The organism is Rickettsia endosymbiont of Pantilius tunicatus, from assembly GCF_964291875.1.
Taxonomy (GTDB): domain Bacteria; phylum Pseudomonadota; class Alphaproteobacteria; order Rickettsiales; family Rickettsiaceae; genus Rickettsia.
The window spans coordinates 1,669,135-1,725,879 of sequence record NZ_OZ198175.1 but is presented as its reverse complement, the minus strand read 5'-3'; the positions used below and the strand labels follow the sequence as shown (position 1 = coordinate 1,725,879).

Below are 56,745 nucleotides of genomic sequence, written 5' to 3'. Positions count from 1 at the left end.
ACGGGATGACAGGGGAAAATGATCCATACAAAAAGTGCTAGTTAATTCAGACCCATTTGATGACAGGCGTGAAGAGCGAAGCCTATAATAATAGGCGAGTCGACGAACAACGAAGCAGCAAGTGGGTCTGAATTAACTAGAATGCTAGTAGTGACCCAGCGAATCCTACTCTGGCTGCTTCCTCTCCGACCTGACCAACTAAATAAGCACGATGCCCACCACTAGCATAATTAACATAACCTTTTTAGCTAGAAGAAACAACATATTTTTTTTCTATTTCTGATTTTGTTAACCTATTAGGCGGACCAAATATCTCAGGATTTTTTAACTTAAATAAATCTTCATCAAATTTTTGTACTTTAACTATCTTATCAAATTTAATAGTTACTACATTAGTATCCTCAAATATTTTAAGCAACTCAATTTGTTTATTGGCTTTATTTAAAGTAATTTCACTATGTCGTTCTGTTACTTTGTGATAAATATTAATCCTTGAGAAATCTTTTTCATTAACAACTGATTTAACTACAAAATCTTTGTCGAAATTTTCATTATCCTCAAGTAAAAAATTAAATATATTTTCATCCCTAGCAATACGGCTTACTTGCTCCATATCATAATCATACATCGATACAAAATTTTTAGTACCTACTATAATTATAGGGAAAGGAGGGTAATAATTACATCTGAAGTTATAAGGCTTACTGATCAATAATTTTCCTTGAGATATATTACCTTTAGAATCTTCTTGTGTAAAATCTACCGCAATCGATTTCATTGCACGCAGATATGTTTTTAACTCTAAAACTGCCGCTTTATCAGCTGCTCCAAATGCCGCAATCGAATTTATGGAAAGATAAATGATAATTAAAGAAAATATTTTATTCATTTTCATTGTTTTATATTTTAAATTATGTTTAAACTACTTTAGTTATATACTTAAAACAAATAGTATTTATGAAAATTGTTGCCTTAAAAGAAAAAGTAAAGCACGAAACTCGAGTTGCTATCACACCTGAAGTAGCTAGCCTTTTGGTTAAAAAAGGCTTTGCTGTTACTGTTGAGAAAGATATAGGGGCTTATGCTGGCTTTCTTGATGAAGAATATATAGCAGTAGGTGCTAAAATATCTGCTGTACCACTCGAAATTATTTCTGATGCTGATATTATATTAAAGGTTCAACCATCGCCTGTTAGTGATAAATATAGTGAACTTGAATTTGCTAAAAAAGGAGCTGTTATTATCGGGCTTATCTCGCCTTATTTGAATCACGAATATATTAAAGCAGCAGCTAAAAAAAATCTGACTAGCTTTGCAATGGAATTAGTACCAAGAATTACCAAAGCTCAAAATATGGATGCTCTATCTTCACAAAGTAATCTAGTAGGATATAGGGCAGTAATTGAAGCGAGCTATCATTATACCAAAGCTTTTCCAATGATGATGACGGCAGCAGGCACTGTTTCACCTTGTAAAACTCTAATACTTGGTATCGGTGTTGCAGGACTACAAGCAATTGCAACAGCAAAAAGACTTGGTAGCGTTGTTGCTGGATATGACGTAAGATCGGCGACAAAGGAACAAGTGGAGAGCTTAGGAGCTAAATTTGTTTCGCCAGAACTGCAAGAGGATCTACAAGATAAATCAGGTTATGCTGGGGAAAGCTCTGAAAGCTATAAAGTTAAGCAAGAAGAGTTTTTAGCAAAGATCATTAAAAACTATGATATAGTTATTACTACTGCACAAATTCCTGAAAAAAAAGCACCTTTGCTTGTTACAGACAAAATGCTAGAATCAATGAAGCATGGATCGATTGTTGTTGATATAGCAACCGCAACGGGCGGAAATGTTGAAGGCTCGGAACTTGATAAAATCATTACTAAACACGGCGTTACTATAATAGGTTTATCAAACCTTGCTGCTAAAATTGCAACTGATAGCTCAAAATTATATTCTAAGAATTTATATAATTTTTTAAATTATGCACTCCAAGACGGCAAACTTAATATGGATGATGAGTTAGTGCAGTCTATGTTGGTTACTAAGGATGGCAAAATTGTGAACGAGAAGTTTGGGTAAAAATACGTCATTGCGAGAATAGGCAAAGTCTTTTAGGTGTCATCCCGTGGCGGTATTGTTGCATAGCTCCAATGTCATTCCCGCGTAGGCGGGAATCCAGTATAAAGCGAGATAAATCGAGCTTCTAATTTTAAAAACTTGTCGTATTTATGTTTGTTTTACTGGATCTAGTTCCCAAGCCAAGGGATGACACAGTAAGGCTTAACTCACGACGTTAAACAACATTTTAAAAGAAAAAATATGAATCAATTACCAATAATAGCTAGGCAAGCTAGTGAAATTGCTCAAAATACCCAAGAACTATCAGATAAATTAAAAGATTTAGTGATAGATGGCAGCTCGCAAGTTGCAGCTTCTACTATTGATCCTTTAGTGTTTGCTATAACAGTTTTTGTACTAGCTTCTTTTGTAGGCTATTATGTAGTATGGAAAGTAACTCCAGCATTACACACTCCACTTATGTCAATCACTAACGCTATTTCAGGCATTATAGTGTTAAGTTCTATGATAGCAGCAAGTAGTAGTGCTTTTGGTTTTTCTCGCTTGCTAGGGATTTTTGCAACGCTGCTTGCATCTATCAATATCTTTGGCGGATTCATAGTCACAAAAAGAATGCTAGAGATGTTTAAAAAGAAGTCTTAATTTGATTTTTCATTTTGTTTTATGATCAAATAACACAGTCATAGAATAAGCGAGTACACTGAAAATACAAATATATAAAATAGGGAATAGAGTAAAATTATATTTTTTAATTACCAATAGACATATATAATTAGCAGTCCCAGACATTAGCATCGAGCCTATAGTATGCCCAAAACTTATGGTGCGATAACGCTCTCTAACTGCAAAAGATTTAATAACTACGCTATGAGCGAGAGCGTTAAACGGAGCAACTGAAGCAGCAAGCAGCAAGCTAGCAAAAAGCCCCAAATTAGTCATTTGATACTCTACCGCTATCGTAAAAATTATACTTGCTATAATGGTAGATATGAGGGCAGTTTTTAATACTATATTAACACGAATACGATCGGCAATAAATCCGGCGATTGGCATAAAAACAGCAAAGCATAATACTACTAATACCGAAAAGGAACTCATTATAACGCCAGTTGCAGGTAGCACAAGCGGTAAATATTGCTTCATAAAAATGACTGCAATTTGATATGTTGCTCCAAAACCTCCTGCTAAAAATATGAGAGGCAAAATATTCTTCCATTGCTTTCGGATCAAAACATTAAATTTTTGAATGGAATTATTACCACCAGCCTTTTTAAATTCAGGTGTCTCATCAAATTTCTGACGATAATAAAGAGTTACAAGCCCCAATGGTAAGCTTAATAAAAATGGAATACGCCAACTCCAATCAGGAAAAATATGTGCATTAAAAAAGTTAGTTGCCCCAATTCCTGATAATAATCCTATAACACCTGTACATCTAGTGATAGCTGAAGCTGTAAATTGGTATTTTGGACCTAAATGTTCAATAACGTAAATTGCAGCACCATCATACTCACCTGCAATAAATATGCCTTGCATAAAACGGCATAAAACAAGGATTATCGTACTCCAAACTCCAAGGGTAGAGTAGTCAGGTAATAACCCTATTATTAAGGTAGGGATTATAATACCGATAATTGTAAAGCTAAGGGCTTTTTTTCTGCCATACTTATCACCTATACGTCCAAATATATAAGCTCCAAGAGGTTTTGATAGATATGCAACGGCATATACAGCAAAAACATTTACAAGTTTTGTTAATTGATCCGTAGCAGGGGAGAAGAATTTTTCAGCAATAATTGCAGCAGAAAATCCGTATAGGCTGTAGTCGTAATATTCAATGATAGTACCTAAAAATGCACCAAGCACTTTATTAGCAGATTTTTTTTGTTTCATTTTAGAGGTGTATACTTTTTTCTTTTAAAAGTAATATTTCATACTCCTAAAAGAAGATTATAATGTAGGTAGACGAAGTTTTATTTGGAAAAGAGGAATCGACTTTGAAGCTTATAACCGCAGCGTACATACTAGTATAGTAGCGGATTATAATCAAAAAGTAACGGTGCCAATTTTTCAAACAAAACGAGTCTACATGACCGCTTTAGTCGTTACTTAAAATCCTTCAAAGACCTTTATGTAAAGGTGGACTTCATATATCTAAACTTAAATGAGTATTAGACAGGGACGATGTCCTAAAAGTTAGTGGTAGTCCTAGGCTAATATTAAGCTCACGAACCAAGCAGCCAAGTGTTAATATATCACTTTTCCATTTTGCGTGCAAGGTTTTCTAAATAACTTGCTATAGTGGATAAAGTTTCTGCAAATTTTTCTTCATCTTGAGGATTTTTTTGAAGACTATTTGACTCAATCTTATTAGTAAGATGCGTTATTTCGGATTGAGCATTGAGTAGGGCTATAACAAGCAATAAATCAAATGATGCAGCAGGATTTACTGCTTTGATTTCGCTTATTTTTTCATTTAATTTATTTGCTAAAAATAATAATTTTTCCTCTTCACCACTATTACAATATAATTGAAAGTTTTTATTATTTAATGTTATAGTAACAATTGCCATAATTATTTTTGTAATTTTTTTATTTCTTCGAGTTCATTAACATAAATGTTAATTTGATCTAAAATTCTTACATAATCATTTCTTAGTTGATTATTTTCATTTTGTAACCTATGAATCTCATATTGATTATTTGCAAGCACATTTAATAGATTATCAAGCCTATACTCTACTTGTTGCATTAAGCTCATTAATATTTCATTATTCATTTTTTAAGCTAACTCTATAAATGGATAAATTATTATAATAATATATAACATTACAACAGACATAAATATTAACTGTTTTTTATGTCTATAATTTACTAAGGCTTTATTTTTATTTCTACTTAATAATTTTTCTTGTTCATTATTTTTTTTAGTTTCTAACTGCTCAGCATTACGATCTCTTATGTTAAGGTAATCTAAGTATAATTTTAGATAACCTTTTACATATACTTCCCCTGGTAAAATATCTAATTTCTCTTCTTCTAAAGCTATTAAATATTTTTTTCTAATTTTTAAATCTAGAGATACTTGGTTTAAGGTTTTACCCAGATCTAATCTGGTCTGCTTAAGCATTGATGACATAATTATTCAAGTTTTTGTAAAAATATTTCAAATTTTTTATTTACTAAAATTATTACATTTAAGTCTATAATTTCCTGAGATTTAATTTCTTTAATAAAATCAAGAAAATTCTTAACTAAACTTTTATTATTATCAATCCATAAATCTAAATCAATAGTTGTTTGAGATTTATTAATAATTTTTATTAATAATCTACGTTGTTTGTCATATAAGTCATCTTTTAAGGATTGCAGACCCAAACGACGCCAATATGAATCGTTTAATTGTCTATCACAAGTTTTACGTAACCAGTCTAAACTAAACATATTACCGATAGTAAAATAGGCTTTTGCCATTTCTTCATCATTACCTGATATTTGTTTCGTTACGTGTATTATATCAAATACCGAAATCAAACTATCAAAGGTAAGAATATCTTTAGCAAATGATTTGTCTATTCCATTACTTACATAATAATTTAACTTTTCTTCAAACTTTATTTTTGCTTCTCCGGCTAGTAAATTACTTACTATTTCTCTTAAATTCTGTGCAGGTTTTTTAAACTCTTCTATGGTTTTACTAATATTAATTGGATGTTTTAAATTCTTGATAACCCAAGAAATACCACGACGCATTAATTTTGTTATCTCAGTAAACATATCAATCTTAATGTTATAATCGATATTAGTAGCTAAATTACTTATCTTTTCCCATATATCATCAAGTTCAAAAATTTCACAAATGATAGTATATGACCTTATTATGTCGCAAAGAGGAGCACCAGTTTCACGTTTTGTTATGCTAATAAGTGGTCCACCAAGTTGATTAACTATTTTATTTATTACAACAGTTTTAATAATTTCATGCTTAAGAGGATGAGATAAAATTTCCTTATGAAACTTCTCCTGCATTATTTTAGGAAAATAATTTACAAGATAAGAATCAAAATATTTATCATGAGAAAAGGTTGAATTACGTAATTCATGAGAAGCCGATCTTTTACTATATGAAAGTAATAAGCAAAGTTCAGGACGGGTTAATACTTCTCCGTTTATGGCTCTTCTATTTAATTCTTCGGAAGTTGGTAAAAATTCATTTTCACGTACTAATATTTTCTCTTCTTCTAAAATATCAATAAACTGGCTGAATATACTGACTGTTAAAGTAGGCGATAACTGCATAATCGTTATTGCTTCGGTTTGCTTATAATTATCCTCTAAAACCAATTCTTCAACTTGGCAAGTCATATCAATTAACAGCTTGTTACGCTGTTCTAAAGTAACCTTACCGGAAGCAACAGAATTACTAAAAGCAACTTTAATATTTACTTCGTGGTCAGAACAATCAACACCTGCTGAGTTATCAATAAAGTCGGTATTGATGCGTCCACCTTTTTTAGCATACTCAATTCTGCCTCGTTGCGATACACCGACATTACCACCTTCTGCAACAACCTTTGCTCTAATTTCTTCACCATTACATCTTAAATTATCGTTCGCTTTATCTCCGATCTCTGGATGATTCTCTGTTTTCGCTTTAATGTAAGTGCCTATACCGCCATTCCATAGCAAATCAACTTCAGCTTTTAAAACAGCTTTAATTAGCTCTTCAGGTGATATTTCACTATCATTTACATCAAGTAATTTTTTAATTTCCGGTGATAGTTTTACCGACTTGCTACTACGCTCAAATATCCCACCGCCTTTGGAAATGAGTTTATTATCATAATCAGACCAGTTAGAACCTTTTAAATTAAATAGACGTAAACGCTCATTAAAGCTTGTTAAAGGATCAGGTTCAGGATCAATAAATATGTGCTTATGGTTAAAAGCAGCAACTAACTTAATAGCTTTCGAGCGAAGCATTCCATTACCGAATACGTCACCCGACATATCGCCTATCCCTGTTACAGTAATAGGGTCTTTCTGTACATCTATACCTAAAGTTTTGAAATGATTAGTTACAGAAATCCAAGCACCTTTAGAGGTAATAGCCATTTTCTTATGGTCATAACCAGCAGAACCACCTGAAGCAAAAGCATCATCAAGCCAATAATTATATTCTCTGGAAACACTATTAGCATAATCTGAAAATGAAGCTGTTCCTTTATCAGCAGCAACTACTAAATATGGATCTTCCTTATCGTAAATAATAATATCTTGAGGATGTACTACCTTGCCATCAATTATATTATCGGTAATATCTAATAACCCTCTAAGGAAATTTTTATAACACTCAACAACCTTTGCCATATATTCATCACGACTCATTCCCTCATCAGTAAAATGAAGATAAAAGCCACCTTTAGAACCGACAGGTACTATAACAGAATTTTTAGTCATTTGTGCTTTCATAAGCCCCAGCACTTCATATCTATAATCTTCTGCTCTATCTGACCATCTCAGTCCCCCACGTGACACAGGACCACCTCTTAAATGCACCCCTTCAAAACTTCTTGAATAAACAAATATTTCGGCAAATGGAATAGGCTGAGGTAAGTGCGGTATTTTTGAGGAGTCAAATTTAAATGAGAAATAATGTTTGTTAGGTTGATAGTAATTTGTTCTAGTAACAGCTTCAAAAATACCAAGCATACTACGAAGTACTTTATCCTCACTACTTACATCAACTTTTAATAAATAATCATTTAATTGTTTTTTTATATCTTTGAAGTCGTGATCAAGATGTTTAGGATTAAATTTTATATCAAATAGATTTACTAATTTTTTTGTATATTCAGGATGTTTAAGAAGCGTTAATTGTACATAACCCTTACCATAGCTAAAGCCTGTTTGATGTAAATATCTTGTTAAAGCTTTGACTAGTTTAACTTGCTTCCAGTTAAAACCGGCAAGTACTATTAATTTACTTAAAGAGTCATTAGCAAGCATGCCAAGAACCATTTTGTCTAATGCTTCTTCAACATTTATTTTTAGCTCTTGAATATTATCTTTTACTGGCACTACGGAAGTTAAAATAAAATTATATATCCAGCTTTCTTTAATCTCACCGACTTCTTTAATTACAAAGCTCTGTTCATCGATTGCACTAAATCCTAAATTTTCTATTGGTGGTAATATATTAGAAAGAGCAAGACTAACTTCCGGACTATATATTTTTAGATAAAATTCTGATTCACCTGTAGCAATCAAATTAAACATGCGTCTTTGATTCCTACTTGCTTCAGTTAAATATTCAATATCTGTTAAAGCTATTTCAGGAGAGAATTTTTGCCTATAATCAGCAGGAAAAATATTATCAAATAGTTTTAAATTAATCCCTGCTTGATATTCACCGAATTTTTTAGAAAGCTTCAAGTAAAAATCTTCACTCCAACATCTAGAAATACGATCTAAATCTTGCTGGATTTTTTCTGCTTCAAAATTTATTTTATGTTTATCTTGTGCTTCAAGGGTAACAAAAAGATAAGAAAAACTGCCTGCTACCTCGGTAATATAGTTAGATAGAATTTTACTGCCGAATTTCTCAGCTAAATAACAATCTATCAGGTTATGTATCTCAGAAGTTAGACGCTCTCTAGGTAAGAAAATTATAATGTTTAAGAAAGAACTCGACCAATCATATTGAATGAATAATTTAAGCTTCTTACTCATCATACTAGAAAGCATATGCAAACACATGCAATATAAATCACCTTGATCAATTTGAATTAAAGCCTCACGAGGTAAGGACTCCATCAAAATTTTTAACTTATCAGCATTATAACCAGATAATGCAAAACCAGCTTTCCCTATCACAAAGTTAAATTTCTGTCTAAGAATCGGGATATTACTTATTGAATGGTAATACATACTTGAGTTATATATACCAAAAATTATACTTCCTGAAATATACTCACCAGAAGAGTTAAATTTCTTTACTAAAATATAATCAATTAAATTATCTGTATGAATAAGTGAGGCACTATTTATCTTACCAAGTATTATTAGCTGGTTTTGATATAATGGGCTAGCTGAACATTTTACAATATCTTCAATCTCATCTTTTACTTCTTGCCATATTTTTGTTGTCCCAATCTTGTTACTTAATTTTGTAGAATTTACTTCAAAATCAATAGTACCTAATAAAATTAAATTATCATTTTGTAACCAATTTAAAAATTCTTTAGCCTCTATAGAATTCAGTTTCTCATTATCGATTATATTTTTAGATAAATCTTGGAGCTTTGCCTGCATATTTGGTAAGGCATTATGGCTTTCCTCAAGCTCATCTAGCCTATCATTTATAGCTTTTGTTAGTAAATTAGCTGCACTATCATCAAAATTTCCGAGGATTGTTAAATGTAATATAGATTCTGATTTTTCTTCAGCTGCTGAATTTTCTAGTATTTTTTCTAGGTTGCCTTTACTATCACGAGTACATTTTATTACCGGATGCAGTAAAAACTTAGTTTGCAGTGCCTTATTCTTAAGAAGACATAAGATAAAATCAACAATATATGCTTTATTATCAAGCAATATTAGCACATTTATTGCTGGATCGTTTTCAATAACAGTATTTGTTATTGATATTTTTCTTTCGCCTTTTTCTCGATACTTAAAAAAGTTAAAAGCTTTATCGGCAAAATCAAAAAATAGTTTTTGCTTATTCTCAAAATCATAATCAATAGGAATATAACTTAGAAATTTTTCAATAAATTCCACATATAAAGAATTTGGCTCATGTTTTTTGCTAAGCTCTAAAATTTTAGCTTTATAATTTGGTATTTGACAGTTTAACCGACCGGAATCTAAAAGAGGTGTTTTTGGTGTCATGATTTTCTCAAGTAAATGTAGCTTATTTAATTTGTTATTATATTATATATTATTTAATAAACAATACTCTTCTGCTTTAAAGCTTTACAGAAGAGTTATTAGGGTACTCAGTGTCACCCCATAGACAAGTCACGGGATGACATTGTTTTATATTAGGATTATAAAAAAATGGAAACGATATTTGCACAAAGCTCTAGCTTTGGTAAAGCAGGAGTAGCAGTTTTTAGGGTTTCTGGGGCTAAAAGTTTAGAGATTTTAGAGGTACTAACTGGTAAATCTAATTTTAAACCACGCTTTATGTATTACCAAAAACTTGCTTCTCCAGAAAGCAATAACTTAATTGATAATGCTATGGTTGTTTATTTCAAAGCACCTAATAGCTTTACCGGTGAAGATGTGGTAGAAATTCATACTCACGGTAGTAAAGCCATCTCTATAATGCTTATGAATGCTTTACTAAATATACCAGGCGTTCGTTTAGCAGAAGCAGGGGAATTTACCAAAAGAGCTTTTCTAAATAATAAATTTGATTTAACTGCAGCAGAGGGTATTGCCGATTTAATTAATGCTGAAACAATTATGCAACATAAACAGGCAATTAGGCAAGCAGGGGGAGCACTTGAAGAGCTATATAACAGCTGGCGAAGTCAGTTGCTGCGGATTATATCTTTACTCGAGGCATATATAGATTTTCCTGACGAAGATATACCGGAAAGCGTATTAAAAGATGTTACAAATACTCATAAAACACTTATAAACACAATATCCGAATATCTTAATGATAAGAGAAAAGGGGAGTTGCTCCGAAGTGGGTTAAAGCTTGCAATTATAGGATCACCGAATGCTGGCAAATCTAGCCTGCTTAATTTTCTGATGCGAAGAGATGTTGCAATTGTCTCAAATATAGCAGGTACTACTAGAGATATAATAGAGGGAAATCTAGATATAGGCGGCTACCCTATTATCTTACAAGATACAGCAGGTATAAGAGGCGAAAGCAATGATGTTATAGAACAAGAGGGAATTAAACGAGCAATAGATTCAGCAAAAAAAGCTGATATTAAAATTGTGATGTTTGATGCTGAGACTTTAGACTCTACAGCTAATAAAGATATAACAGGTTTGATTGATGAGAATACTATTGTAGTAATCAACAAAATTGATCTTATAGAAGAGAATAAAATATTTTCACTGGAAGAAAAATATAAAATACTAAAAGTTTCAATTAAAAATAATATAGCTTTACCGAGTATATTAAAAAACATTGAAGAAATTGCTGAAAATATAGCAGGCTTTACTGAAACGCCTTATATAACAAATGAACGCCACCGCCATTATCTCAAACAAGCCCTCACTTATCTAAAAGATTTTAATCTTAATAATGATTTAGTCCTAGCAACGGAAGACATCCGAATGGCAATGCGTAGTATTGGAGCTATAACCGGTGTGATCGGCGTTGAAGAAATACTCGGTGAGATATTTAGGAATTTCTGTATAGGGAAGTGAGGAATCCACATCATTGCAAGAAAGCATTGTCAGCGTGGATTATGGTAAATTAAGTTGAAGTTTGCGTATTAAAGAATTGAATTAAAGCATTATATAATTGATCAAATTGAGTAATTGTAGCTTTAATCCATCGCTTCATATTGGTCCAAAATTTCTCTATTGGATTTAGATCAGGGGAGTAAGGTGGTAAGAATATTATCCTACAACCTACTGATTCTATTAGTTCTTTGGTCCTTTGAGACTTATGGAAAGCAGCGTTATCCATCACTACAACTTGTCCAGGTTTTAGCTCTTTTATTAAAAATTCTCCAACCCAACTTTCAAATAATTGTCTATAGTAAATTAAGTTGAGGTTTGAGTATAGGGATGATATATATAAAGGAAAATGCCAAGATCATATAGTCAAGATTTTAGAAAAAGAGTTATAGGATATGTAGAAAGAGGTAATAGCTGCAATAGCACTGCGATAAGATTTGAAATAGCAGCAAACACAGTAAGGAATTGGTATAAGAGATATAAGTCCGAAGGACATTATTTAGCAAGAAGAATAGGAGGCAAAAAAGGACGGGTAACAAGTCAAGATGTTGAGTTGTACGTGAGTTCTAATCCTAATTTCACATTATTAGAAATGGGTACGTATTTTAATATGAGTTCTGTGGGTGCGTATTATTGGTTAAAGCAACTAGGTTTTAGCTATAAAAAAAAGACTTTTCCTACTTGGAAGCAAGTCAAGAAAAGCGAGATAAGTACCAAGAGGTCATAAAAGATACACCAATAGAACATCTTGTATATATTGATGAAAGTGGTATTGAGATAAATATCTGCAAAGATAGAGGATGGGGCAAAAAAAGCGAAAAACTTATTGGTAAAAAAAGCGGTAAATATTACAACAGAACAAATATCATAGCTGGTTATGTTAATAAAGAGTGTATAGCACCGATGATATTTAATGGAACATGTAATATGGTAAATTAAGTTGAAGTTTGCGTATTAAAGAATTGAATTAAAGCATTATATAATTGATCAAATTGAGTAATTGTAGCTTTAATCCATCGCTTCATATTGGCCCAAAATTTCTCTATTGGATTTAGATCAGGGGAGTAAGGTGGTAAGAATATTATCCTACAACCTACTGATTCTATTAGTTCTTTGGTCCTTTGAGACTTATGGAAAGCAGCGTTATCCATCACTACAACTTGTCCAGGTTTTAGCTCTTTTATTAAAAATTCTCCAACCCAACTTTCAAATAATTGTCTATTACATGTTCCATTAAATATCATCGGTGCTATACACTCTTTATTAACATAACCAGCTATGATATTTGTTCTGTTGTAATATTTACCGCTTTTTTTACCAATAAGTTTTTCGCTTTTTTTGCCCCATCCTCTATCTTTGCAGATATTTATCTCAATACCACTTTCATCAATATATACAAGATGTTCTATTGGTGTATCTTTTATGACCTCTTGGTACTTATCTCGCTTTTCTTGACTTGCTTCCAAGTAGGAAAAGTCTTTTTTTTATAGCTAAAACCTAGTTGCTTTAACCAATAATACGCACCCACAGAACTCATATTAAAATACGTACCCATTTCTAATAATGTGAAATTAGGATTAGAACTCACGTACAACTCAACATCTTGACTTGTTACCCGTCCTTTTTTGCCTCCTATTCTTCTTGCTAAATAATGTCCTTCGGACTTATATCTCTTATACCAATTCCTTACTGTGTTTGCTGCTATTTCAAATCTTATCGCAGTGCTATTGCAGCTATTACCTCTTTCTACATATCCTATAACTCTTTTTCTAAAATCTTGACTATATGATCTTGGCATTTTCCTTTATATATATCATCCCTATACTCAAACCTCAACTTAATTTACTATACTTGTTTTTCCTCTCAATAGTTAGTAATAGATTTTTACCACTCACAATATATTAAAATTAGATAAAATTATGAAAGAGAAATTAACCAAGAAAGAATTTAATAGCTTAAAAAGTAACATGGAAGCACAAGAAGCGCAAAGAAAAGCAGAATATTCAAGAGAGGAAAAAGAAGCCAGCATTGTTAAAGAAGAATCAGTAAGTTTAGAAAGTATATATGATAGTGAAACAGTAGCAACTATGTTAAGTATAATAAATGAGTATATGCCATCTTATACTACAACTTTTACAGAAGGTGATAAGCGTCAACATTATATAGAGGCAGGTCATAAATTACTTAAAAAGGGTAATCTTCAAACAGCAATGTTTGCCTATAAGAAAGCTTTAGAGAGTGGGCGTATAGAGTATGAGGATAGAAAAACACATTTTGATCTCAATTTTGATGTTGAACCATTTTTAGCTATAGGAAGTGTTTTTGAAACTGACGAGCAATATGATAAAGCAATGGCATTCTATAATGAAGCTATAAAACAAAAACAAAAAAATAATTTTCGAATTCCAGAAAGCACTACAGTGATGTCTGAAAATCAACTTAATTATTACAGTAAATCTCTCGCAAAAGCTTATTTTTACAAAGCTTTATTACTAAAACAATTGAGGGAAATTAACGAAGCTTTTCAAAATCTTGATGAAGCCATAAAATATAATAAGTTTTTATGTGTAGCTTACTGGGAAAAAGCAAATCTTTTTAAAGAAGCAAAACAGTTTGATAAAGCAATAATAGTTTATGATGAATTAATGATTCATAAAGGAGGTATGTACGATAGCAGTAAACTTGTCACTGAAACTTTTTATTATAAAGCACAGCTTTTAAAAATGATGGGTAAAAATGAAGAAGCTATTGTAGAGTTTGACAAATTTATTGCTTCTAACCAGGAATATTTCAATCCAAATGAGATTAGTTTACAAGAAGCTTATTGGGAAAAAGCAGAAGCTTTAGACAATTTAAATAAAACGGATGAGGCTAATTATTGTAAAGGTCTTGCTTTATATCATTCAGAAGAAACAAGTGATCATAAGAAATCTATAGCTTTTTTTGATGAAGCTTTAAAAGATGCTAGGGAAGCAAACAATATCGCTTTATATAACTTTTATAAGGGTTGTACTTTATAAATTACAACAAGAATTTGAAGCAAATGAATGTTTTGTAAATGCTTATAATAATAGTAAGCATCATAATATACAAATATTTTTACAAGCATTTACACAGTTTAATAGTCAAATTATTGAACGGCAGGTTAGTGAAATAAATATAGATGATTTAGTAAAAAAAAGAGAAAGTTTCATACAAGACTTTACTCAGCAGGTACTATTAAAATTAAATAAACCAGCTTCGGGTGATTATATTGACAAAGAATTAGAATTTATGACTAAACAATTAGGTGAACTTAATAGCTCACTAAGTTCAGAAATAAATGAAACTAGTCAGGTAACTACTTCAAATGTTATTGAATCTGTACCACCTATGGGTGAAGACACTAATATGCAAGATGATCATGATATTAACTAATAACGTTTTGCTAAAGTTGCTATATAATTTACTCTATAGCAAAAAGCAATAAGGTTTAGGCATTAAATTTACGAGCGAGATTGCGGAACGTATAAAAATACGTGAGCACAATCGAGACTCACAAAATTTCATGTATCAACCTTATTGATTGAAGCTATACTCGGTGTTATCTAGTTTGCGTCATTGCGAGGAGGCATTGCCTGCGTGGATCAATTTTTCTTGTGTCATCCCGTGATTTATTCATGCGATCCAGTTAAACATATCAATAATATTGATATGTTTAGTTGTTTTTTGGATAGCGTGGTCAAGGGTGTTTTTTGATCTACGCAGGTAACGCCTATAATCTAATCAACTGAGATTTATTTCCAAATTCTTCTATTCCTTTTAAATCGGTGGCTGTAACCCACAATTGTAGATTTGTATTTATAAAAAATTCGGTTAAATATTTTCGTCTTCTATCATCTAAATGAACAAACACCTCATCTAAAAGCAAAATAGGTACTATAGTCAGCTTTATAGCATAATTCATTTCCGCAAGTATTATTGCTATTAAAATAGCTTTCTGCTCACCGGTAGAGCAAAATTTTGCCAAGATATTTTTGTGTTTATGTTTAACTAAAAAGTCGCTTTTATGGACTCCAAAACTGGTACGACCAAGTAATTTATCTTTATCTCTCGTTTTATAAAGCTCTGCCGCAATAAAACTAACAACATCTTCTTCGCCGTTTAATATTTTCTGCTCTACCACTCCATCAATTGATAGCTCGGCTTTTGGAAATTCGTTTTCCAGATCATCAATTGCTTGTTGCATAAACTCTAAGGTTTTAAGGCGATTATTAGCAATATAGGTTGAAGTGTCAGTCATTTTTTCTTCAATAGTTTTAAGCCAATTATTATCCCACATGTCTTCAGCTAGAATTTTATTCCGCTCCTGCATATAATGTTCATATTTACTAACTAATTCTGCATGTTTTGGATCAAAATTATAAACTATTCGGTCAAAAAATTTTCTTCTATCACTAGTACCACTTGTAAAAATCCCCTCCACTTGGGGAGTAAGCCATACCATGCTGGTAAATTTACTTAGCTCATTATTGGCGATTTTGGAATTATTATATTCAGTTGCTCTTCTATTGGATATACGTTTGATTTGTGTGTTAAACTCTGCAAGCCCAAGCTTACTTTGTATTAAAGCCCTAACAGAGCAATGATCTTCTGACTCTCCACATATATCAGCAAGTCTTGCTGATCTTAAACCTCTACCTGGATAGAAAAGCGATATTGCTTCTAAGATATTAGTTTTACCACTACCGTTTTCACCAATAATAGTTATCGGAGTATTATCAGTTTTTAGCTCAAGATTTTTGAAATTACGATAATTCTCAAGTACTAAAGAATGTAAAAAAATATTTTTCATTTGTAATTAAACTTCGTCTACCAACTCTTCATTTATTTGAGGTATACCGTCTAGAAATTGCCATAGTAGCTTTGCTCCTTTTATTGCTCCCTGATATGCTAATTCTTGTTCATTTAGGCTTAAATTATCAATCAAATTTGCACATTCTTGAGTATGCCATTGATCAACTTCACTATGAACAATAAAAAATTGTAAAGTCCTGTGATCTAAAATTCCATAAAATTTTTGTAACCCCTGAATTTTAGAGTTAGATACTTCAGGGGTTTGACGCTCATAAGCATATAAGGCTCCAAGCCCTACAGCAAAAGATTTTTCTGTTAACTTAAAATAACCTTGAACAAGTTTTTGAGTTGAGTCTAATTCAGGTTCTGAAGTAAGTTTGCTTCTTAAACATCCTATTCCTTCAGCAAAACGTTTCCATAATTCCGGATGATTTTCTTCGCCTTGTTCTTCTTCTACAAGATTACTAAGTAGTATTTGCCTAGTTTTTATATCGCTACATTTAGAATGTATTGCACTTATATAACATGGAAAAGCGGTAACGTGATGATAATACTCTTTTGCATAGGTTTGTAAAGTAGAACGACTAAGCTTTCCCATATTCCATAATTGATAAAATGGGTGATTTAAAAGGTGATATTGCTTAAGATCTATATTGAGTTGTTCTAAAAATTTCATGTTACCTCCTATTTTATTATTGATATTTAGGTTTTGCAAACTTATAAATTTTATAATTATTTGTTTTATCGATCATTATTGAATCCCAACCTTCTAAAAGATCAAGAGGAAAAAAAGTATCACCTTCATAGTCCTTATTTATCTTTGTAAGTAAGAATTCATTTATAAGATTTTGCTTTAGAAAAAAAGTAGCTATTTCTGCACCTCCGACCATAAAAATTTTTTTATCGCTAAAAAGCTTTATTACTTCCCAAAACTCGTCCAAAGATTTCACAAAAAACACATCATTATCAAAGGATTGAGTAGGTATATTTTTTGAAAAAACAACACAAATACAGTTTTGCAAGATTTTAGGAGGCAGTGAGTCAAAGGTTTTATGTCCCATGACTATAATATTATTTTTTACTATTTGATAAAAATACTCAAATTCTTTAGGGTAAAACCAAGGCATCTGCCCTTTAAGCCCTATCACTCCTTTAGGGTCGCATGCCATTATGCCGGTAATTTTTCTATTTTTCATAATATATTTTATTTATTAAAAGTATACGCCTGTGCTACAAAGAATCTTTGATGATCCTTAACATTATGTACTCGTAAATAGTCGACTTTATTTTCAGCTAAATATTTTGATATTGCTATTGTTTCTAAATCTCTTTCTTCTGCTCTACAATTATAGAAAGTAGAAATATAAGATTTTCTTGAGTGACCAACTAATATCTTACATCCTAATTTTTTAAATTCTTGAATATTTTGTAGTATATGTAAATTTTGGTAAACAGACTTTCCAAAACCTATACCAGGATCAAAAATTATATCTTTTCTATCAAATCCACATTTTTCTAATTTTGCTATTTCTTGCTCTGCCCATATATTTAGACTAATAATCGGAGATTTATTAAAATCAAGACATTGCTGTTTTTGTGGCGGAATGGTTAGCGAATGCATAATAACAATTTTACAATTATAATCTGCAATTAATCGTAATGTATCATTATCTAAGTTAGTTTTAACTAAGTTAATACAATGAATAGGATATTTTTTTAGAATTCGTTTTATCACTTCAGGTAAAAAAGTATCGATACTAATAAGGGATTCTGTTTTTTCTATAACTCCTTTTAGCTCTTCAAGAACATTATCAAGCCTAGTATATTCTTCATCCTCACTAATCATAAAAGCAGAGGGACGTGTTGACTGAGCACCAAGATCGATGATGCTGGATCCTACATCCATTAAATGTATAAAATTCTTAACGGCATCTTCCTTATGAAAACTCAAACCTCCATCAGAAAAAGAATCAGGAGTAATATTTAAAATACCAACAAATTGAGGTTCTAAAACGAGCGAGCGTATAACTCCTTGATTTTCGATTAAATGGGCTATTTCTGCAAAGGTTTTATCTTTATAGAGGTTATCATTAGCACAAACATAACGACATTCTAAGCTTAAGCTTGCAATAAGATGAACAAGAAACGGTCTATTTAATAATTGAGAATGTGGTATTTTTAAATCTGGTGTATCTACACAATAATTATCCCAGAGTAAAATATCTAAATCTATAGCTCGAGGAGACCATTTATTATAAGGCTCTTTTCTGCCTATTTGCTGTTCAATTTTTTTAAGCAAGGTTAGCAGTTCATTGGGCAATAAATTAGTAGTACCTTGCACCACCATGTTAAAATACGGCTTATCCCAACTACTATTTGCATTAGATGATATAATAGCTTGCGTCTCAAAAATAATAGATTGCTTAATTAATACAAAACCATGATTTTTAAGTAAATTTAGAGCTTTTTTAATATTTAAAAGTCTGTTGCCTAAATTACTGCCTATAGAAATATAAATCATATACTATCTTTCCCTGAGTAAGAAAAAGAAATTCCGCTATGTACTCCTGAAACTGGTGATTTTAATTTAGTAACAGTTACCTTTAAAAAAACTTTTTCTGATTTAGTTTTGATAAGATCATGATAAATAATATCATATATTCGGGCTGCTAAATGTTCGATAAGATTAAAGCGATTCTCCTGACAAAGCTTTTGTATCAGTCTTACAGTTTTTGCATAGCAAATAGTATCATCGATATTATCAGTTTGAGTAGCTAGTGGAGGAGTAGCGAAAATTAGTTTTATATTAATTTCTACAGCTTGAGTATGGTGTTTTTCTTCAGAGCCACAACCAAGATGTATCCAAGTTATTAATTTTTCAATATTAAGTTCGCATGAATGATTTAAGTTGAAAGTGCTTTCTCCATAATAATTGAATTAATTTTATTAAACTATAAGGCTTTTGTAGAAGAAGACAATATTTAAATTGAAATGCCGCCGCTTTTTTTTAAACCGGCACGAGCTCTTTCAAGCTTTTTAATAAGTTTAGGGGAATATGATTTGATATCTCTTGGCTTCCCTCCCTCATATTTTCGAGCTAATTTCATTCCACCTCTAATAAAATTATAGGCAAAATTCATTAGTTTTGTCTCACCTGCTATCCTTTTCGGATTCATAAACATGTAAATCTGATAAACGGCAAAGCTTTTGATTAAACGCTTTAGGTCTATTCTTGCCTGCTTGGTTAAGCCTTGTAATTTATCTTTCGGGTTTGCAAGATTTTTATTAGCATCTCTAACAATTTTAGAATGCTGATGCATTAAATAGTTACTGACTTCGGAAATATTTTTACTGATAAGTTTTTCATCCATCTTCAGCATTTTAAGCTTTAGATTTTTAGTCTTACCCAAATATTTACGGATCAATAAAATAATTTGCGATTGGAGTTGAGTTAAATCCATAGTTTGTTCATTTAAGATAGCAAGTATCTGCTCTATCTCATATTCAAAATCTTCATTTTGGCTCAACTCCTCAAAAAGCTCTTCTACTTCGGTGCTTTCAAGTACAAGCGAGTCGCTAACACCCATTAAAGCATCTTTTATTTGCTCAGCAATTTTTTTCGTATCATCAGCTGGATAATCTTGAGTCATATCTAATTTGTAATTAAATATATTTATTTTATACTATCACCTCATTTTTACTTGTCTATAAAAATTATATTAAGATATTTTAATTACCTGAGTCTGAGTAATAATCAGAATCATCCCCACTTAGTGAAACATCCTTAGGATCATAAATAGGACGTGATAAATCTACAGATGTATCTTGCTCTATTTTTTGAGGAATCTCAAATTTTCCTGCTAATTCTTTATACTCTATAGCTTGCGTAAAATGCTCTGTTTTATTATTATTCGGTGGAACTATGTTTGCTAGCTCTATATATCTCAGATAATTTTAAATAATATTTAGGCTCAACTATTTCTTCCAGCTTACCTATAGCCTTAAGATAAGCTTTTGCCGCATCGTCTGTTAGATTGTGTTTTTTATACGCACATAAAAACCACGGGGCTTGCCCCGTGGATGTAGTGCTCCCCATATCTTTCTGCTATGGTGATGTATGCAGATTAGAAAACAAGGTCACTGTGCTTACCAATGTGAGTATCATTTGGTGTTAGTGAGTAAATATAGGCGGAAAATATTCAATGCTGGGAGTTTTGGGTATTTTGAAGCAATACTTAAGCAGGTGTGGGGAAATATACCTGAGATAAAACTATTGACGATAAATCATGATATAGATCATATTCACATGCATCTATCTATACCACCAAAGGTGAGAGTTAGTGATGTGGTGAGGACAATAAAATCTATAACTGGTAGATTATTAAAAAAGAAATTTGAATATATAAGGAAGGCTTATTGGGGTATTGATGGAGTCTGGTCAGATGGATATTTCGTGTCAACTGTTGGAATTAATGAGCATATAATAAAACGATATATAGAGCATCAGGGGCAGGAGGATATGGGGCAAGCACAGCTTGTACTCGACCTATAGGTCGACACAGATACCACGGGGCTTGCCCCGTGGAGTGTTCACAATATTTTGCTTGTAGTAAATATTCTTCTGCTAAATCCTTACTACCTATCTTAGAGTCAAGCATCAGCTCATTGATTAATCCTTTAAATGCTTTCTTTTCATCACCAATACATTTAGTGTTTCTTAAATATTCCAATGCTTTTTTATATTCACCCTGATTTAAATATATCTTACCGAGCTTCGTGTTTGCTTTAACAGAATCAAAGGCAGTAGCTTTTTTATACAACTCTATTGCTGAATTAACACTCACAATTTGTGCATGCTGACAGTAAGTTTCAGCTAATTGATGTTTGTATAATTTTTCTTGTTGGTTATAGAAACCGATAGATCTATGGGTTTCTATTAACAATTCTCCTAATAAATTATAAAAATACTGTTCTTGCTCTGGTAATATTTGGCTATGTAGTAATTTATTATATATTATTGCAGTAAAATTTTTTTCTATTTCATCAATAGTTTTAAATCCCGCAACACATTTCCAGAGAGATTTAGCTTCTTGCTCACTAACCGAACTTACTAATTTTTTAAAGTTATTCATACCATCGGTTATGATGTTAGAAATATTTATATGGCTAGAAGATATATTATGAATATTATCCGTTAAAGTAGTTGTAATATCATCTACGCTTTGAATTTCGGCACCTTGTATAGATTTTAAAAAAGCTTTCAGATTATTTATATTATTTATTTGATCTGCATTTAAAGTCTTATTATTTTTTATTTCTTGATAAAACTTTTTAACAGCATCCTCTATTTTATTTGAAAATGAATGATCATCACTTTTTAATACAGTTTTAAAAGACTCTATTAATTCTGCTTCTAAATTTATTTTATTAAAAGGAGCAAATAAAGTGCTAAACCAATCTTTAACATTAATTATGTTTAGATCATGTTGATCACTTAATTTAAGGTTAGAAAAATATTTCAGATAATTTAGGAAGCTTTCCAATTTAGAGTTTGGGAGTTCTAAAATCTGATTTAACTCTTGAACAACTTCTAAAAAACTTCCTATAGTTTTATTACTATTATCTGTAGCTTTATGATTTTTGATGATTTCTATTAATTTTTTTAATTTATCAGTATTATCAAAAAATTTAAATTTAAAGACTGAGCTCTTTTCTTTATCCCATTTTGCATGCACTAATTCTTTAAATTTACTGACCTCATTTGTTATATTATAATTAACGGTCTGTATTATAAAATATGGAATAAGTTTTTCATCGATGGTTATTTTATTATTTTCATTTTGAGTTATATAATTACCATAATTTATTCTAAAATCTAATAGAGCTTTATATTGCTGTGCTAGTTCACTAGCTTGGGGCAATAAATAGATATAGTCTTCTTGTATCTTATTAATAAAAGATTTTTGTTCATCACTAAAATTACAAAGCTTAATAGCATCATGGAAAATACTAGAAATACGTTCTTTATCATCATCTGGTTTGCTATCAGTCACAACTATAGCTACATTACCTTTATCTATATCAACATTGCCAAGTAATTGAGTAATTTTTTTAAATATTTGAGCAATGTTTTTTACACCCTCTTCTGCATTTTTTGTTGTATCAATATTTTTTATTGCCAATATAAATTTAGTGGGAGTGGTACTTAAAATTCTTTGCAATAAGAATTTATCCAAGATAAGTTCTTGCGTTGAGGCTTTGCTATTTAAATAAGGACTTTTATATGTTACATAACTTCTAAAACTGTCTAAAATTTTTGAATTATCTGTAGAATTTTTTTTTGAAAAGAACCAATCTTTGTGTGCATTACGTTCTAAGTTTAATTTACCATCCTTAAAAAATTAACTATAATATTTAGATCTTCTTGTTCTTGCCCTAGTATAATTAGGTTTTTTTTCTTTACTAATAATAGAGTCATCACTATATTCATTAACTAATTCGATAAAATTTTCACTCTCAAATATATTTTCTATTTCTTTTTCTATGTCTGGTTTCACTAAAGTTTTGGTACTTTCTTCTAAATGTTTTGTTTGATTTTCATTCTGATTACTGGTATTTGACTCTTGAGATGAATTATTTGTCGAGCTTATTTTTTTCTTTTTAATATGTCTAGTATGTTGTTGATAAGTATGCATAATTAACCCTTTACTTAAGTTGTTTTTTCTAATTAAATCTAAACTTTTAGATTAGCTTAATAATTTAGATAAATTAATTAATAAATCTTAACTAAAAAGATTTGATGTGGTAAAAATAACACTAAGCAAATATTGCAATATTTATACGCATGTAGGATTATTTTTACTTTATTTAGTAGACTAACAAGCTTTATAATTGTAGTTATTTTTAATTATGTATAAATTTTAATAATATATTTTTGTTAACTAATTTCGGCAGGGTATGAAAAAACATAAAAATCAAATGTACCTAATAAAAATCCTCATAGCCTTAGCTGTAATCACTGGCATAATATACCTATATTTATTTTACTCTTCGTTTGAACCATCTCAGATTTATATTAATACGAAAGTTAGTAATGAGAATAATTCTCAAGCTATTAAATTTAATCTTAAGAATCAAAAAGGAAAAGCTTTTAGTAGTAAAGACTTAAAAGGACATTTAAGCTTAATTTACTTTGGCGTTATAGCTTAATGCGATAAGATAGTGACTTAGAGTATGAGTTAGATTATACTAAATGAAAAACTTATGGCAAAGGCATATTCATACGATTTAAGAATACGAGTAATAAAAAGTTTAACAGATGGTAAAACAATAAAAGAGACTTCTGAGATATACTCTATTAGTAGGAAGACTATAATAGAATGGAAAAAATTAAAGAAACAAACCGGCGATATCAAAGCAAAAAGTGGTTATCATACAGGACATCGTAGAATAATAAGAGACATAGAGGGATTTAAAAAATTTATAGAATTAAATTTTGATAAAACCACCATGGAACTAGCTAACAACTGGAGTCAAAAAGTATCTGCAAGTACGATATCAAGATTGCTTAATAAATTAGGTTATAGTTATAAAAAAAACTTTTCTTCATCCCAAAAGAGATGTTGGTCTAAGGAATGAGTTTATATTGAAACTAAAAACTATAGACAAACAAGATTTAGTATTTATCGATGAATCTGGGATAGAAGATAATAGCTGTAGAGAACACGGGTGGAGCATTATCGGTCAAAGATGTTATGGTGAAAGGGTCTATCAACATAAATCACGGATTAGTATGATTGCTGGGGTGTCTGCCAAAGATATTATTGCCCCAATAATATTTGATGGGACATGTAATAAGGACATTTTTGAAACTTATGTACAAGAGATATTGATCAAAGAGTTAAAGCCTGGTCAGATAGTAGTAATGGATAATATTAATTTTCATAAAAGTACAAAAGTGAAAACGTTAATTGAATCTGTTGGTTGCAGTATTTTATTTTTACCAACTTACTCTCCTGATTTAAATCCTATTGAGCATTACTGGTTTAAAATCAAGAACGAAATAAGAAAAACTGTTTATAATTTTGAGCACTTTTTTGATGCGGTTTACTATGCTCTTGAAAAAGTCACTACCTTATCGCATTAAGCTATACTTATTCGTTAGATGATGAGAATGCATTGAAAAAGATAGAGGATATTATAAAGATTTTACAAAAAGAAAATATAGTAGTACAGACAGTATTTATTACTCTAGATCCAATAAATGATACAAGTGAAGTACTCAAAAAATATCTTGAAAATATAGATAATAATTTTGTAGGTTTAACTGGTACAATAGGTGATATTACGCAGGTTGCTAATGAGTTTAAAGTATTTTATGAGCCAAAAATATTTGATACAAAAACCGGTAAATATGAACTAAAACACTCTAATTTTGTGTATTTAATTAGTAGCGATAGAAAGTTTCTCAAACATTATTGCTTGGGCTTACCTAAGAATGATAGATAAAGGTTTTCGTCATTGAGAGGAGGCTTGCCCCGCATGGATCAGTTTTTCCCTTATTATCCCGTAGCTTGTCCACGTGATGATACCGAGAGTAAACTCAGTTGAATTCTGTGACAGGCGTGAGGAGCGACGCCTATAATAATAGGCGAGACGACGAGTAACGAATCACAAAGTTCAAATCAGTTTACTATAACCCCACCAAGCTTTTTGCAAAATCGTGTCGGTTAAATATTTTCAAATCTTCTATCTGTTCACCTATACCAATAAAATATATTGGTAAATTAAATTTCTGCACTACCCCAACAATCACGCCAGCTTTAGCACTGCCGTCAAGCTTGGTTACTATAAGACCAGTTAAACTAGTAGCCTCATTAAAATGTTCTACTTGATTATAGGTATTTTGTCCGGTAATAGCATCTATCACTAAAACGCTATGAGTAGGCAGATTTTCGTCTACTTTCTTGATAACTTTTACAATCTTAGTAAGCTCATCCATTAAGTTTTTTTTGTTGTGGAGTCTACCGGCAGTATCGATAAAAAGTATATCAATATTTTGCTTGATTGACTCCTCCACAGCTCTATAAGCAACGCTTGCAGGGTCAGCTGCCTCTTCGCCGGTAATAAGCAAAGCTTTCGCTCTTGTCACCCAACTATCTAACTGATTTATGGCGGCGGCTCTGAACGTATCGCATGCAGCAACTGCTACTTTTTTACCCTGCATTACATACATTGCAGCAAGCTTACCGATGGTAGTTGTTTTACCTGCACCATTAACACCACATACTAAAATTACATTTAGTTTATTTTCATTTAAGGTAAAAGGAATTTCTGATTCTAATAATTGCTGTTCAATAAGATTTGCTAGAGTTTCTTTTATTTCGGTAGCTTCAACTTCTTTATCGAATTTGAGCGATTTAAACTCTTCGATAATTTTAGCTGCTACCAAACTCCCCATATCAGTAGAAATTAATAGCTCTTCCAATTCCTCTAATGTTTCTGCATCTAGTTTTTTCTTGTAAAATATCTTATCAATACCTGCTGATATTTTACTTGAGGTCTTAGATAAACCTTGCTTTAATTTGCTAAATATCGAAATCATTTTTTGTTTTTATATTGTATTTACTGCCATATTAATTCACTCCCGCATGAGGCTTCGTTGCGTAGATCAGTTTCGTCTATATCATCTAGTTAGCTTGTCCACGGGATCTAGAAAAAAGCGAGATAAATTGAACTTTAAATTTAACAAATCTAGTGTGTTTAGACTTTTAAGTGACTGGATTCCCGCCTACGTAGAAAGGCATTGTTGCGTAGATCAATTTTTCCTATTTCATCCCGTGATTTATTCATGCAACGACGCCTTTCAGTCCTAAGATAACACTCTACCCACCAATCCTTGCTATGCAAATTCTTTCAGTGATTTCTTTTAGTTTTTCTATTCGCTCTATTAGATAAAGTAGCTGCTCTTTTGTAATCTTATAATTTTTATCATATCGTGCATCAACATAAACTTTTTTTAACAACTCAAAACATTCTTTTTGTTCAGGCGTTGCAATAGGGAAAACTTGTAATAACTCACTATCATAATTTTTTGCCATGCCGCCTAATTCTTCTATATCGTGCAACTTAGGTTTATAATTAGAGAAAACTAATAAAATGGCACTGTATAAACTTTCGGTAGCTTGATGAAGCAAAAAAGCACTGATATTAAAAATTTCTTCTTCCAAAGCATTTTTAGAAGTTTTTAAAAAATATTTACCATTCTTAAACCACTCTTCAAAATAATCTTGAGCGATTTCTTTCATCTCACTCCAAGGTAAATCTTTAGCCTCGCTTAAAATATACTCACTACTGTCGTATAAAAGTATCCCTTCTTTTTTAAGATCGGTATAGAAATAACGTCCTTTTTCTAATTGTCTATTTATCTCTTCTATTGATTCTAAAATTATTGATATACGTGAATCATAAGGAATAATTTGATCTTTTATTACACCTTTTCTTTTCAATCTTGTATATATTCTATCTTTTAGGTTTAAAGTAGCATGACCTTTATACTTACCTTTCTTTAAGATAATCAAAATATTCGTATCACTATGATAGCCGTTAGGTAGATCACGTACCCAATCGCCTCTAGCAAAAGAGCCATATAAGATAATCATAGCAATTTTATCTTGAGCAAGCTCTAAAATCTGCTGCACTATAAAATCAAGCCTACCTCTAATATGCATAGAGCGTTCAGGTAATGCAGCTTTCATTTAATACCTATCTTTATCATCATATACACCCCAAAGGTCTTTTTTAAGTACCCAACCAGTGTAATTTTTACAGGTAATTTGGCAAAATTGTTCTTTGCATTTTTTTAAAGTGCAGCGAACTTTTGGCATTAATTTTGCTATTACTCTACTCTCTATATTTGCATATTTAAATAATTCGATCTCTTGATCAGCAATAATAATTACTGATCTTCTACCTGATAAGACGCTTGAATGTATCCAGCCACTTTCACCCTGAATATCACGCACTTGCCGCCACTGTTCATATTCAGCAATTATTTCTACCGGTTCACCTTTTTTAACAAAAACCCACTCTATTGCTGCTTTAGTTGTCGGACCACTTCGTGCATTAACTTCATTAGATTTTATTGAAACAAATCTCGGGATAGGTAACTTTTTATTATCAGCATTAATTGTAGTTGATAGTATTATTGCAATTAAAGCAATGAGAATCTTAATCATTATACTCTACTTCTGATAAACTATCCTCTTTTTTTGCTACTATATAATTACCAAGCCTAAATTGTACTTTTATTCTATTAATTTCTTGCTCACTAATACCTATGAATTTTAAAACAGTACCACCAATTTGAAGACCTGTTTCATAACTTTCAGGGATAATAGTTGTTGCCCCTAAATCATAGAACTCTCTAGAATTTTTAAGGCTTTTTAACTTCACAATAACTTGCATATCAGGATAGTTAGCGGTAATTGTTTTAAGCGATTTCTTTATAGTTACTTGATTATTCATAGTAAGTATAATAGCAAGAGCCCTATCTGTACCAAGGGCTTTTAGAGTATCTGCCTGTGATACGTCACCTTTAAAAACCGGAAAACCATCTGTTAACCCTTCCTTAACTCTATCTTCATTTAAATCTAATATTACATAGCTTGTTCCTTCAGCTTCTAGAACCCTTGCGACCATTTTACCGATATTACCGAGTCCTGCAATAATAATATGATTTGTTAAATCTCTTGCACCAAGCTCTATAATTTGTGTCGGCGTCTTACCAAGACCTTTATCGACTTTTTCAGCAATTTTTCGTCCTAATGCTGCAAGTAGCGGGGTAAGTGCCATAGTAAAGGTAACAACAAGCAATAATATGTTAGCACTACTTTCTTCTAAAACACCACTTTCTTTACCTAAGCTAAATAATATGAAAGCAAATTCCCCGCCCTGTGATAATAAAAGCCCTGAATAAAAAGCAACACCTTTATTAAACCCAAATAAAATACAAAAAGCTGTTATTATCAAGGTTTTAATACCTATTAAAGCAATAGATAAAGTAAGGATATGAGATAGTTTCTCATACATCTCAAGTGCGTCGATATTCATACCGACAGTCATGAAGAATAACCCCAAGAATAAACTTTTGAAAGGGTAAATGCTTTCTTCTGCTTGTAGTCTAAATTCAGTTTCAGCAACTAATACTCCAGCAACAAAAGCTCCAAGTGCTAGCGATAAGCCGAAAGTTTCAGTAGCCCAAGCAGCAGAAAGCACTATTAACAAAGTCATTGAAATAGGCAGCTCATTAGCACTGTTACTTTCGGAAGAAATGAATGAAAATATTGGACGAAGTAAAACACGACCAGCAACAAATATAGTAAGTAAAGCAACAATAGCTTTCAAAAATGCAATACCAAGTGCTGTCGCAAGAGAAGCCTGACTATTACCGCTAAGCAGTGGCACTATTACAAGTAAAGGTACTACAGCCAAATCTTGAAGCAGTAAAATTGCTAAAGCAATTCTACCGATTTGTGTGGATTGGCTACGATTTTCTTCAATGACCTGCATAACAAGGGCGGTAGATGAAAGTGCAAGCCCGCCTCCAGTAATAATAGCAGCACTACTATTGCCGTCTATAAGCACCATCGCACCAGCAATTACTATGGCAGTTGTTAGAACTTGTAAAGTACCAAGCCCAAAAACATACCGCCTCATAGCTTTTAATCGCTCGAAAGATAGCTCAAGCCCTATCGCAAATAATAGAAATACTACACCAAGTTCGCCGAGTAACTTAGTCTGGTCATATGTTACAATTTTTAGACCATGATCACCAATTGCAGCTCCAGCAATTAGATAGCCAAGTACTGGACTTAACTTAAATCGTTTAAGTATAGACACGATAAAGACTGCAGTACCAAGTAAAATTATAACATTAATAAGTATATGATCGTTCATTTAAAAATATTTATTTTTTCCAAATTTCTTCAAGTTTAAAATGTGTTCTTGCTTCAGGATAAAAAATATTAACCAAAATAGTACCTGCATCTATTAATACCCATTCTGATTTACCAAGCCCCTCTATATTAGTATTTACACCCGCTTTATTTTTTAGCTCTAATGCCACATATTCAGCTATTGCTCCAACGTTCTTAGTTGACCTACCATTAGCAAATATAATATAATCAACTATCTTATTTTTACCACTCAAGTCAATTACATCTATATCTTCTGCTTTCTTTTCATTTAGGCATTCTAAAATAAATAATTTTAGTTCTTCACTTTCTTTTTTCATATTACTGTAATATATTATTTTAATATTAATTATATTCGCAAGAATCATTATTATCAATAGAACTCTATAGATAATGATATAATTAATAACGTATACATTATATAGGAATTAATAAAATAATGGCAATATCTGCAGAAGAATTAGAAAAAATACTCAAAAAATCTTTTCCAAACGGTATAATTAAAATTACCGATTTAGTAGGTGATCAAGACCATTATGCACTAGAATTATCAGATATACAGTTTAGAGGACTTACTTTAATTAATCAACATAAACTAGTAAAAAATGCTCTATCTGAGGTATTAAATAAAAAACTTCATGCAATTACGATAAAAACCATTGTGATTTAGTAATAAGCCAAGTCAGATAAATTTATCTAACTCTCTACGTTAATTGCTCCAATTCTTGTTTTATTTCTTTAACTATTAAATTGATGAGACCCAGATTTATCATCTATAATATTAAGTATTTTTAATAATTGTTTTTTATCTGTCAATCTTAGATTCTTTTTTAAAATTTCAAGGCATTCTTGATCATTTATAATTTCATAAATTATTGCCTTAAAACATTCAAAATTGTAACATAAATCTTTTAACTTACTCAGAATAGTTGTTACATACATATCATTAGGATAAGCTTCTATATCATAAATTAAGTTATACATTGCTTCAGGGAACTCGCAATTATCACTAAAATTATCTATTAATCTCTTAGGGTTTAATTCCCCGAAGCCCTGCTTCGTGATATACTAGATGCATGGAAGAAAGCAGTTATATACATATAAAGTCATAATGTCACAGTACTAATATATCATTTAGTAACACCGGCAAAGTATAGAAGAGTAATATTCAATGAGGAACTAGACGATTATTTATGTAAAATTTGTGAGGACATAGAAGCTCGTTATGAAATTAGATTTTTGGAAATAGGAGTAGATAAAGAACATGTACATTTTTTACTACAGTCAATACCAATGTATAGCCCAACAAAAATAACTCAAATCATAAAAAGTATTACATCTAAGGAAATGTTTAAGAAATATCCAAATCTTAAAGAAAAATTATGGGGAAGTGAGTTTTGGAGTAAAGGATATTTTATGAGCACAGTATGTAAACATGGTGATGAGCGGAAATTACGTAATTATGTAAAAAATCAAGGTTCAGGCAAACCTTCTTATAAAGCATTTCAACAAAAACAGTTAAAACTTTTTGGATAGATACCTCGTAGCTCTGCTGCGAGGAGTATCATTTTTTCTAAAATTTTTGGATCTTTTATTTCTTCTAATTTAGATATTGTTTTTTCAAATAACTCTATATCTTCGGAAATTGCTATCCGTTCAGGATATCTAGTACATTTTGCTATTAATTCATCCTTTTCGTGTAATTCTTTATTACATAAACTATCATTAACTTCTCCGAAAGATTTTTCATCAACTTTAACTAATTCGTCATCATTATTTTGTAACATACATAGCGTGTAGTGGAGACATCTATCTAAAGTTTCTTGTATTACTATTTCTATAATTTCTTTATTCTCGCTCGATGTATTATCCATTTTCTGAGCTAGAGTTTTAGTTGTACTATTTAAAACACCAAGCATTTGTATTAATATGCTATCATGTACAAATTGAATATATATTTCTCTAAAATTGAATAATGATTCTTGTTGTTTATTCATATTTTTAACTATTTTATTTTTTATGTTAAGAAATATTATATAATGTAGATATTTCAAAAATTAGAAATCAAATAAGCGGTAAGCCTGCACAACTTACAAAAGAGACTCAAGATTTGAAGTATCAATATATTTTATAATTAGAAACAGCAACGTTGATGTCGTTAGTGAGGTTTTCTTATATTACCCCTTGCAGAAATAATATAAAAAATTAGTAAATTATTGAGTATATTGTGGTGCTACTAGGGGGAATTGAACCCCCGACCTCTTCATTACCAATGAAGTGCTCTACCCCTGAGCTATAGTAGCATAGAGTTTTTTTTCAAACTCTTTTTGCCATATATTTGCCATTAAATCAAGAAAAATTTTGGAATTTGTTAGATTATTCCACTATTATCAGAAGCTTCACCACATATATCAGCCTCTTTAGAAATACAGAATTCTTCAAAGTGAAGAGCAACATCTTCTGAATTTTTAATGTCAAGATAGCCTAGTAAAAGATTATTTAGCCAATATTTTCAAAAAAAGCGAGTATATTTAGGTACGGTTTTTATAAAAAAATAATGCTATCAATGCAAGGATGCAGCTTAAAATGATATAATAAACTGCAGAAGTAACTTGACCCGTTTTTTGCACTAGATACTCAAAAACAAGTGGAGTAGTACCACCAAAAATAGTTGTAGCGGTGTTATATGAAAGCGAAAGTGCAGTATTACGTATTTCAGTAGGATAAAATTCTGCTTGCAAAGCTGGTTCAGGACCGATATAGCTAGCAGCAAGCACTGAGAGTATAAATTGTGAAATAATTACACCGGTGAAATTACCTGTTTCAAAATTATTAAGTAAAAACGGAGTTGCTATAATAATCACTACAAGGTTAATTACAAAAATTTTCCTGCGACCTATAACATCGGATAAATAACCGCTGAGTAATGTTACAGCTATCATAATCACGTAACATACGCTAGCTAGGCTATTTACTTCATTTTCGGTAAGGTTGCGACTGATTTTTAAAAATGACACTAAATAAATTGCATGCAAATAGAATATTATCGAACCTGGAGCATTGATAAAAATCGAAATTAATATATCAAACCAGTGCTTAGTAATAACTTTTTTTAGCGGCGAATTCTGTATCTTTTTCTGTTCTTTTAAATTTTTAAAATTCGGCGTTTCATGCGTATGGTTTTTAATGTAAAACGCTGCAAAAAGGATAAAGAAACCGAGTAAAAAAGGTATCCTCCAGCCAAAACTATCAAACTGTTCAGCGTTTAAGATATTCTTGACGATATAAGAAACAAAAGAGCCAAGCAATAAACCAGCACATATACTAGACATTGAAATACTGCCAGTAAAGCCTCGATGCTTTGGATGAGTATGCTCAATAACAAATGAGATAGAACCGGTTAAAGCTCCGCCCATTGACAGCCCTTGTAAGATTCTCACAACAATCATTGATATAGTGGCAGTGATACCGATAGTATGGTAGGTCGGTAATATTCCGATTAATACAGTTGGGGCAGACATGCAGAATAAAGCACCAGTTAAAACTGCTTTTCTGCCAAATTTGTCACCAATAACACCAAAAAATATACCTCCTAGTGGTCTTGCCAAATACCCTATAGCAAAGACTAAAAAAGCCTGCAATAAAGAAGTATTAGCATCATCGTTTGGGAAAAACTTAGTTCCAATTATTGGTGCAAAACAACCGAATAGTACGTAATCATACCACTCAAAAGTGTTGGCTATGCCGCTTGAAAATACTATTTTTCTTCGATTCATATTTTTTTGCTCATGGCTTTCTTTTCAGAATATATTATAAATAAAGTTGCTGGAATTATGATTACCGCCCCATGCAATGTACTTTTGTCTGGAAACTCGTTAAATATGAAGTACGCTGCTATTGCCGAGATAACAAGCTCTAAATACCTGTAAGGAGCAGTGGCGGTAGCATCTACCATAGAAAAAGCTTTAAGTAGCAAAAATAATATTAAACTCCCACTACTGCCTAAAATAAACAATAACGCTAATTCAAAAAGAGTCGGAGTAAGCCAGTAGTTAGCAGCAGCAGGTATCGATACTACAGCAGTTACTATTGCTGAATAAAATAGCATACTAATCATTGACTCTTTTACCACAAATTTTTTATTTATAATATCAAGCATGGCAAATGAAATAGCGGCTAAAATAAAATAGAGTATTTCAGGGTTAAAATCTTCAGCATGAGGTTTAAGCGTAATTACTAGTCCAACGAATCCTACTATTGTTACTACCCATCTTTGCCAGATGATATTTTCATTAAGAAAAAATACGGCAAGTATTAAAGTAAATAACGGAATAGAAAAGCTTATAACTGTTGCAGTAGTAACAGGGGCAATACTTAAGCCGTAAGTCCATGAAGTCATACCGAAAAATAATAGTAATCCTCTTAGAATGTGAACAAAAGGACGACTTGTTTTTAAGGTATTTTTACCATAATAAACAACGAAAGGTAATAAAACTATGCTACTGAAAAAAAAACGAAAAAAAGCTACTTCAAAGCTATGTAATCTAGTTCCTAAATATTTAGACATTACATCGTTAGCACTACTACTTACCAGACTAAGTAAGAACCAGCCTATACCTATTGAATATGTTTTTAATGCATCATTCATTAATATACTCCAGTAATTTCTATAATTTTATTTATAATTTCTTGACTTTTAATATGAAAAAATCTTATCTTCTAAAGAAGATAAATACATAACGATGAAAAGCTTATGTTATAATATAATAATGAATTTTAAGCAAGTAAAGGATTGTAACTATGATAAAAATGTCTAAAAGATTAGGAGTAATTTTGTTTGTATCATGCATAAGCATTAATAGCTTTGCCAAAAGCATGGAAGCTGATGTAAATGCTGTACCGGAGTATAACTATGATGATATTCCATATTATGAAAATGAAGGAAGTTTACTCGTTAAAGTACGTCTAAACGGAGTTTTTGCACATGCTAAGCAGAAAAACTTACCTGCTCCTACAGTTCCTCAGCCTCTTCCAATAGGTGAGTTTGTAAAAAATGGTTATGGTGGTGATATATCTACTACTATATTCTTCAACAATTATTTTGCTACTGAATTATCTTTAGGTTTTAATGTGTTACGTACTAAAAATTCAGTGCTTAGTAATGTATCTTACAACTATGGCGTTGGAGCAACACCTGGTAAAAGCAAGCCTCTATATATGATCCCAGCAACTATTACCGGACAATTTCATGTAGCACCTTTTGGTGGCATTAGACCTTATGTAGGTTTAGGTTATCATGGTTCATATATGATCACTCAATCTAGCGGTATTAAGATAAGAAACGGAAACGGTTTTGTAGGACAAATAGGTCTGGATTTTTATGCTAAAGATGATACAGTAATAAATTTAGATATAAAACAATATTATTTAAATCCTAAAATTGTATACAAGCCAAGTTTAGTAGGAAATCAAAATATTACCTCTAGAACTAAGCTTAATCCTTTAGTAGTTTCTATAGGTATAGGATTTAGTTTTTAATTTTAAGTGTCATACTAGCTAGCTTGACCGCGGTATCTCAGGATACAGAATGTGATACAAGATACCACGATCAAGCTGCGATACGACACATGCTTTACGCAAACATATAAATAAAACACATTCACTCATGTCTCTGCAAGTTATTCAATTATTATACCTCGTAGCTGCTATTTGCTTTATTCTATCGCTCAAGTTTTTGTCATCACAAAAACAAGCACGTTTAGGCAGTACTATAGGTATTCTAGGAATGACAATAGCAGTCGGTGTTACTTTCTTTCTGCCTAATTTTGCCCATAAATTACCCATTATAGCTACTATATTAATTGGGGGTATAATAGGCGGGGTAATTGCTCTTAAAATTTCTATGACGGCAATGCCGCAATTAGTTGCAGGCTTTCACTCATTTGTTGGTCTTGCTGCGGTATTTGTAGCCTATGCTACTGTACTTGCTCCTGAAAATTTTGCTATAGGTATTGCAGGAAGCTTGCCTACTAGTTCTTTGATAGAGATATCATTAGGTGTGTCTATAGGTGCTTTAACTTTTAGTGGTTCGATTATTGCTTTTTTAAAGCTACAAGGCTTAATGAAAAGCAGCCCATTAAAATTTTATGGTCAGCAATATGTATGTTTACTGACAACGATATTATTAGTCGTATTAATAGTGTTATTTATTCGATCAGAAAATATATTTCTATTTAATCTGATAATATTACTATCCTTACTAATTGGGGTATTGCTTATAATACCGGTAGGTGGTGCTGATATGCCGGTAATAGTGTCGATGCTAAATTCCTATTCAGGTTTCGCAGCTGCTGGCATTGGTTTTACCCTTAGTAATAGCTTGTTGATTATTACTGGTGCATTGGTTGGTAGTAGCGGTGCTATACTTAGCTATATAATGTGTAAGGCAATGAATCGTTCCTTAATCAAAGTTATTTTTGGTGCATTTTTACCAGCTCCTAGTGGTACTAGTAAAAATATAGATGATGATAAGGTAGCAAAAGCAAGCTGTCCTGAAGATGCAGCAAATTTATTGCGTAATGCATTATCTGTTATAATTGTTCCAGGTTATGGTATGGCAGTAGCTCAGTCTCAGCATATTATAAAAGAAATGGTTGATATATTAGAAGGATTAGACATTAACGTACGTTTTGCTGTCCATCCGGTGGCAGGCAGAATGCCTGGACATATGAATGTGTTACTTGCTGAAGCTAATATTGATTATGAGAAAGTTTTAGAACTTGAAGAGATCAACAGAGATTTCGCTACTACCGATATAGTTTTAGTTATTGGAGCAAATGACGTAACTAATCCAGCTGCTAAAAATGATCCAGATAGCCCAATTTATGGTATGCCTGTTTTAGATGTCGAAAAAGCTCGCAGTGTTTTGTTCATTAAACGCTCTATGGCTTCAGGATATGCTGGTATAGAAAACGAGCTATTCTATCACGACAATACCTTTATGTTATTTGGTGATGCTAAAAAAGTAGTTGAAGAGATTGTCAAGTTTCTAAATGAAGATTGACTTAAATAACACCATTTGTTATAATCTTTTTTATTAAGCTAAAAAACAAATATCATGAATTCCCAAAAAATATTACCGCTACTTCCAAAAGCTACGGCTATGTGGTTAATTGAAAATACCTCATTAACTTTTAAGCAGATTGCTGATTTTTGTGGTATTCATGAACTTGAAATAAAAGGTATGGCAGATGGTGAAGTAGCACAATCTATTAAAGGACTTGATCCGATTGCAAATGGTCAGCTAACTCTGGAGGAAATTGATCGTTGTAGCAAAGACCCTAAAAATGTCTTACAAATTTCTCATAGCCCTGCTTATGAATTAATGAAGAATCAGAAGAAGCAGCGTGCTAAATATACACCAATTGCAAGACGCCAAGATAAACCTGATGCTATATATTGGTTACTACGCAATTATCCAGATATTCAAGATAATCAAGTAGTTAAGCTTATTGGTACTACTAAAAGTACTATCGACGCTATTAGAACCCGCAGCCATTGGAATATGAAATCTATTCACCCACGTGACCCTGTATTACTTGGACTTTGTAGTCAAGTAGAACTAAATAAGGTAGTAGCAGTGTTAGAATCCGCATCAAGCCACAACAAAGAAACTAAAAAATCTTAAGACAAAAAACATCATTGCGAGAAGAAACTGAAAGTTCGACTAATTTCAGGAATTCTACTTTATGAGATTGCCACGCTCATTTCATTCGCTCGCAATGACAACTCTCTATCCATACGAGAAATGCCATCACAGGACAACGAATGTCTTTTTCTAATCATCCACATCGGAAAATGCATCATTATCATTAAGCTCATCATCTAATTCTTGAGAAGATTGGTTAGTTTCGTCATTAGATTTAGTAGATGAAGCTTTGAAGTTACCTAAATCTTTACTGTTTAAGGTTTTAACTGATTTTAAAGTCTCAACAGGGATAATAACTATTATGTTTTTGTTTAATTCGTCAAAATAGTCTGTAGTTAAAGATTCTTTAAGCACTCCCGAATATTTATTGCTTTTGCTGCTTGCTATGAAATCCTCTAAAGATTTACTTTTATAATAATTTTCAGATGTAAAAATCATTGTTATAAAAAATACCACAGCTGAAATAGCAGCTCCTACTGCAAAACCGGCTAATAATCCTAAAAATCGATCAATAAAACCATTTCTCATAAATGAAATTATTGCTAGGAATTTATAGACTATAAAAATGCATAAGATTAAAGAAATAATATATGATATAACGCCGCTACTTATTACTCTTACAACTTCGTTATGTACATACTTGCCTATTATTTGCGAAATATACGGATACAAGAAATATGTCAACATTATTGAGGTAATAAAACCAAGTATTCTTGTCGAAAAGCCTATTATTCCTTGATATAACCCAAAAAACGAAAAAAGTGTGATGATAGAGAAAATAGTAATATCAAAAAATGTGATCATTATTGTTAACTTCTATTGAATAATTGAATTTAAATCTTATATACTTAATAAATAACTATTATAATACTAGTTTTATTATGAATGATAAGATCTTTTATAACCTATCCGGTAAAACACTAGTTTCAACACCTTATGTAATTACAAAAGGTATATACCATAAATCCTTGATTTATATGTTATCACATACAGAAGAAGGTGCAATAGGATTAATGTTTAATCGTTTAGTAAATCATATAGATTTAAAATCATTTTTTAAAATAAAAAATGATGAAATAGTAAATCCTGTTATGGTACCTATATATCTTGGTGGACCTGTAGAGCATGAAAAGGGATTCTTTTTGCATTCCACAGATTATAATAAAAACTTATTATTAGATTTTCATAATGATTTAGCAGTAAGCTCTAATTTAGAGATTTCAGAAGATATAGCTTTTGGTAAAGGACCTAAAAGCAGCTTATTAATTGTAGGTTATACTGGATGGAAAGCAGGGCAGCTTGAGAAAGAGCTAGAAGAAAATCTATGGCTAGTTATGGATTGTGATAAAGAATTTATTTTTTCTGACAATCCTGAGAATAAATGGCATAATGCATTAAAGCATTTAGGCATTGATGAAGTACATTTCTCTTCCCAAATAGGGAGTGCTTAAGTCGGCGTTATTGCGTAGATTAAAAAACTTTTTTGGTGTCATCCCATGGCGACATTGCCTGCGTGGATCGGAAAATATCCTATATGTCATTCCTGCTTTTAGCTAAGAATGACATCGGAGTCACACAACAATGCTTCCCGTGATTTATGAACTAGATCCAGTTAAAAATATGTTAGTATTTTTTATTATTTTCTGGATACCGTGGATGCTTTCCGATCTACGCAACAACGCCTGCTTGATCATGAAGTGACACAGTAGGTGACGTTTTCATCACCTGCAATACCTTAAACAAGCCACCCATTTCTTTCACAGATATCAACCTATCTACTTGTCGTTCTATTAGCTGTGCTTGCTGAGGGTTAAGTTTGTCTTGAATTGTTTGCTTGCGTAATAAAATCCCATTTTCTATTAAAAAATCACGTTGTGAAATTGTATCTATTACATTTATCTTGCTATTTTGAGCTACTGTTTTGAGCACATAAAAATCTACATGTGCTGATAAATCTGCTTCCCCTAAATTCTCAATTACTGGGCAATATTTATGATTTTTTATAGCTTGCAAGGTTGAGTTATATTGATGTCGAGTTCTAATATTCGGGTTTATATCATAACCGTAATCTATTATAAGACCGCTTCCGCCTAATTCTTTTATATGCTCGGACATAAATTTCATAATCTCTATAGAGTTATAGGACTCCTCAAGCACTGCTCCATCTTTTGCATCTAAATGGGTCTTCTGTAAATAGTCTTGTAATTGTTTACTAACAGCTATTTTATCATACTTGATTTTTCCATCTACCGGTTGCACAACAAATATTCTTTCATACCATAATTCTTTAACTTTAATATATTGCTTTATCGGCATAGCATCGAAAAACTCATTAGCTATTATTAGAGCAGGTTTTTTGGGAATATCTTCTATAGATGCGTACCAATTAATAGGTAAATCAAAGTTCTGTAGATTGGATTTTTGCTGAATAATCAAATTTTCATTGATATCAATTAAGTTGATAGATAAAGCATTATAAAATTCAGGAACTAATTTTGCTGTACGTAATAAGTCCCGCATTAATAACCCTCGCCCTGGACCAAGTTCAACTATATTAAGATTTTTAGGACTACCGATTCTTTGCCATTCTTTTATACACCATAAACCGATAATCTCACCAAATAGCTGCGAAACTTCAGGAGCGGTAATAAAGTCCCCTTCTTCTCCTAAAGATTTCGTTTGCTTATAATAAGAAGTAGGGCTCAAATGTAAAGCTTCTTGCATAAGACGATCACAAGTGATATAGCCACTTTGCTCAATTATTTCCCTTGTTTTGTGATCGATCGACATTCTGTTTTTATTATTAAATAACTACCTAAAAATAACAGCGGCATCGATAAAATCTGCCCCATAGTTAAACTATCAAAAATAAAACCGATTTGCACATCCGGCTCTCTAAATATCTCAATAGCTATTCGGAAAATAGAGTAGAATACCAAGAATAAACCGGAATTTAAACCTTGCTTCTTAATTGTATTACGCTTAAATACAGCATAAGCCAAAATACAAAATAACACTAATCCTTCAAAAAAAGCTTCGTATAACTGACTAGGATGGCGTGGCATTAAATCACTATCTGGGAAAATTATACCAATAGATGAATTTGTAACACGCCCATATAACTCACCATTAATAAAATTAGCAATTCTACCGAAAAATAAGCCAATCGGTACTACTGGAGCAATAATATCGGTAAGACTTAGGAAATTAAGTTTATGCCGTTTGCAAAATATATAAGCAGCAAGAATAACTCCTATAGCACCGCCGTGAAAGGACATTCCCCCCTCATATGTTTTTAAAATCTCTATTGGATTTGAAAAATATTTATAAGGATTATATAATAGAATATAGCCGAGCCTACCTCCGACTATTATCCCAATAATAGCGTAAGTAACAAACTCTTCTAAATTTTTCTTAGTGATTTGTGTAGGAAATTTTTCTATAATCTTATTTGCATAAAACCAGCCAAGTAAAATTCCAACTACATATGAAAGAGAGTACCAAGATACAGTCAGCGGTCCTATAGAGAAAATAATAGGATTAATATTTGGGAATGTCATAGTTAAAAAGTTATTTTGTACTTTTTAGTTAAATTTATTGATAAAAATAAAATTCTTAGTAAGAATGAAAATTTATTTATGATTATACATAATAATATGGTAGGTAAAATATGCAATATTTAATGGATTTATATCGCACATCGAGTACTGAAATAATAATGTTATTCGTTATGTTGGTATCTATTATACCTTTAGTATTTTTAATTAAAAAACTAATTTTTATTCCAGTAAAAAATTATTTAACAAGACATCATTATGAAGATTATGAAAGAGTGTTGAAGAAATATCCTATATTTCGTTATTTATTACACTCTTTATTAGGAATTTATTTCATATCTTGGGGAAATATCTTTCATCCTACTTCTTTTAAAGCACATATATTACTTGGAATTAAAGATACTATAGTCATATTATATGTCAGCTTATCTTTCACTTATGCTATTACTAACTTTTATAGATGCTGGTGCTGACCTTTATCATAATAGAATTAAAACTTTTGCTAAAAAGGCTCCTCTAAGAGCCTGTCTTGAAAAGATATAAGAAATAATTTATATTGTCAAAAAATAATAAAGTAGGAATATGTATCCCAGTGATATAGTGGAAGAAGAAAGGATACATTTAGCTCCATTTGTTGGTCCTTGCAAGATAGGACGGTCACGTAAACATAATATAAGAGATATAATTAATGGCATTCGTTACGTAATGAGGAGTAGTTGTCAGTGGCGATTATTACCTAAAGATTTTCCCCCATGGCAAACAGTATATGACTATTATTTACGTTGGCGTAAGAATGGTAGATGGCAAGAAATACATGATAGATTAGTCCAAAAAGTAAGGGAGAAAGAAAGTAAGAAATCCACTCCTACTGTAGGGATTATAGATAGTCAGTCTGTTAAGACTACCCAAAAAGGGGAGCTAGAGGATATGATGCAGGCAAGAAGATTAAGGGTAGGAAACGCCATATAGTTACAGATACACTTGGTTTAGTATTATCATGTGAAGTACATTCAGCAGGTATACAAGACAGAGATGGTACTAAAAATGTAATAATCAAGGCAAAAGCAAAATATCCTAGTATTATCAAATTTTTTGCAGATAGTGGTTATGCTGGAGCATCACAAATTTGGTGTTTTTTAACTGTAAGAGCATTACTGACAATTTCTCGTAAAATTGTTGATCAAGTGGGGTTTAAAGTGATTCCCAAGCGTTGGATAGTTGAACGTACTTTTGGCTGGCTCAATAATTTTCGTCGTATGAGTAAAGACTATGAGCATAACTATAAAACTTCTGAACATATTATTTATATCAATATGATTACACTTATGCTTAAAAAATTGACTAAACCTTAATTTCAAGACAGGCTCTCAGATAGGAGAACCGATCCACGCAAGCAAATTTGCCACGGGATGATATGGGGACCGATCTATACAGGCAATGCCCACACGAGATGAAATTTCACTAATAATACTCTTTACCAATCTCAATCTTTGGGCGACCGTTAGCTACTCGCCATTTATTAGTATCGCGTAATGATGGTGTGCAGCCACAAAATTCTTGCTTGTAAAAATGTTCTTCTTTAGCGATTTCATACATCCGGCTTGCTCCGCCGTCTTTACGCCAATTATACGTCCAGTAAGTTATACCCTCATAATGCGAGGCTGCTTTAACTCCTGATTCATTAATTTGGTTCATATCTTTCCATCTGGAAATACCAAGAGAGCTACTAATAACTTTAAAGCTGTTTTCGTGAGCGTATAAAGCCGTACGCTCGAAACGCATATCAAAGCACATAGAGCAGCGTTTGCCTCTTTCCGGCTCAAACTCTAAGCCTTTAGCACGTTTAAACCAGTTTTGCGGATCATAGTCAGCATCGATAAACTCAATATTATGCTTCTCGGCAAAACGTATATTTTCATTCTTACGCAATTCATATTCTTGCTTAGGATGAATATTAGGGTTATAAAAAAATAGCGTAAAATTAATACCGCTACTCATCATTTTTTCCATTAAAGGACCAACGCAAGGAGCACAACAAGTATGTAATAATACTTTCTCTTCACCGCCAGGTACTTCAAAAACTTCATTCATAATATTTTCAATAAATACTTTTTGACTTTAATTTCTCTATCTCTTCCTTTTGTAATCCAGTTGAGGTAATTATTAATTCAGTTTTTAAACCAGCCTTAATTAATTTTTTAGCTATAGTAATTTTCTCTTTTTTTCTTCCATCTTGTTCCCAGCGGTGTGCTAAACTTCCCATAATAATTACTCCTAATTCAGGATTTAAATGTGATTTAAGTATTTTTTCTAATTCTATTTTATCATCTTCTTTTATTTTAGTCAAAGTATACGATATAGCTGATTTTACATAATCAATCCAATATTGGAATCAGCAAACTCGGGTAAAATATCGGCTATTTGTTGCCATCTTGGTAATAAATCAGGCTCATTTATATATTTCATTAAAATTTGCAATGGAGCAAGCCAAGGACTTCCTTTTAATTTGTCATCAGAAATATCACGTAAGTTTATAAACTGATAATCACCACTCCAAGTTTCTTTTACCAACTCGCTATTTTCAAATAAATCCCACAAGTTTAAAGGAGCAGTATATTTTTTATGATCATTTGAATATACTAACGGATATATAAAAGGAAACTTTTTAGAATCGGGATGCGAAATTAAGTGTCTCTCAGCAATATTTAGCATATATTTGAACAAGCGAAAAGCCATAAAGTAATCTGAACTACTTTGGTGTTCTGCAAGCAAATATAGGTAACCCTCATTATCATTTATTTTAACAGAAAACAAAATATCGGTGATTGATTCTTTAAGGTTTGGCTCTATAAAGCTATCATTTTCTAACATTAAAGTAGTAGGCGAGAATAAAGCTTTTATAGAGGATGGCAAATGCATATTAAAAAATTCTCTCGCTACTATCGGATTTGATAAAGCTTTTTGGAAAAACTTATCAGGCATTAATATTATCTTGTAACTAATAGGAAAGCATTATACAAGATTTTCTATTATAAGTATATATAACAAATAAAAATTTTAGCTAATTTTTCAAGTTTATCGAGTATATTTAACTCACTAAATTTTTCTTATATGTCTCTTTATAGAACTTCAGAATTATAGAGGATACTAAAGCAAGTGCAATTAAATAATATGAGATTGCATAATTATCGCCGGTGATTTTCATTAATAGCATTGCTACCATTGGGGCAGTGCCACCAAATATAGCAGCAGCAAGATTATATGAAAGTGCAACACCGGTAAATCTTACGCTAGTTGGAAATATTTCTACTAACACTGTCGGTATAGGTCCCATATAAACAGCAATAATTCCAGCAAATAATATCTGTGAGATAATTGCCAAAGCAAAATTCATTGATCCAAGGCAAATAAAAATAGGATAAACTAATAGAATTAGTAAAATAATACCGCATATTAGCACAGGACGACGCCCTACTCTATCTGAAATATAAGCTGATATCGGAAATACAATCATCATGACAACTAATATTATGCTACTTACAATAACGCCTTGCTGATTAGTATATCCAAGAGTTTGCATAAAATTGCCGATAAAAACTGTTGAAGTATAAAAAGGAGCAGTTACCGTAATATAAAGCCCAAGGGCTATAATTAACTCTTTTGGATGTTTTGTTAAGGTTTCCCGCAAAGGAAAACGTGCCAGCCTGCCGCTCTCTTTAGCTTTTTTATAGATAGGGCTTTCTGATAGATTTTTCCTGATATATAAACCTACCGAACTAATAAATAATCCGGCAATAAATGGTATTCTCCAGCCCCATTCAAATAGCATATCGGCAGGCATAAAATAAGAAAACCCAGCAGCGGTTATAAGTCCAAGTAGCATGCCCCCGCACATACTAACGAATGAGGCGCTCCCAGCAAGTCCTCTTTGCTCAAGTGAGGCATGCTCGACTATATAAGAAATACAGCCGCTAAACTCACCGCCTAAGGAAAATCCTTGAATTAATCTTATAATAGTTAGAATAATAGGTGCAGCAATCCCAATAGTTTTATATCCAGGAAGTAACCCTATACCTGCGGTTGGTACTACCATAGTAATAATACCGACTACTAAAGCAATACGTCTACCGAACTTATCACCGATATTACCAAAAATGATACCTCCTAAAGGACGTACTATAAAACCTGCAGCGAATACTGCAAAAGTTAGAGTATCACGTATTTCAGAATCAGGAAAAAAATGCTGACCTATAATATAAGCAAATTGTGCATATAATGCATAATCATACCACTCTAAGGCATTACCTATCATGCCTGATATTACTACTTTTTTCATTTAAAACTATTATATTGATATTAACAGAATAATAAGGTGAATATTTTACATTCTCAAGTAAAAATATATCTTAGATGAGTTTTAAAAAAGATTAAATAATAATTATGCTTTGAAAATAATTAAAAATAATTTTCAAATATTAACTTGCATTAATAAATCTAATAATTATTATTTAGCTTTTATTTATTGGTTAATCTTAATGCAAAAATATATTATTTTATCAATATTAGCTTCTTGCTTATTAATGAGCTGTAATTCAATTAACAATAAAAATTTATACTGTAGTAATTAAGGTAAATCAATCTGATTATCTCAAGGCAAAGAAGTTTTAACATTATTTCCTTTAGAGAAATACGACCAAAATGTTTCTACTTGGTTAAATCCTGATGATCCTAATTATAATACTCCATTATTAGCGGCAGATACGCAGCAGAAATATTTTGAATTATTTTACGAGCACAACTGTGGTAAATTATCTCCGTGGGATCAAAATTTTGTTAATCTAGTTCTGCATAAACCTTCTCCGGAAGATATAGTATCTATACAAGAAGAAATAATTAGTAAATATAGCAATAGAGGTAAAAAATCAGAAAATAATATAGGTTATGCTGAAAATTATCGTCCTTATTCACCTGCTTGGGCTGATCAAATTACTTATAATATGAATATAGCTCAATTCGCTAATTTAGATTATAACCCTAATAATAGAGCTATAGCTATTGATAATTTACATGCTAGAGCATTGCCAACAAATGATGTGCATTTTTACAGTAATAAAATTGCCGGTCAGGGGTGTCCTTTCGATAATCTTCAAGAAACTGCTATTTGGGCAGGAACACCTTTATATGTAGTTGGAACTACTATGGATAAAAGTTGGTCTTTAGTAATAACATCTTCTTCATTTTTAACTTGGGTAGAAAGTAGGGGCATCGCTAAAGCATCAAACAAGTTTATAGATAGCTGGCGAAAAGTAGCTAAATTAAAGCTTGGTGCGATTACTCAAACAAATACAAATATTATAGATTTAAATGGAAGGTTTTTATTTACTGCTTATATAGGGTCGGTATTTCCTATAGTAAATAGTAAAGATACCTTAAATAAAAAATTAATGATACCAGTAGTGGAAAATAATCAAGCTATCATTAAACATGTATCAGTACCTAATGAAAATGTTAAAGCTATGCCTTTAGACTTTACTAGGCATAATAGGGCAAACCTTATGAGTAGTTTAATAGGTAGACCTTATGGTTGGGGAAATATGTATTTTTATAATATGTAGAAGTCAAGATTTGATCTTACAGACACTATAAAAATTATATCTGAATATCTGATAAATTATGACTGTCAGATGAGTATTCAAGATATAAGATTTCATTGTTCTTTTCAATAGCTAATTTCTTACTATCCTTAAAAGTTTGCATAGGCGTTTTACCATAACAATATTTTCCTGAATGTGGTCGCTCATTATTGAAATGCTCTAACCAAATATCAAGATCTAATTGTAAATCATCAAGATCAGTGTAGATCCTTTTCCGCATAGCTGTATCAAAGAATTCTTGTGTCATAGTTTTATTAAAACGTTCACACATACCATTTGTTTGAGGAGAATATGCTTTAGTAATAGTATGTTCTATACCTTCGATACTTAGAAATAATTCAAAAGCATGATGCTCTATATTTCCCTTATATTCTGACCCGCGATCTGTCAGAATACGAAGTATTGTATGCCTTGAGTTTCATACCATGGTAACACGCGGTCATTAAGCATATCAGCAGCAGTTAAAGCTGTTTTATCAGTATATAGTTTAGCATCAGCTACTCTGCTATAGCTATCAATAAATACCTGAGAATAAACCTTACCTATACCCTTAAAATTTCCTACATAATATGTATCTTGGCATCCTAGATAACCTGGATGCTGTGTCTCAATCTCGCCATGGGCTTCTTTTTCGCTACGTCGTTTCTCTAGTACTTGTAACTGAGATTCAGTAAGTACAATACCATCCTGAGCCATCCTTGCTTCTAATGCTTTAAGCCTTTTATTGATATTGTTTAAATCATTACGTAACCAAATTGATCTCACTCCTCCAGGTGATACAAGTATACCGCTCTTCTTAAGCTCATTTGATACTCTTAGCTGACCATATGCTGGATATTCTATTGCCATATCCATTACTGCCTTCTCTATCGCTGGATCAACTCTATTGGCTATTATTGGCTTTCTTCGACTAATTTCATACAACGCTTCTTCACCACCAGTTTCATACAGTTCTTTAAATCTGTAATAACTATCTCTGCTATAGCCCATCGCTTTACATGCTGATGATATGCTACCAAGACTCTTAGCGAGTTCTAGTAATCCTAATTTTGGCTTTATTATTTTTTGATTTAAGTTCATTTCTTATCTCCATTTAATAATTAATTTATTTTACTAAATGTAAGATAAAATCTCAACTATTGCATTTGCAGAATTAAAAAATCTTTTTACACCTTTTGGTATATGGTTACCTAGAAACTCAGGTGCTCAGGCAGAATTTATCAAGGAAAATTTTTATGCAGTTGATATGAGTGCTGCCTCTCCATTAGAAAGATTATCCTATTTAATGAAAAATGGAAAACCTTTTCTTACTATAATACATATTGAAGGACATGTATTTTTATATATAGGTAATTATCCCAACGTTCATAATAAAGAAAGTACCTTAATGGCTATGACCTATCAAAATATATGGGGATTGCATCCTAAAAACGAAAATACTCGTATTGTGATTGGAGGCAGCTTGTTTTTGCCATTATTACTGGAGTGTCCGGAAGCTCCTAAAGCTCAGTCGCTTGCTGATAAGAAACGTTTTGAAATATTATATTTAACTAATTAATTTATCTATGTTTTTCATTTCCTAGTTTCTTATCTAATTTGATGTTTAATTTAATTGGTGTTGTTATTATGCTCTTTTGAATATTTTGTTTTTTTTCTTGAGATAATAAATTTTCATTGTTATTGGATATTTTTGCTATAATTTGATTGATATTATTCTGCTCTAGTTTTATGGCTTTATCGTTATTTAAAATTAGCTCTCCAATTTTTTCACCAATTTTAGGGGCATATTTCACGGCAAAAATTGAAACAGGTAGAACTACAATGGAAAAAGCTGCCCCTGCTGTTGTAACGCTAATTGCTCCAACTAAAAGGGCACAAGCAGCACCGGCAATTTTACCGGTGGTTTGTTTAAAGAAATTACTTCTTCTTGTAAATTCTGAAGATATTTCTAATACTTTACTAAATTCTTGTTGTATATAAACGCTTATTTCGTTAGGGGTTTTGTACTTATTTATGCCATATTTTAAAGATGTACGGAATAATTTTGCGTGTGATTGTGCATAATTAATTATTTCATCAAAATTCTTTTCTTTTAAAAGAACTTTAAACACGTTTTTGATCTTTGCTTTTTCTTCGCTACTTATTTTTTCAACTCCAAAATATACTTCTACTAGATTTTCTGCTACAATATCCTGTGATTGTTCGGAAATATTTTGATTATTTTCATCTTCTGGAGTAATCATTATTACAAATAATTTTAAAGCTAGAGAAAAACTATCATCATTAATAACACACAACCTTAAGTAATTTTTAAGTCTTGAAATACATGTATTTATATATCTTTTAGCTTCAGGCTTTGAATTAAGTCTTATCGCATAATCTATAGCAAGCATATTTGCAAGAGTTGAGCAGGTAATTTCGGTAAGGTTATTAATAAAATTATTAATAATATCTTTTTTAAATAAAGTAGTGTCTATATTATTCATGTTGAAGATAATTCTCGTATATATAATATTAATTTGGCATAAATAAGATTAGGAGGATGAGCTACTGAAAGTTTGTAAATATTCTTAGGTGTTAATACTTCTTCATTTCGTACTCTTACAAATGATATGAGAGTGTTAGGCGGCATATAAGAATAAATCTCATGAAATATTTTTAGGAAAGTTATAAAATCCACAGCTGCATATTTTATATTTATACTGTAATTATTTACACGAATAGTTTCATTTTCGATTGCCGGAATATTATTTTTAAAAAAGACTGAATTTATTGATATATCTATAGGTTCTATTAAATTATATTTATCGCTTAAACCTTTTATTTTAGGAATCAATTCTTGATAATTTAAGCAGGTTGCTTTATTTGGTAAACTTAAATCAACATATTTCTTATAAGATTCTAAAATTTCTTCTTTAGAATTTTGCACGGAATAAAGCTTTAACACTTCTTCAGTTAAACTTTTTTGAGCTAATTGTTTATTAAAAATCGATTGTGCATATTCTTGCTGTAAACTTTTTATTATCCAAATAGTTAATGAAATAAAGAAAAAATATATAATAAATTGAAAGAATATAAGATTCTTTAAATACACGATATATTTTTGAAGCATTCTCTTTACCTTAAATAGTTTAAGTTTTTTCGTCAATGATACTAACAAATAACGGGATTTCTACCTTATTTGATATATCAATTATTTTATCCTTATATATAACATAATCTATATGCAAATGAGGTAATTTATTTTTTACGCTTGTCATATGATCACTAAGCATTTTGATTGACTCATCTAACGAGATACCTTGAGTATTATAATTAAGCAATAGTTTAATCAATAAGTGTCTTTTTGAGACCAGTAAAATATTATCTATATTTGTTAATTCCCATTTTATTTCTTTTACTTTAAAAGATGGATTAAGGGTAATAATGAGTTTTTCAAGTAGTTCAAATGGTAATGGTACTGGTGCTTCCAGTAATTTGTCTATTACGTATAAATCAGCAAGACTAGTAGTGTTTTTAATATATGGATATTTATATTTTATATTATCATATTCTTGATTTGTGGCATAATATTTTTCATTAATAAAGTTAGTATCTTTATAATTTATATCTGTACGATATTTTATAATACCAGCAGTAATTATTAGTATTGCAAGTAATGCAGCAGATAATTTAAATGTTAAGCTTCTTATAATAGTTAGCTTTTTTATTGATTTTAGATAACTATTAGAAGCAGGAAAATTTTTATGCTTGATAAGTAATTTACTGATATTTGTATCTATAAGCCTAGTATTTTCTAAATTCGGTTCGTTTAATATGTTATCAACTGGAACAAAGATTACATGATAATCTTCAAAGTTTATAGGCTCTAATAAAGATTTTAATTCTTCGTCTACTATAAGAATAATGCAAACTTCTTTGTTAAGATTATTGATATAGTTTTTAAATAATATAAAACAGTCATTAATTTCCTGCTCTATAATACCTTGAATATAGCTAGCTGTCTTATCAAATTGATATTCAAAATTTCTAATGGTAATTATGTTATCTTTATGTTTAATAATGAACTTTATACCGCTAGCTTGCGTGGCAAACGCACAAATTTGAAAATAATTTGCATATTTATTATTTTCTACATTCTGAACTATTTTATTGATAATAGCTTGTAGTTCTAGTGTTAAGAAATACATTCCTTTAAAATTAAGCAATCTATTTTCTATTACGCATGAAACTATATCACTTAAAGGAGCTTTAAAAGGAGATGACATAATTAAAAGCGACCAAATCTCGCTTGGTTGAGAAGTAACATCATAAACGAAATGAGCTATAATATCTTCTTTTTCAAAATATCCTGCAATAAATTGCTCAATAGGATCTATCTTGACTATAGATTGCAATATTGGCAACTGATCATGACGCATCTTGCATTCAGTATTATCAAGTAAAAAGTAAATATCGCTTTTAGGGAATTTACTAAAAAAACTTTTATACAGATTTAAGTCTGTCTGCTGCTCAGAAGGAATAAATAATTTATCTAATATTTTATCACCAAGAAAAGCACTAAGAAAAATGCCTTTATTGCCTAATAAAACTACAATATTTTTTTTCAATTTAAATAAGTCAAAAATATTTTTCATAAATTAAGTTTATTTTGATTATAATTCATTATATATAATTAATTTTTATACTTGATCATAATACATATGTCTAAATTTACCACTGAAGAAATTAGAAGTAAATTCATATCTTACTTTAAAGCAAATAATCATACGCATGTAAGTAGCAGTTCGCTCATTCCGCATAACGATCCGAGCCTTATGTTTGTTAATTCTGGTATGGTGCAGTTTAAAAACGTCTTTACTGGGCAAGAAAAAAGACCATACGACAAAGCAGTAACCAGCCAAAAATCCTTAAGAGCAGGAGGAAAACATAATGACCTTGAAAATGTTGGCTATACTGCAAGACATCATACATTTTTTGAGATGCTTGGTAATTTCTCTTTCGGTGATTATTTTAAAGAGCAGGCTATATATTACGCTTGGAATTTGCTAACAAAAGAGTTTGAACTACCAAAGGATAAGCTTTATGCAACAGTTTATCACACTGACGACGAAGCAGCTTCTTATTGGAAAAAAATAGCAGGGCTTTCGGATGACCGCATAATCAGAATTAAAACAAACGATAATTTTTGGTCAATCGGTGATACTGGTCCTTGCGGTCCTTGTTCGGAAATATTTTATGATCATGGTGAGCAAATATATGGTGGGTTACCTGGCACCAAAGATGAAGATGGTGACCGATTTATTGAGATTTGGAATATGGTATTTATGCAATATGAACAGATTGATAAAGACACCAGAATAGAGTTACCAAAAAAGTCGATTGATACCGGTATGGGTCTTGAGCGTATGACGGCGATTCTTCAGCATGTTAATAATAATTATGACATAGATTTATTCCAAGGAATAATTAGTTTTACAGAAAATATATTAAAAGTGAAAGTAGAGGCAGAGGCAAAGTTCTCATACCGTGTTATTGCTGATCACCTAAGAGCTTGTAGCTTCTTAATAGCTGATGGGGTAGTGCCGTCAAATGAGGGGCGTGGTTATGTGCTACGGCGTATTATGAGAAGAGCCATGCGTCACGCTCATATGCTTGGGTCAAAAGAGCCTTTAATGTATAAATTACTACCGAAGCTTGTTGATTTAATGGGCAATGCTTATCCTGAGCTTAAAAGAGCTGAGAGCTTTATAAGTAGTATATTAGAGCAAGAAGAAATTAGATTTAAAACGACTTTAGAGCGGGGTTTAAAATTACTCTCCGAAGAAACAGAAAATCTAAATACAGGCTGTAGATTATCAGGTGAAGTAGCCTTTAAGTTATATGACACATATGGGTTTCCTCTTGATTTGACGGAAGATATTTTAAAAAATCGTAATATCGCTGTTGATCATTCAGGATTCGAGCAGCAAATGCTAGAGCAAAAAGAGCGTGCTAGAAAATCCTGGCTTGGATCAGGTGAGTCTAAAACTGATCAGTTATGGTTTGATATTAAAGCGAAATATGGCAGTACAGAGTTTTTAGGCTATAATCTTAATGAAACTGATGGAAAAGTAATTGCTCTAATTAAAGATAATGCTTTAGTTAATGATATTAGTGAAATAGATACGCAGTTTCTCTTAATAGCCAACCAAACGCCTTTTTATGGTGAGTCAGGTGGTCAGATGGGCGATATCGGAGTAATTAAAACCCCAAATTGTGAGATAGAAGTAACAGATACTCTAAAATATCTTGGCTCTATAATAGTTCATAAATGTATATTGAAAAAAGGTAAGGTTACTACAAATGAAAATGCTAATTTTAGTATTGATGTTAAATATAGACAAAATTTAAGAATCCACCATTCAGCAACGCACTTACTTCATGCAGTATTGCATCAGGTACTGGGCAAACATGTCACACAAAAAGGATCACTTGTTGCTACTTCTTATTTAAGATTTGATATTAGTCACCCTAAAGCTTTAACTCTTGAAGAAATTATTTTAATTGAAGATAAGGTAAATGAGATTATCAGAGATAACCATGAAGTAGATACTACGCTTATGTCTACCGAAGATGCTGTAAAACAAGGAGCTATGGCATTATTTGGTGAGAAGTACGATTCTGAAGTTAGAGTAGTTAGGATGGGTGAAACTTCGCTTGAGCTATGCGGCGGTACCCATGTCAGACATACCGGTGATATTGGTTGTTTTAAAATTACCAGCGAATCGGCTATTGCAGCAGGTATTCGTAGAATTGAAGCCGTTTGCGGTGAGTTTGTAATTAAACTGATTAGGGAAAAAGAGGGATTACTTAAAAATATAGAAAATAGCCTAAAGACTAACAAAAATGAGCTTGTTAGTAAAGTTAACAATATTTTAGAGCGTAATAAAGAACTTGAAAAGGAGTTAGAAAAAACTTATTTAGCTAGTTTAGATTTGAGCGTAGAGCAGATTGAAAAACAAGCTGAAAAGCTCAAGGAAATTAAATTGATTTATCGTCACATAGAAAATTTAGATAATAAAATTTTACGTCAAGCTGCTGAGAATTTAGCTAAAAAAGCAGAAAATTTAGTGGTAGTATATGTTGGAAATAATAACTCTAAATTATCTATCACAGTAGCAATAAGTAAAGCTATAACAGATAAATTTAATGCAGGTCTAATCGCAAAAGAACTCTCTTTATTCTTAGGCGGTAGCGGTGGAGGTGGGCAGCCTAGCATCGCCCAAGCTGGTGGAAATGACTTAAGCAAATTACCGAAAGTTAAAGAGAAGCTACAAAGTTTGTTAGAAATATAACTTTTAATTAAAAAAAACAATATTATTATTGTGCTATTAATAGAAAATGTATATAATGCCTTTTATAGTTTTTTAACTTGGACTCGGGACAGTCAATTTTGCAAGTTTCGCCTGTGCTCACGTATTAAGTATACGTTCCGCAGTCTCACGTTTAAATTAACTATCCCGAGTCCAAGTTAATTCGCTATGTATTAATAGTAAACGATTATAAGTGTCTACAAAGCCTAAACACGACGAAATTATCCGAAGTGCATTTGAAAATCCTTTAGTTTCTAAAGAGTTTTTTGAGATGCACTTACCTCCCCATATACAAAACTTGATTTCCCTCGAAAAGCTAAAAATGGAAAAAGATAGTTTTGTAGATAAAAGACTCAAGAAATCTATAGTAGATATTTTATTTTCCACTAGGTTTGGAGAGAAAAAAGGTTACTTGTATTTACTTTTAGAACATCAAAGCACGCCTGAGTATGATATGGCTTTGAGGTTATTTCGGTATATGTTTAAAATTGCTGAATACCATAAGAAATCAACGAAAAGCAAAAAGTTTCCTTTCATATATCCTTTGATATTTTATAACGGTGTACAAAAATATAATACTCCACGAAATCTATGGGAACTATTTGAAAATAGTGAACTTGTAAAAGCTACATGGAGCGGTGATTATCAATTAATCAATGTTCATGATATTCCGGACGAAAAATTGAAAGAAAAAGCATGGTCAGGAATATTACAGTTTTTTATGAAGCATATTCACGAACGTGATCTGTTAAAAAGGTGGGAAGAGGTATCTGATCTTTTACCTAAATTTGCTAAAGTTGATATTGGTATTGATCACATAGAACTAATTTTATGCTACACTTTACCATCATCTTTTTGCTTATTCAGGTGCTTGGTAGAGGTAGTTTTCTTAATGTTTGGTAATTGAATTAGCATCAACTGGATTGGAAGTCTGTTTTCTGGATGAATAATATTTGGGGTCGCAACCTAATATTTCATCAATAGAAGCATTACAAAAATCTGCGAGTTTTGTAAGGGTAGACAGTTTTGGATTTGAAAATGAGCCATCAAGCATTTTGTTAGGCTCTGTCCAAATAAGTGTGTAAAGTTCTCAAAGGTTATATAAAAGAAAATATAACAAAAAGAGAAATTATAATGACAGAGAAACAAAATGCTGCAATGGATCAAGCGATAGATTTATTGATCAATAATGATACAGATGTATCAACTTTATTCAAGGAAGATGGTTTATTAGAAGAACTAACCAAGCGTCTTGTAGAGAAAGCTCTACAGTCTGAGATGAATAATCATTTAGGATATAGCAAGTATAATCAAAGTGATGCTCAGAATTCACGTAATGGTTATAACACAAAGAATCTGATTACAAAGAATGGTGCTGTTGAGATTGAAGTGCCAAGAGATAGAAATAGTAGTTTTGAACCATCATTAGTAGCAAAGCGTCAAAGAAGACTTGAAGGTTTTGATGATAAAGTACTATCTTTGTACGCTAAAGGAATGAGTTTATCAGATGTAAAACACTACACTTGACCTGACAGACAATGATTGATCAAGCAGCAAGAGAGCTGTCAGATAAGTAGAGTCTTCCCAATTAAGTGTGTAAACTTTTTCAAAGGACTAGATTCTATCTTCAAATTTTATTAAAAAATGAGCCATAGCCGCATTCCAATTTGGCATAGGCATTGACCATTTTTTGGTCATGTAATCAATTGCTAAATATAAGCTTTTAAAAACAGCATTATCATTTGGAAAAACCCGTTTATTTTTTGTAACTTTTCGAAGTTGACTATTAACGGATTCCACAGCATTAGTTGTATAAATTATTTTCCTTATTTCTTCTGGATATCCTAAGAAAATCATTAAATTATCCCAGTGAACGTACCAAGATTTAGCAATTTGATGATATTGTTTATTCCATTTAGATTCAAAAGCCTCTAAAGCGGAAAGTGCTTCTTTTTCTGTGCTAGGCTGTAATAAATAGGTTTTAAATCACCAGCAAGCTCTTTCCGGTCCTTGTATGATACATATCTTAAACTATTTGTAATTTGATGTACAATACATAATTAATGCTCCGTCTTTGGAAAAACAGCACCTATAGCTTCAGACATACCATTAAGGTTATCGCTACATGCTATCAGTATGTCTTGCATACCTCTATTTTTCATCTCAGTAAAATTACCAAGCCAAAATTTAGCTCCTTCATTCTCGCTGATCCACAATCCTAAAATATCTTTCCGTCCTTCTAAATCAACGCCTAAGGCAACATATACTGATTTATTGATAATACGTTTATCTTGACGCACTTTTACTATTAAACAATCAAAAAATACTATAGCATATACTGGATCTAATGGACGGCTCTGCCATAGCTTAACATCCTCTATTATATCATCTGTGATCCCGCTAATTAAACTCTTGCTTACATCAGCTCCATATAACTCCTGAAGCTGTAATTTTATATCTGATAAACTCATACCTTTAGCATACAAAGATAGTACTTTATCATCAAAACCATCAAGTCTTCTTTGACGCTTTGCTACCAATGATGGTTCAAAGCTACTATTTCTATCTCTTGGTACCTCAATCTCAACAGCACCATTCTTTGTAATTAGATTCTTTGTATTATAACCATTACGTGAATTCTGGGCAGCACTTTGATTATACTTGCTATATCCTAAATGATTATTCATCTCAGACTGTAAAGCTCTCTCTACAAGACGCTTGGTCAGTTCTTTTAATAAATCATCCTACGCAAATAAAGTTGATACATCTGTATCATTATTGATCAATAAATCTATCGCTTGATCCATTGCAGCATTTTGTTTCTCTGTCATTGTAATTTCTCTTTTTGTTATATTTTCTTTTATATAACCTTTGGGAAATTTACACACTTATTTGGACAGAGCCCAAAAAAGAAGCCCATGGCGAGATTGAGACACAGCATCCAGGTTATCTAGGATGCCAAGATACATATTATGTAGGAAATTTTAAGGGTATAGGTAAGGTTTATTCTCAGGTATTTATTGATAGCTATAGCAGAGTAGCTGATGCTAAACTATATACGGCACCGTCAAGTTAAGAGAGATGTAAATTAAGTATTGAGCAAATGCATGGAATAATTTATAGAATAGCAGTAACCATTTATCTCTA

General features: G+C 31.5%; 57 protein-coding genes, 1 tRNA gene, 1 other RNA gene and 9 pseudogenes. 26 read left to right on the top strand and 42 right to left on the bottom strand.

Features of this window, described 5'->3' with window-relative positions; all coding sequences use genetic code 11:
• Nucleotides 1-136: 136 nt before the first annotated feature.
• Both ffs and ACICQC_RS10110 read right to left on the bottom strand, forming a co-directional pair.
• Nucleotides 137-230: signal recognition particle sRNA small type (gene ffs, locus ACICQC_RS10115), an RNA gene on the bottom strand.
• A gap of 14 nt (nucleotides 231-244) precedes the next feature.
• Nucleotides 245-889: an outer-membrane lipoprotein carrier protein LolA gene (locus tag ACICQC_RS10110; RefSeq protein ID WP_395476916.1), complete on the bottom strand. Its 645-nt coding sequence runs from the start codon at nucleotides 887-889 to the stop codon at nucleotides 245-247.
• 68 nt (nucleotides 890-957) lie between these two features.
• On the opposite strand from ACICQC_RS10110, the gene ACICQC_RS10105 reads away from it, so the two are divergent.
• Nucleotides 958-2,079 carry an NAD(P) transhydrogenase subunit alpha gene (locus ACICQC_RS10105; RefSeq protein WP_395476915.1) on the top strand — a complete coding sequence of 374 codons (1,122 nt, stop codon included), beginning with the start codon at nucleotides 958-960 and terminating at the stop codon, nucleotides 2,077-2,079.
• A 240-nt stretch (nucleotides 2,080-2,319) separates the two neighbouring features.
• A complete protein-coding gene (locus ACICQC_RS10100; protein ID WP_395476914.1) occupies nucleotides 2,320-2,721 on the top strand; it encodes an NAD(P) transhydrogenase subunit alpha in 402 nt (133 codons plus the stop codon).
• A 9-nt stretch (nucleotides 2,722-2,730) separates the two neighbouring features.
• Here ACICQC_RS10100 and ACICQC_RS10095 read toward each other — a convergent pair whose 3' ends face one another.
• The 5 genes from ACICQC_RS10095 to ACICQC_RS10075 all read right to left on the bottom strand — a co-directional run bounded on the left by ACICQC_RS10095 (nucleotide 2,731) and on the right by ACICQC_RS10075 (nucleotide 9,972).
• A complete protein-coding gene (locus ACICQC_RS10095; protein WP_395476913.1) occupies nucleotides 2,731-3,972 on the bottom strand; it encodes an MFS transporter in 1,242 nt (413 codons plus the stop codon).
• Between the two features lie 362 nt (nucleotides 3,973-4,334).
• Nucleotides 4,335-4,652, bottom strand: coding sequence for a cell division protein ZapA (locus ACICQC_RS10090; RefSeq protein ID WP_395476912.1), 318 nt, complete (start codon nucleotides 4,650-4,652; stop codon nucleotides 4,335-4,337).
• Between the two features lie 2 nt (nucleotides 4,653-4,654).
• Complete coding sequence (locus tag ACICQC_RS10085) at nucleotides 4,655-4,831, bottom strand: hypothetical protein (protein WP_395476911.1); 177 nt, start codon at nucleotides 4,829-4,831, stop codon at nucleotides 4,655-4,657.
• A 30-nt stretch (nucleotides 4,832-4,861) separates the two neighbouring features.
• Nucleotides 4,862-5,218 carry a helix-turn-helix domain-containing protein gene (locus ACICQC_RS10080; protein WP_395476910.1) on the bottom strand — a complete coding sequence of 119 codons (357 nt, stop codon included), beginning with the start codon at nucleotides 5,216-5,218 and terminating at the stop codon, nucleotides 4,862-4,864.
• Nucleotides 5,219-5,220: 2 nt separating this feature from the next.
• The gene (locus ACICQC_RS10075; protein ID WP_395476909.1) at nucleotides 5,221-9,972 is read right to left on the bottom strand and encodes an NAD-glutamate dehydrogenase; all 4,752 of its coding nucleotides are present in this window, start codon (nucleotides 9,970-9,972) and stop codon (nucleotides 5,221-5,223) included.
• Between the two features lie 168 nt (nucleotides 9,973-10,140).
• On the opposite strand from ACICQC_RS10075, the gene mnmE reads away from it, so the two are divergent.
• Nucleotides 10,141-11,478 (top strand): tRNA uridine-5-carboxymethylaminomethyl(34) synthesis GTPase MnmE, encoded by a 1,338-nt coding sequence (gene mnmE / locus ACICQC_RS10070; RefSeq protein ID WP_395476908.1) that lies wholly within the window; start codon nucleotides 10,141-10,143, stop codon nucleotides 11,476-11,478.
• A gap of 49 nt (nucleotides 11,479-11,527) precedes the next feature.
• On the opposite strand, the pseudogene ACICQC_RS10065 reads toward mnmE, so the two are convergent.
• A pseudogene (locus ACICQC_RS10065) lies at nucleotides 11,528-11,785 on the bottom strand (transposase); the annotation flags it as partial.
• 78 nt (nucleotides 11,786-11,863) lie between these two features.
• Here ACICQC_RS10065 and ACICQC_RS10060 point away from each other — a divergent pair.
• Both ACICQC_RS10060 and ACICQC_RS10055 read left to right on the top strand, forming a co-directional pair.
• Entirely contained in the window at nucleotides 11,864-12,241 is a 378-nt protein-coding gene (locus tag ACICQC_RS10060) for an IS630 transposase-related protein (protein ID WP_395476240.1), read from the top strand.
• Complete coding sequence (locus tag ACICQC_RS10055; RefSeq protein WP_395476907.1) at nucleotides 12,196-12,453, top strand: hypothetical protein; 258 nt, start codon at nucleotides 12,196-12,198, stop codon at nucleotides 12,451-12,453. The genes ACICQC_RS10060 and ACICQC_RS10055 overlap by 46 nt, the downstream gene beginning before the upstream one ends.
• Here ACICQC_RS10055 and ACICQC_RS10050 read toward each other — a convergent pair.
• Both ACICQC_RS10050 and ACICQC_RS10045 read right to left on the bottom strand, forming a co-directional pair.
• Nucleotides 12,450-12,980: an IS630 family transposase gene (locus ACICQC_RS10050; RefSeq protein WP_395476342.1), complete on the bottom strand. Its 531-nt coding sequence runs from the start codon at nucleotides 12,978-12,980 to the stop codon at nucleotides 12,450-12,452. The genes ACICQC_RS10055 and ACICQC_RS10050 overlap by 4 nt on opposite strands.
• Nucleotides 12,935-13,312: an IS630 transposase-related protein gene (locus ACICQC_RS10045; protein WP_395476240.1), complete on the bottom strand. Its 378-nt coding sequence runs from the start codon at nucleotides 13,310-13,312 to the stop codon at nucleotides 12,935-12,937. The genes ACICQC_RS10050 and ACICQC_RS10045 overlap by 46 nt, the downstream gene beginning before the upstream one ends.
• Before the next feature lie 169 nt (nucleotides 13,313-13,481).
• Between ACICQC_RS10045 and ACICQC_RS10040 the strand changes: the two genes are divergently transcribed.
• Both ACICQC_RS10040 and ACICQC_RS10035 read left to right on the top strand, forming a co-directional pair.
• Nucleotides 13,482-14,534: a tetratricopeptide repeat protein gene (locus ACICQC_RS10040; protein ID WP_395476906.1), complete on the top strand. Its 1,053-nt coding sequence runs from the start codon at nucleotides 13,482-13,484 to the stop codon at nucleotides 14,532-14,534.
• Nucleotides 14,476-14,931, top strand: coding sequence for a hypothetical protein (locus ACICQC_RS10035; protein WP_395476905.1), 456 nt, complete (start codon nucleotides 14,476-14,478; stop codon nucleotides 14,929-14,931). Before ACICQC_RS10040 ends, ACICQC_RS10035 begins: the two co-directional genes overlap by 59 nt.
• A 337-nt stretch (nucleotides 14,932-15,268) precedes the next feature.
• On the opposite strand, the gene recF is transcribed toward ACICQC_RS10035, so the two are convergent.
• The 7 genes from recF to ACICQC_RS10000 form a co-directional block, all read right to left on the bottom strand.
• A complete protein-coding gene (recF, locus tag ACICQC_RS10030; protein ID WP_395476904.1) occupies nucleotides 15,269-16,348 on the bottom strand; it encodes a DNA replication/repair protein RecF in 1,080 nt (359 codons plus the stop codon).
• A 6-nt stretch (nucleotides 16,349-16,354) separates the two neighbouring features.
• On the bottom strand, nucleotides 16,355-17,026 hold the full coding sequence (locus ACICQC_RS10025; protein WP_395476903.1) for a CADD family putative folate metabolism protein: 672 nt from the start codon (nucleotides 17,024-17,026) through the stop codon (nucleotides 16,355-16,357).
• Between the two features lie 16 nt (nucleotides 17,027-17,042).
• Complete coding sequence (locus tag ACICQC_RS10020) at nucleotides 17,043-17,546, bottom strand: dihydrofolate reductase (RefSeq protein ID WP_395476902.1); 504 nt, start codon at nucleotides 17,544-17,546, stop codon at nucleotides 17,043-17,045.
• An 8-nt stretch (nucleotides 17,547-17,554) separates the two neighbouring features.
• Nucleotides 17,555-18,871, bottom strand: a complete 1,317-nt coding sequence (folP, locus tag ACICQC_RS10015) for a dihydropteroate synthase (RefSeq protein ID WP_395476901.1) — start codon at nucleotides 18,869-18,871, stop codon at nucleotides 17,555-17,557.
• Entirely contained in the window at nucleotides 18,868-19,212 is a 345-nt protein-coding gene (locus ACICQC_RS10010) for a dihydroneopterin aldolase (protein ID WP_395477718.1), read from the bottom strand. The genes folP and ACICQC_RS10010 overlap by 4 nt, the downstream gene beginning before the upstream one ends.
• A 119-nt stretch (nucleotides 19,213-19,331) precedes the next feature.
• Complete coding sequence (locus ACICQC_RS10005) at nucleotides 19,332-20,000, bottom strand: DUF5394 family protein (RefSeq protein WP_395476900.1); 669 nt, start codon at nucleotides 19,998-20,000, stop codon at nucleotides 19,332-19,334.
• Between the two features lie 257 nt (nucleotides 20,001-20,257).
• Nucleotides 20,258-20,446, bottom strand: a complete 189-nt coding sequence (locus ACICQC_RS10000; RefSeq protein WP_395476899.1) for a hypothetical protein — start codon at nucleotides 20,444-20,446, stop codon at nucleotides 20,258-20,260.
• A 21-nt stretch (nucleotides 20,447-20,467) separates the two neighbouring features.
• Here ACICQC_RS10000 and tnpA (ACICQC_RS09995) point away from each other — a divergent pair, with 21 nt between their 5' ends.
• Nucleotides 20,468-20,902, top strand: coding sequence for an IS200/IS605 family transposase (gene tnpA, locus ACICQC_RS09995; protein WP_395476676.1), 435 nt, complete (start codon nucleotides 20,468-20,470; stop codon nucleotides 20,900-20,902).
• Here the strand turns inward: tnpA (ACICQC_RS09995) and ACICQC_RS09990 are convergent.
• A complete protein-coding gene (locus tag ACICQC_RS09990; protein WP_395476898.1) occupies nucleotides 20,820-22,532 on the bottom strand; it encodes a hypothetical protein in 1,713 nt (570 codons plus the stop codon). The two genes, tnpA (ACICQC_RS09995) and ACICQC_RS09990, sit on opposite strands and share 83 nt — an antisense overlap.
• A 219-nt stretch (nucleotides 22,533-22,751) precedes the next feature.
• A complete protein-coding gene (locus ACICQC_RS09985) occupies nucleotides 22,752-23,045 on the bottom strand; it encodes a hypothetical protein (protein ID WP_395476897.1) in 294 nt (97 codons plus the stop codon).
• Nucleotides 23,046-23,307: 262 nt separating this feature from the next.
• Here ACICQC_RS09985 and ACICQC_RS09980 point away from each other — a divergent pair.
• The 3 genes and pseudogenes from ACICQC_RS09980 to ACICQC_RS09970 form a co-directional block, all read left to right on the top strand.
• Nucleotides 23,308-23,547, top strand: a pseudogene (locus ACICQC_RS09980) (photosynthetic protein synthase II); the annotation flags it as partial.
• Between the two features lie 66 nt (nucleotides 23,548-23,613).
• A protein-coding gene (locus ACICQC_RS09975) for an IS630 family transposase (protein WP_395476497.1) occupies nucleotides 23,614-24,496 on the top strand; the annotation gives its coding sequence in 2 pieces (ribosomal slippage) (nucleotides 23,614-23,940 and nucleotides 23,942-24,496; 882 coding nt in all).
• Nucleotides 24,484-24,858 (top strand): annotated as a pseudogene (locus tag ACICQC_RS09970) (SCO family protein); the annotation flags it as partial. The gene ACICQC_RS09975 and the pseudogene ACICQC_RS09970, both read left to right, overlap by 13 nt.
• Nucleotides 24,859-25,042: 184 nt before the next feature.
• Here ACICQC_RS09970 and ftsY read toward each other — a convergent pair.
• From ftsY to rsfS, 5 genes are all read right to left on the bottom strand, one after another.
• On the bottom strand, nucleotides 25,043-25,954 hold the full coding sequence (ftsY, locus tag ACICQC_RS09965) for a signal recognition particle-docking protein FtsY (RefSeq protein WP_395476896.1): 912 nt from the start codon (nucleotides 25,952-25,954) through the stop codon (nucleotides 25,043-25,045).
• Nucleotides 25,955-26,234: 280 nt separating this feature from the next.
• Nucleotides 26,235-27,107 (bottom strand): HEPN domain-containing protein, encoded by an 873-nt coding sequence (locus ACICQC_RS09960; protein ID WP_395476895.1) that lies wholly within the window; start codon nucleotides 27,105-27,107, stop codon nucleotides 26,235-26,237.
• Nucleotides 27,108-27,587 carry an SH3 domain-containing protein gene (locus ACICQC_RS09955; protein WP_395476894.1) on the bottom strand — a complete coding sequence of 160 codons (480 nt, stop codon included), beginning with the start codon at nucleotides 27,585-27,587 and terminating at the stop codon, nucleotides 27,108-27,110.
• Nucleotides 27,580-29,307 carry a monovalent cation:proton antiporter-2 (CPA2) family protein gene (locus tag ACICQC_RS09950; RefSeq protein WP_395476893.1) on the bottom strand — a complete coding sequence of 576 codons (1,728 nt, stop codon included), beginning with the start codon at nucleotides 29,305-29,307 and terminating at the stop codon, nucleotides 27,580-27,582. Before ACICQC_RS09950 ends, ACICQC_RS09955 begins: the two co-directional genes overlap by 8 nt.
• Before the next feature lie 10 nt (nucleotides 29,308-29,317).
• Nucleotides 29,318-29,644 carry a ribosome silencing factor gene (gene rsfS, locus ACICQC_RS09945; protein WP_395476892.1) on the bottom strand — a complete coding sequence of 109 codons (327 nt, stop codon included), beginning with the start codon at nucleotides 29,642-29,644 and terminating at the stop codon, nucleotides 29,318-29,320.
• A gap of 119 nt (nucleotides 29,645-29,763) precedes the next feature.
• On the opposite strand from rsfS, the gene ACICQC_RS09940 reads away from it, so the two are divergent.
• The gene (locus ACICQC_RS09940) at nucleotides 29,764-29,994 is read left to right on the top strand and encodes a BolA/IbaG family iron-sulfur metabolism protein (protein WP_395476891.1); all 231 of its coding nucleotides are present in this window, start codon (nucleotides 29,764-29,766) and stop codon (nucleotides 29,992-29,994) included.
• A gap of 68 nt (nucleotides 29,995-30,062) precedes the next feature.
• Here ACICQC_RS09940 and ACICQC_RS09935 read toward each other — a convergent pair whose 3' ends face one another.
• Nucleotides 30,063-30,308, bottom strand: coding sequence for a hypothetical protein (locus ACICQC_RS09935; protein WP_395476890.1), 246 nt, complete (start codon nucleotides 30,306-30,308; stop codon nucleotides 30,063-30,065).
• Between the two features lie 141 nt (nucleotides 30,309-30,449).
• On the opposite strand from ACICQC_RS09935, the gene tnpA (ACICQC_RS09930) reads away from it, so the two are divergent.
• Nucleotides 30,450-30,860 (top strand): IS200/IS605 family transposase, encoded by a 411-nt coding sequence (gene tnpA / locus ACICQC_RS09930; protein ID WP_395477717.1) that lies wholly within the window; start codon nucleotides 30,450-30,452, stop codon nucleotides 30,858-30,860.
• On the opposite strand, the gene ACICQC_RS09925 is transcribed toward tnpA (ACICQC_RS09930), so the two are convergent.
• From ACICQC_RS09925 to ACICQC_RS09910, 4 genes are all read right to left on the bottom strand, one after another.
• Nucleotides 30,830-31,321: a hypothetical protein gene (locus ACICQC_RS09925; RefSeq protein ID WP_395476889.1), complete on the bottom strand. Its 492-nt coding sequence runs from the start codon at nucleotides 31,319-31,321 to the stop codon at nucleotides 30,830-30,832. The genes tnpA (ACICQC_RS09930) and ACICQC_RS09925 overlap by 31 nt on opposite strands.
• A gap of 231 nt (nucleotides 31,322-31,552) precedes the next feature.
• Nucleotides 31,553-31,627 (bottom strand) — tRNA-Thr (locus ACICQC_RS09920).
• Between the two features lie 228 nt (nucleotides 31,628-31,855).
• Nucleotides 31,856-33,100 carry an MFS transporter gene (locus ACICQC_RS09915; protein ID WP_395476888.1) on the bottom strand — a complete coding sequence of 415 codons (1,245 nt, stop codon included), beginning with the start codon at nucleotides 33,098-33,100 and terminating at the stop codon, nucleotides 31,856-31,858.
• Nucleotides 33,097-33,972, bottom strand: a complete 876-nt coding sequence (locus tag ACICQC_RS09910) for a DMT family transporter (protein WP_395476887.1) — start codon at nucleotides 33,970-33,972, stop codon at nucleotides 33,097-33,099. Before ACICQC_RS09910 ends, ACICQC_RS09915 begins: the two co-directional genes overlap by 4 nt.
• Before the next feature lie 152 nt (nucleotides 33,973-34,124).
• On the opposite strand from ACICQC_RS09910, the gene ACICQC_RS09905 reads away from it, so the two are divergent.
• From ACICQC_RS09905 to ACICQC_RS09895, 3 genes are all read left to right on the top strand, one after another.
• The gene (locus ACICQC_RS09905) at nucleotides 34,125-34,862 is read left to right on the top strand and encodes an OmpW family outer membrane protein (protein WP_395476886.1); all 738 of its coding nucleotides are present in this window, start codon (nucleotides 34,125-34,127) and stop codon (nucleotides 34,860-34,862) included.
• Between the two features lie 127 nt (nucleotides 34,863-34,989).
• Nucleotides 34,990-36,387, top strand: coding sequence for an NAD(P)(+) transhydrogenase (Re/Si-specific) subunit beta (locus ACICQC_RS09900; protein WP_395476885.1), 1,398 nt, complete (start codon nucleotides 34,990-34,992; stop codon nucleotides 36,385-36,387).
• A gap of 54 nt (nucleotides 36,388-36,441) precedes the next feature.
• Nucleotides 36,442-37,011 (top strand): cell cycle transcriptional regulator TrcR, encoded by a 570-nt coding sequence (locus ACICQC_RS09895; protein ID WP_395476884.1) that lies wholly within the window; start codon nucleotides 36,442-36,444, stop codon nucleotides 37,009-37,011.
• A 150-nt stretch (nucleotides 37,012-37,161) separates the two neighbouring features.
• Here ACICQC_RS09895 and ACICQC_RS09890 read toward each other — a convergent pair whose 3' ends face one another.
• Nucleotides 37,162-37,836 carry a CvpA family protein gene (locus ACICQC_RS09890; protein WP_395476883.1) on the bottom strand — a complete coding sequence of 225 codons (675 nt, stop codon included), beginning with the start codon at nucleotides 37,834-37,836 and terminating at the stop codon, nucleotides 37,162-37,164.
• 77 nt (nucleotides 37,837-37,913) lie between these two features.
• Between ACICQC_RS09890 and ACICQC_RS09885 the strand changes: the two genes are divergently transcribed.
• Entirely contained in the window at nucleotides 37,914-38,483 is a 570-nt protein-coding gene (locus ACICQC_RS09885) for a YqgE/AlgH family protein (RefSeq protein WP_395476882.1), read from the top strand.
• A gap of 217 nt (nucleotides 38,484-38,700) precedes the next feature.
• Here the strand turns inward: ACICQC_RS09885 and ACICQC_RS09880 are convergent, their stop codons facing one another.
• Nucleotides 38,701-39,822 (bottom strand): class I SAM-dependent methyltransferase, encoded by a 1,122-nt coding sequence (locus ACICQC_RS09880; RefSeq protein ID WP_395476881.1) that lies wholly within the window; start codon nucleotides 39,820-39,822, stop codon nucleotides 38,701-38,703.
• The gene (gene lgt / locus ACICQC_RS09875) at nucleotides 39,792-40,592 is read right to left on the bottom strand and encodes a prolipoprotein diacylglyceryl transferase (RefSeq protein ID WP_395476880.1); all 801 of its coding nucleotides are present in this window, start codon (nucleotides 40,590-40,592) and stop codon (nucleotides 39,792-39,794) included. The genes ACICQC_RS09880 and lgt overlap by 31 nt, the downstream gene beginning before the upstream one ends.
• 110 nt (nucleotides 40,593-40,702) lie before the next feature.
• Between lgt and ACICQC_RS09870 the strand changes: the two are divergent.
• From ACICQC_RS09870 to ACICQC_RS09860, 3 genes and pseudogenes are all read left to right on the top strand, one after another.
• A pseudogene (locus ACICQC_RS09870) lies at nucleotides 40,703-41,108 on the top strand (mechanosensitive ion channel family protein); the annotation flags it as partial.
• 63 nt (nucleotides 41,109-41,171) lie between these two features.
• Nucleotides 41,172-41,558: a transposase gene (locus tag ACICQC_RS09865; protein ID WP_395476706.1), complete on the top strand. Its 387-nt coding sequence runs from the start codon at nucleotides 41,172-41,174 to the stop codon at nucleotides 41,556-41,558.
• Nucleotides 41,534-41,941: a transposase gene (locus ACICQC_RS09860; RefSeq protein WP_395477656.1), complete on the top strand. Its 408-nt coding sequence runs from the start codon at nucleotides 41,534-41,536 to the stop codon at nucleotides 41,939-41,941. The genes ACICQC_RS09865 and ACICQC_RS09860 overlap by 25 nt, the downstream gene beginning before the upstream one ends.
• Nucleotides 41,942-42,050: 109 nt before the next feature.
• Here ACICQC_RS09860 and ACICQC_RS09855 read toward each other — a convergent pair whose 3' ends face one another.
• The 4 genes from ACICQC_RS09855 to ACICQC_RS09840 form a co-directional block, all read right to left on the bottom strand.
• The gene (locus tag ACICQC_RS09855) at nucleotides 42,051-42,680 is read right to left on the bottom strand and encodes an epoxyqueuosine reductase QueH (protein WP_395476879.1); all 630 of its coding nucleotides are present in this window, start codon (nucleotides 42,678-42,680) and stop codon (nucleotides 42,051-42,053) included.
• A gap of 7 nt (nucleotides 42,681-42,687) precedes the next feature.
• Nucleotides 42,688-42,936, bottom strand: coding sequence for a transposase (locus ACICQC_RS09850; RefSeq protein ID WP_395476878.1), 249 nt, complete (start codon nucleotides 42,934-42,936; stop codon nucleotides 42,688-42,690).
• A 20-nt stretch (nucleotides 42,937-42,956) separates the two neighbouring features.
• Nucleotides 42,957-43,571 carry an Rpn family recombination-promoting nuclease/putative transposase gene (locus ACICQC_RS09845; protein WP_395476877.1) on the bottom strand — a complete coding sequence of 205 codons (615 nt, stop codon included), beginning with the start codon at nucleotides 43,569-43,571 and terminating at the stop codon, nucleotides 42,957-42,959.
• A gap of 106 nt (nucleotides 43,572-43,677) precedes the next feature.
• The gene (locus tag ACICQC_RS09840; RefSeq protein ID WP_395476876.1) at nucleotides 43,678-44,925 is read right to left on the bottom strand and encodes a metabolite/H+ symporter; all 1,248 of its coding nucleotides are present in this window, start codon (nucleotides 44,923-44,925) and stop codon (nucleotides 43,678-43,680) included.
• 661 nt (nucleotides 44,926-45,586) lie between these two features.
• Here ACICQC_RS09840 and ACICQC_RS09835 point away from each other — a divergent pair.
• Nucleotides 45,587-46,204 (top strand): SH3 domain-containing protein, encoded by a 618-nt coding sequence (locus ACICQC_RS09835; RefSeq protein WP_395476875.1) that lies wholly within the window; start codon nucleotides 45,587-45,589, stop codon nucleotides 46,202-46,204.
• A gap of 34 nt (nucleotides 46,205-46,238) precedes the next feature.
• On the opposite strand, the pseudogene ACICQC_RS09830 reads toward ACICQC_RS09835, so the two are convergent.
• A pseudogene (locus ACICQC_RS09830) lies at nucleotides 46,239-47,323 on the bottom strand (IS481 family transposase).
• A 205-nt stretch (nucleotides 47,324-47,528) separates the two neighbouring features.
• Here ACICQC_RS09830 and ACICQC_RS09825 point away from each other — a divergent pair.
• Entirely contained in the window at nucleotides 47,529-47,801 is a 273-nt protein-coding gene (locus ACICQC_RS09825) for a hypothetical protein (protein ID WP_395476874.1), read from the top strand.
• Between the two features lies 1 nt (nucleotide 47,802).
• Here the strand turns inward: ACICQC_RS09825 and ACICQC_RS09820 are convergent, their stop codons facing one another.
• The 3 genes and pseudogenes from ACICQC_RS09820 to ACICQC_RS09810 all read right to left on the bottom strand — a co-directional run bounded on the left by ACICQC_RS09820 (nucleotide 47,803) and on the right by ACICQC_RS09810 (nucleotide 50,902).
• Entirely contained in the window at nucleotides 47,803-48,729 is a 927-nt protein-coding gene (locus tag ACICQC_RS09820; protein WP_395476873.1) for an RP853 family protein, read from the bottom strand.
• Nucleotides 48,726-49,355 (bottom strand): hypothetical protein, encoded by a 630-nt coding sequence (locus tag ACICQC_RS09815; RefSeq protein WP_395476872.1) that lies wholly within the window; start codon nucleotides 49,353-49,355, stop codon nucleotides 48,726-48,728. The genes ACICQC_RS09820 and ACICQC_RS09815 overlap by 4 nt, the downstream gene beginning before the upstream one ends.
• A gap of 19 nt (nucleotides 49,356-49,374) precedes the next feature.
• A pseudogene (locus ACICQC_RS09810) lies at nucleotides 49,375-50,902 on the bottom strand (hypothetical protein).
• 44 nt (nucleotides 50,903-50,946) lie between these two features.
• On the opposite strand from ACICQC_RS09810, the gene alaS reads away from it, so the two are divergent.
• Together alaS and ACICQC_RS09800 are read left to right on the top strand one after the other, a co-directional pair.
• Nucleotides 50,947-53,580: an alanine--tRNA ligase gene (gene alaS, locus ACICQC_RS09805; RefSeq protein ID WP_395476871.1), complete on the top strand. Its 2,634-nt coding sequence runs from the start codon at nucleotides 50,947-50,949 to the stop codon at nucleotides 53,578-53,580.
• A gap of 211 nt (nucleotides 53,581-53,791) precedes the next feature.
• Nucleotides 53,792-54,442, top strand: a pseudogene (locus ACICQC_RS09800) (Rpn family recombination-promoting nuclease/putative transposase); the annotation flags it as partial.
• Between the two features lie 45 nt (nucleotides 54,443-54,487).
• Here ACICQC_RS09800 and ACICQC_RS09795 read toward each other — a convergent pair.
• A complete protein-coding gene (locus tag ACICQC_RS09795; protein ID WP_395476620.1) occupies nucleotides 54,488-54,652 on the bottom strand; it encodes a hypothetical protein in 165 nt (54 codons plus the stop codon).
• Nucleotides 54,653-54,675: 23 nt separating this feature from the next.
• On the opposite strand from ACICQC_RS09795, the gene ACICQC_RS09790 reads away from it, so the two are divergent.
• Nucleotides 54,676-55,125, top strand: coding sequence for a transposase (locus ACICQC_RS09790; RefSeq protein WP_395476870.1), 450 nt, complete (start codon nucleotides 54,676-54,678; stop codon nucleotides 55,123-55,125).
• A gap of 87 nt (nucleotides 55,126-55,212) precedes the next feature.
• Here the strand turns inward: ACICQC_RS09790 and ACICQC_RS09785 are convergent.
• Nucleotides 55,213-56,429 (bottom strand): annotated as a pseudogene (locus ACICQC_RS09785) (IS256 family transposase).
• A gap of 77 nt (nucleotides 56,430-56,506) precedes the next feature.
• Between ACICQC_RS09785 and ACICQC_RS09780 the strand changes: the two are divergent.
• Nucleotides 56,507-56,659: pseudogene (locus tag ACICQC_RS09780) on the top strand (IS481 family transposase); the annotation flags it as partial.
• Nucleotides 56,660-56,745: the final 86 nt, after the last annotated feature.

What these genes read in the sequence shown, in the direction of transcription:
- ACICQC_RS10110 (WP_395476916.1), bottom strand. Translation starts at nt 889, where the DNA reads ATGAATAAAATATTTTCTTTAATTATCATTTATCTTTCCATAAATTCG.
- ACICQC_RS10105 (WP_395476915.1), top strand. Translation starts at nt 958, where the DNA reads ATGAAAATTGTTGCCTTAAAAGAAAAAGTAAAGCACGAAACTCGAGTT.
- ACICQC_RS10100 (WP_395476914.1), top strand. Translation starts at nt 2,320, where the DNA reads ATGAATCAATTACCAATAATAGCTAGGCAAGCTAGTGAAATTGCTCAA.
- ACICQC_RS10095 (WP_395476913.1), bottom strand. Translation starts at nt 3,972, where the DNA reads ATGAAACAAAAAAAATCTGCTAATAAAGTGCTTGGTGCATTTTTAGGT.
- ACICQC_RS10090 (WP_395476912.1), bottom strand. Translation starts at nt 4,652, where the DNA reads ATGGCAATTGTTACTATAACATTAAATAATAAAAACTTTCAATTATAT.
- ACICQC_RS10085 (WP_395476911.1), bottom strand. Translation starts at nt 4,831, where the DNA reads ATGCAACAAGTAGAGTATAGGCTTGATAATCTATTAAATGTGCTTGCA.
- ACICQC_RS10080 (WP_395476910.1), bottom strand. Translation starts at nt 5,218, where the DNA reads ATGTCATCAATGCTTAAGCAGACCAGATTAGATCTGGGTAAAACCTTA.
- ACICQC_RS10075 (WP_395476909.1), bottom strand. Translation starts at nt 9,972, where the DNA reads ATGACACCAAAAACACCTCTTTTAGATTCCGGTCGGTTAAACTGTCAA.
- mnmE (WP_395476908.1), top strand. Translation starts at nt 10,141, where the DNA reads ATGGAAACGATATTTGCACAAAGCTCTAGCTTTGGTAAAGCAGGAGTA.
- ACICQC_RS10060 (WP_395476240.1), top strand. Translation starts at nt 11,864, where the DNA reads ATGCCAAGATCATATAGTCAAGATTTTAGAAAAAGAGTTATAGGATAT.
- ACICQC_RS10045 (WP_395476240.1), bottom strand. Translation starts at nt 13,312, where the DNA reads ATGCCAAGATCATATAGTCAAGATTTTAGAAAAAGAGTTATAGGATAT.
- ACICQC_RS10040 (WP_395476906.1), top strand. Translation starts at nt 13,482, where the DNA reads ATGGAAGCACAAGAAGCGCAAAGAAAAGCAGAATATTCAAGAGAGGAA.
- ACICQC_RS10035 (WP_395476905.1), top strand. Translation starts at nt 14,476, where the DNA reads ATGCTAGGGAAGCAAACAATATCGCTTTATATAACTTTTATAAGGGTT.
- recF (WP_395476904.1), bottom strand. Translation starts at nt 16,348, where the DNA reads ATGAAAAATATTTTTTTACATTCTTTAGTACTTGAGAATTATCGTAAT.
- ACICQC_RS10025 (WP_395476903.1), bottom strand. Translation starts at nt 17,026, where the DNA reads ATGAAATTTTTAGAACAACTCAATATAGATCTTAAGCAATATCACCTT.
- ACICQC_RS10020 (WP_395476902.1), bottom strand. Translation starts at nt 17,546, where the DNA reads ATGAAAAATAGAAAAATTACCGGCATAATGGCATGCGACCCTAAAGGA.
- folP (WP_395476901.1), bottom strand. Translation starts at nt 18,871, where the DNA reads ATGATTTATATTTCTATAGGCAGTAATTTAGGCAACAGACTTTTAAAT.
- ACICQC_RS10005 (WP_395476900.1), bottom strand. Translation starts at nt 20,000, where the DNA reads ATGACTCAAGATTATCCAGCTGATGATACGAAAAAAATTGCTGAGCAA.
- ACICQC_RS10000 (WP_395476899.1), bottom strand. Translation starts at nt 20,446, where the DNA reads ATGGGGAGCACTACATCCACGGGGCAAGCCCCGTGGTTTTTATGTGCG.
- tnpA (WP_395476676.1), top strand. Translation starts at nt 20,468, where the DNA reads ATGCAGATTAGAAAACAAGGTCACTGTGCTTACCAATGTGAGTATCAT.
- ACICQC_RS09985 (WP_395476897.1), bottom strand. Translation starts at nt 23,045, where the DNA reads ATGCATACTTATCAACAACATACTAGACATATTAAAAAGAAAAAAATA.
- ftsY (WP_395476896.1), bottom strand. Translation starts at nt 25,954, where the DNA reads ATGATTTCGATATTTAGCAAATTAAAGCAAGGTTTATCTAAGACCTCA.
- ACICQC_RS09960 (WP_395476895.1), bottom strand. Translation starts at nt 27,107, where the DNA reads ATGAAAGCTGCATTACCTGAACGCTCTATGCATATTAGAGGTAGGCTT.
- ACICQC_RS09955 (WP_395476894.1), bottom strand. Translation starts at nt 27,587, where the DNA reads ATGATTAAGATTCTCATTGCTTTAATTGCAATAATACTATCAACTACA.
- ACICQC_RS09950 (WP_395476893.1), bottom strand. Translation starts at nt 29,307, where the DNA reads ATGAACGATCATATACTTATTAATGTTATAATTTTACTTGGTACTGCA.
- rsfS (WP_395476892.1), bottom strand. Translation starts at nt 29,644, where the DNA reads ATGAAAAAAGAAAGTGAAGAACTAAAATTATTTATTTTAGAATGCCTA.
- ACICQC_RS09940 (WP_395476891.1), top strand. Translation starts at nt 29,764, where the DNA reads ATGGCAATATCTGCAGAAGAATTAGAAAAAATACTCAAAAAATCTTTT.
- ACICQC_RS09935 (WP_395476890.1), bottom strand. Translation starts at nt 30,308, where the DNA reads ATGTATAACTTAATTTATGATATAGAAGCTTATCCTAATGATATGTAT.
- ACICQC_RS09925 (WP_395476889.1), bottom strand. Translation starts at nt 31,321, where the DNA reads ATGAATAAACAACAAGAATCATTATTCAATTTTAGAGAAATATATATT.
- ACICQC_RS09915 (WP_395476888.1), bottom strand. Translation starts at nt 33,100, where the DNA reads ATGAATCGAAGAAAAATAGTATTTTCAAGCGGCATAGCCAACACTTTT.
- ACICQC_RS09910 (WP_395476887.1), bottom strand. Translation starts at nt 33,972, where the DNA reads ATGAATGATGCATTAAAAACATATTCAATAGGTATAGGCTGGTTCTTA.
- ACICQC_RS09905 (WP_395476886.1), top strand. Translation starts at nt 34,125, where the DNA reads ATGATAAAAATGTCTAAAAGATTAGGAGTAATTTTGTTTGTATCATGC.
- ACICQC_RS09900 (WP_395476885.1), top strand. Translation starts at nt 34,990, where the DNA reads ATGTCTCTGCAAGTTATTCAATTATTATACCTCGTAGCTGCTATTTGC.
- ACICQC_RS09895 (WP_395476884.1), top strand. Translation starts at nt 36,442, where the DNA reads ATGAATTCCCAAAAAATATTACCGCTACTTCCAAAAGCTACGGCTATG.
- ACICQC_RS09890 (WP_395476883.1), bottom strand. Translation starts at nt 37,836, where the DNA reads ATGATCACATTTTTTGATATTACTATTTTCTCTATCATCACACTTTTT.
- ACICQC_RS09885 (WP_395476882.1), top strand. Translation starts at nt 37,914, where the DNA reads ATGAATGATAAGATCTTTTATAACCTATCCGGTAAAACACTAGTTTCA.
- ACICQC_RS09880 (WP_395476881.1), bottom strand. Translation starts at nt 39,822, where the DNA reads ATGTCGATCGATCACAAAACAAGGGAAATAATTGAGCAAAGTGGCTAT.
- lgt (WP_395476880.1), bottom strand. Translation starts at nt 40,592, where the DNA reads ATGACATTCCCAAATATTAATCCTATTATTTTCTCTATAGGACCGCTG.
- ACICQC_RS09865 (WP_395476706.1), top strand. Translation starts at nt 41,172, where the DNA reads ATGTATCCCAGTGATATAGTGGAAGAAGAAAGGATACATTTAGCTCCA.
- ACICQC_RS09855 (WP_395476879.1), bottom strand. Translation starts at nt 42,680, where the DNA reads ATGAATGAAGTTTTTGAAGTACCTGGCGGTGAAGAGAAAGTATTATTA.
- ACICQC_RS09845 (WP_395476877.1), bottom strand. Translation starts at nt 43,571, where the DNA reads ATGCCTGATAAGTTTTTCCAAAAAGCTTTATCAAATCCGATAGTAGCG.
- ACICQC_RS09840 (WP_395476876.1), bottom strand. Translation starts at nt 44,925, where the DNA reads ATGAAAAAAGTAGTAATATCAGGCATGATAGGTAATGCCTTAGAGTGG.
- ACICQC_RS09835 (WP_395476875.1), top strand. Translation starts at nt 45,587, where the DNA reads ATGAATATAGCTCAATTCGCTAATTTAGATTATAACCCTAATAATAGA.
- ACICQC_RS09825 (WP_395476874.1), top strand. Translation starts at nt 47,529, where the DNA reads ATGAAAAATGGAAAACCTTTTCTTACTATAATACATATTGAAGGACAT.
- ACICQC_RS09820 (WP_395476873.1), bottom strand. Translation starts at nt 48,729, where the DNA reads ATGAATAATATAGACACTACTTTATTTAAAAAAGATATTATTAATAAT.
- ACICQC_RS09815 (WP_395476872.1), bottom strand. Translation starts at nt 49,355, where the DNA reads ATGCTTCAAAAATATATCGTGTATTTAAAGAATCTTATATTCTTTCAA.
- alaS (WP_395476871.1), top strand. Translation starts at nt 50,947, where the DNA reads ATGTCTAAATTTACCACTGAAGAAATTAGAAGTAAATTCATATCTTAC.
- ACICQC_RS09795 (WP_395476620.1), bottom strand. Translation starts at nt 54,652, where the DNA reads ATGCTTGATGGCTCATTTTCAAATCCAAAACTGTCTACCCTTACAAAA.